This is a genomic window from Bacillus sp. UNC322MFChir4.1 (genome assembly GCF_000746135.1).
Taxonomy (GTDB): Bacteria; Bacillota; Bacilli; order Bacillales; family Bacillaceae_G; genus Bacillus_A.
The window spans coordinates 173,015-230,685 of the sequence record NZ_JQKQ01000010.1; the positions used below are offsets into that span (position 1 = coordinate 173,015).

Annotated in this window: 57 protein-coding genes and 3 pseudogenes (2 of these 60 running past the window's edge); 10 read left to right on the forward strand and 50 right to left on the reverse strand. The window is 35.3% G+C overall.

Features of this window, described 5'->3' with window-relative positions:
• The 3 genes from BR72_RS03900 to BR72_RS03905 form a co-directional block, all read right to left on the reverse strand.
• Positions 1–155: the start of a serine/threonine protein kinase gene (locus tag BR72_RS03900; RefSeq protein ID WP_035430304.1), read on the reverse strand. The gene continues 664 nt to the left of window position 1, outside the view; the window shows 155 of its 819 coding nt (coding positions 1–155); it begins with the start codon at positions 153–155; its stop codon lies off the left edge, out of view.
• Positions 155–346 carry a hypothetical protein gene (locus tag BR72_RS25255; RefSeq protein WP_081904775.1) on the reverse strand — a complete coding sequence of 64 codons (192 nt, stop codon included), beginning with the start codon at positions 344–346 and terminating at the stop codon, positions 155–157. The genes BR72_RS03900 and BR72_RS25255 overlap by 1 nt, the downstream gene beginning before the upstream one ends.
• Before the next feature lie 109 nt (positions 347–455).
• Positions 456–641 (reverse strand): YozD family protein, encoded by a 186-nt coding sequence (locus tag BR72_RS03905; RefSeq protein WP_035430307.1) that lies wholly within the window; start codon positions 639–641, stop codon positions 456–458.
• 152 nt (positions 642–793) lie between these two features.
• Here BR72_RS03905 and BR72_RS25260 point away from each other — a divergent pair, with 152 nt between their 5' ends.
• Positions 794–949: a DUF3930 family protein gene (locus BR72_RS25260; RefSeq protein ID WP_081904776.1), complete on the forward strand. Its 156-nt coding sequence runs from the start codon at positions 794–796 to the stop codon at positions 947–949.
• A gap of 1 nt (position 950) precedes the next feature.
• Here BR72_RS25260 and BR72_RS03910 read toward each other — a convergent pair whose 3' ends face one another.
• From BR72_RS03910 to yjcZ, 12 genes are all read right to left on the reverse strand, one after another.
• Positions 951–1,613, reverse strand: coding sequence for a hypothetical protein (locus BR72_RS03910; RefSeq protein WP_035430310.1), 663 nt, complete (start codon positions 1,611–1,613; stop codon positions 951–953).
• Between the two features lie 196 nt (positions 1,614–1,809).
• Positions 1,810–2,025: a YozE family protein gene (locus tag BR72_RS03915; protein ID WP_035430313.1), complete on the reverse strand. Its 216-nt coding sequence runs from the start codon at positions 2,023–2,025 to the stop codon at positions 1,810–1,812.
• A gap of 75 nt (positions 2,026–2,100) precedes the next feature.
• Positions 2,101–2,373, reverse strand: coding sequence for a YokU family protein (locus BR72_RS03920; RefSeq protein WP_035430316.1), 273 nt, complete (start codon positions 2,371–2,373; stop codon positions 2,101–2,103).
• Complete coding sequence (ablA, locus tag BR72_RS03925) at positions 2,370–3,788, reverse strand: lysine 2,3-aminomutase (protein WP_035430319.1); 1,419 nt, start codon at positions 3,786–3,788, stop codon at positions 2,370–2,372. Before ablA ends, BR72_RS03920 begins: the two co-directional genes overlap by 4 nt.
• Before the next feature lie 245 nt (positions 3,789–4,033).
• On the reverse strand, positions 4,034–5,413 hold the full coding sequence (locus BR72_RS03930) for a sigma-54 interaction domain-containing protein (protein WP_035430320.1): 1,380 nt from the start codon (positions 5,411–5,413) through the stop codon (positions 4,034–4,036).
• 143 nt (positions 5,414–5,556) lie between these two features.
• Entirely contained in the window at positions 5,557–6,405 is an 849-nt protein-coding gene (ablB, locus tag BR72_RS03935) for a putative beta-lysine N-acetyltransferase (protein WP_035430321.1), read from the reverse strand.
• Positions 6,402–7,670, reverse strand: a complete 1,269-nt coding sequence (locus BR72_RS03940) for a peptidase (RefSeq protein WP_035430322.1) — start codon at positions 7,668–7,670, stop codon at positions 6,402–6,404. Before BR72_RS03940 ends, ablB begins: the two co-directional genes overlap by 4 nt.
• Before the next feature lie 15 nt (positions 7,671–7,685).
• Positions 7,686–8,348 (reverse strand): CoA transferase subunit B, encoded by a 663-nt coding sequence (locus BR72_RS03945; protein ID WP_035430324.1) that lies wholly within the window; start codon positions 8,346–8,348, stop codon positions 7,686–7,688.
• Positions 8,333–9,031 carry a CoA transferase subunit A gene (locus BR72_RS03950; protein ID WP_035430326.1) on the reverse strand — a complete coding sequence of 233 codons (699 nt, stop codon included), beginning with the start codon at positions 9,029–9,031 and terminating at the stop codon, positions 8,333–8,335. Before BR72_RS03950 ends, BR72_RS03945 begins: the two co-directional genes overlap by 16 nt.
• Positions 9,028–10,338 carry an aspartate aminotransferase family protein gene (locus tag BR72_RS03955; protein WP_035430328.1) on the reverse strand — a complete coding sequence of 437 codons (1,311 nt, stop codon included), beginning with the start codon at positions 10,336–10,338 and terminating at the stop codon, positions 9,028–9,030. Before BR72_RS03955 ends, BR72_RS03950 begins: the two co-directional genes overlap by 4 nt.
• A gap of 423 nt (positions 10,339–10,761) precedes the next feature.
• Positions 10,762–12,234: an NAD(P)/FAD-dependent oxidoreductase gene (locus BR72_RS03960; protein WP_035430330.1), complete on the reverse strand. Its 1,473-nt coding sequence runs from the start codon at positions 12,232–12,234 to the stop codon at positions 10,762–10,764.
• Between the two features lie 367 nt (positions 12,235–12,601).
• On the reverse strand, positions 12,602–12,745 hold the full coding sequence (gene yjcZ, locus BR72_RS03965) for a sporulation protein YjcZ (RefSeq protein WP_035430331.1): 144 nt from the start codon (positions 12,743–12,745) through the stop codon (positions 12,602–12,604).
• Between the two features lie 203 nt (positions 12,746–12,948).
• On the opposite strand from yjcZ, the gene BR72_RS03970 reads away from it, so the two are divergent.
• A complete protein-coding gene (locus tag BR72_RS03970) occupies positions 12,949–13,713 on the forward strand; it encodes a DUF4397 domain-containing protein (protein ID WP_035430333.1) in 765 nt (254 codons plus the stop codon).
• Between the two features lie 97 nt (positions 13,714–13,810).
• Complete coding sequence (locus tag BR72_RS03975) at positions 13,811–15,043, forward strand: aminopeptidase (RefSeq protein WP_035430336.1); 1,233 nt, start codon at positions 13,811–13,813, stop codon at positions 15,041–15,043.
• A 253-nt stretch (positions 15,044–15,296) separates the two neighbouring features.
• Here BR72_RS03975 and BR72_RS03980 read toward each other — a convergent pair whose 3' ends face one another.
• Positions 15,297–16,433, reverse strand: coding sequence for a BA2291 family sporulation histidine kinase (locus BR72_RS03980; RefSeq protein ID WP_081904777.1), 1,137 nt, complete (start codon positions 16,431–16,433; stop codon positions 15,297–15,299).
• A 181-nt stretch (positions 16,434–16,614) separates the two neighbouring features.
• On the opposite strand from BR72_RS03980, the gene BR72_RS03985 reads away from it, so the two are divergent.
• Complete coding sequence (locus BR72_RS03985; protein WP_035430341.1) at positions 16,615–17,007, forward strand: YueI family protein; 393 nt, start codon at positions 16,615–16,617, stop codon at positions 17,005–17,007.
• Positions 17,008–17,231: 224 nt separating this feature from the next.
• Here BR72_RS03985 and BR72_RS03990 read toward each other — a convergent pair whose 3' ends face one another.
• On the reverse strand, positions 17,232–18,590 hold the full coding sequence (locus BR72_RS03990; RefSeq protein ID WP_231559665.1) for a hemolysin family protein: 1,359 nt from the start codon (positions 18,588–18,590) through the stop codon (positions 17,232–17,234).
• Positions 18,591–19,149: 559 nt separating this feature from the next.
• Between BR72_RS03990 and BR72_RS03995 the strand changes: the two genes are divergently transcribed.
• Positions 19,150–19,641, forward strand: coding sequence for a chromosome segregation protein (locus BR72_RS03995; RefSeq protein ID WP_035430344.1), 492 nt, complete (start codon positions 19,150–19,152; stop codon positions 19,639–19,641).
• Between the two features lie 46 nt (positions 19,642–19,687).
• Here BR72_RS03995 and hcp read toward each other — a convergent pair whose 3' ends face one another.
• The 5 genes from hcp to BR72_RS04020 all read right to left on the reverse strand — a co-directional run bounded on the left by hcp (position 19,688) and on the right by BR72_RS04020 (position 26,157).
• The gene (gene hcp, locus BR72_RS04000) at positions 19,688–20,974 is read right to left on the reverse strand and encodes a hydroxylamine reductase (RefSeq protein ID WP_035430346.1); all 1,287 of its coding nucleotides are present in this window, start codon (positions 20,972–20,974) and stop codon (positions 19,688–19,690) included.
• A gap of 106 nt (positions 20,975–21,080) precedes the next feature.
• Positions 21,081–21,677 (reverse strand): hypothetical protein, encoded by a 597-nt coding sequence (locus tag BR72_RS04005; protein WP_035430348.1) that lies wholly within the window; start codon positions 21,675–21,677, stop codon positions 21,081–21,083.
• Positions 21,678–21,909: 232 nt separating this feature from the next.
• Positions 21,910–23,760: a hypothetical protein gene (locus BR72_RS04010; protein ID WP_035430350.1), complete on the reverse strand. Its 1,851-nt coding sequence runs from the start codon at positions 23,758–23,760 to the stop codon at positions 21,910–21,912.
• Entirely contained in the window at positions 23,750–25,564 is a 1,815-nt protein-coding gene (locus tag BR72_RS04015) for a hypothetical protein (protein WP_035430352.1), read from the reverse strand. Before BR72_RS04015 ends, BR72_RS04010 begins: the two co-directional genes overlap by 11 nt.
• Before the next feature lie 332 nt (positions 25,565–25,896).
• Complete coding sequence (locus BR72_RS04020; protein WP_035430359.1) at positions 25,897–26,157, reverse strand: hypothetical protein; 261 nt, start codon at positions 26,155–26,157, stop codon at positions 25,897–25,899.
• 340 nt (positions 26,158–26,497) lie between these two features.
• Between BR72_RS04020 and BR72_RS26225 the strand changes: the two genes are divergently transcribed.
• Positions 26,498–26,671, forward strand: coding sequence for a hypothetical protein (locus tag BR72_RS26225; protein ID WP_156107894.1), 174 nt, complete (start codon positions 26,498–26,500; stop codon positions 26,669–26,671).
• A gap of 254 nt (positions 26,672–26,925) precedes the next feature.
• The gene (locus tag BR72_RS04025) at positions 26,926–27,333 is read left to right on the forward strand and encodes a nitrous oxide-stimulated promoter family protein (protein ID WP_156107895.1); all 408 of its coding nucleotides are present in this window, start codon (positions 26,926–26,928) and stop codon (positions 27,331–27,333) included.
• A gap of 499 nt (positions 27,334–27,832) precedes the next feature.
• Here the strand turns inward: BR72_RS04025 and arcD are convergent, their stop codons facing one another.
• From arcD to BR72_RS04065, 8 genes are all read right to left on the reverse strand, one after another.
• Positions 27,833–29,260 (reverse strand): arginine-ornithine antiporter, encoded by a 1,428-nt coding sequence (gene arcD / locus BR72_RS04030; RefSeq protein ID WP_035430361.1) that lies wholly within the window; start codon positions 29,258–29,260, stop codon positions 27,833–27,835.
• Positions 29,261–29,495: 235 nt separating this feature from the next.
• Positions 29,496–31,007 (reverse strand): ABC transporter permease/substrate-binding protein, encoded by a 1,512-nt coding sequence (locus BR72_RS04035; protein ID WP_035430362.1) that lies wholly within the window; start codon positions 31,005–31,007, stop codon positions 29,496–29,498.
• Positions 31,008–31,010: 3 nt separating this feature from the next.
• The gene (locus BR72_RS04040; RefSeq protein ID WP_035430363.1) at positions 31,011–31,964 is read right to left on the reverse strand and encodes an ABC transporter ATP-binding protein; all 954 of its coding nucleotides are present in this window, start codon (positions 31,962–31,964) and stop codon (positions 31,011–31,013) included.
• 101 nt (positions 31,965–32,065) lie between these two features.
• The gene (locus BR72_RS04045) at positions 32,066–32,620 is read right to left on the reverse strand and encodes a YdcF family protein (RefSeq protein ID WP_035430364.1); all 555 of its coding nucleotides are present in this window, start codon (positions 32,618–32,620) and stop codon (positions 32,066–32,068) included.
• A gap of 286 nt (positions 32,621–32,906) precedes the next feature.
• Entirely contained in the window at positions 32,907–34,136 is a 1,230-nt protein-coding gene (locus tag BR72_RS04050) for an MFS transporter (RefSeq protein ID WP_035430365.1), read from the reverse strand.
• Position 34,137: 1 nt separating this feature from the next.
• Complete coding sequence (locus BR72_RS04055) at positions 34,138–34,674, reverse strand: NADPH-dependent FMN reductase (RefSeq protein WP_035430366.1); 537 nt, start codon at positions 34,672–34,674, stop codon at positions 34,138–34,140.
• 155 nt (positions 34,675–34,829) lie between these two features.
• Positions 34,830–35,465 carry a response regulator gene (locus BR72_RS04060; protein WP_035430368.1) on the reverse strand — a complete coding sequence of 212 codons (636 nt, stop codon included), beginning with the start codon at positions 35,463–35,465 and terminating at the stop codon, positions 34,830–34,832.
• Between the two features lie 14 nt (positions 35,466–35,479).
• Positions 35,480–36,598 (reverse strand): GAF domain-containing sensor histidine kinase, encoded by a 1,119-nt coding sequence (locus BR72_RS04065; protein WP_035430430.1) that lies wholly within the window; start codon positions 36,596–36,598, stop codon positions 35,480–35,482.
• Positions 36,599–36,793: 195 nt separating this feature from the next.
• Between BR72_RS04065 and BR72_RS04070 the strand changes: the two genes are divergently transcribed.
• Positions 36,794–37,384 (forward strand): class I SAM-dependent methyltransferase, encoded by a 591-nt coding sequence (locus tag BR72_RS04070; RefSeq protein WP_035430369.1) that lies wholly within the window; start codon positions 36,794–36,796, stop codon positions 37,382–37,384.
• A 42-nt stretch (positions 37,385–37,426) separates the two neighbouring features.
• On the opposite strand, the pseudogene BR72_RS25265 reads toward BR72_RS04070, so the two are convergent.
• Positions 37,427–37,573 (reverse strand): annotated as a pseudogene (locus BR72_RS25265) (isochorismatase family protein); the annotation flags it as partial.
• Positions 37,574–38,078: 505 nt separating this feature from the next.
• Between BR72_RS25265 and BR72_RS04075 the strand changes: the two are divergent.
• A complete protein-coding gene (locus tag BR72_RS04075; RefSeq protein ID WP_051957211.1) occupies positions 38,079–38,465 on the forward strand; it encodes a sunset domain-containing protein in 387 nt (128 codons plus the stop codon).
• Positions 38,466–38,518: 53 nt separating this feature from the next.
• Here BR72_RS04075 and BR72_RS04080 read toward each other — a convergent pair whose 3' ends face one another.
• The 12 genes and pseudogenes from BR72_RS04080 to asnB form a co-directional block, all read right to left on the reverse strand.
• On the reverse strand, positions 38,519–40,348 hold the full coding sequence (locus BR72_RS04080) for a DUF2357 domain-containing protein (protein ID WP_035430370.1): 1,830 nt from the start codon (positions 40,346–40,348) through the stop codon (positions 38,519–38,521).
• The gene (locus BR72_RS04085) at positions 40,332–42,284 is read right to left on the reverse strand and encodes an McrB family protein (RefSeq protein ID WP_035430371.1); all 1,953 of its coding nucleotides are present in this window, start codon (positions 42,282–42,284) and stop codon (positions 40,332–40,334) included. Before BR72_RS04085 ends, BR72_RS04080 begins: the two co-directional genes overlap by 17 nt.
• Position 42,285: 1 nt before the next feature.
• Entirely contained in the window at positions 42,286–43,482 is a 1,197-nt protein-coding gene (locus BR72_RS04090; protein WP_035430373.1) for a hypothetical protein, read from the reverse strand.
• 214 nt (positions 43,483–43,696) lie between these two features.
• The gene (locus BR72_RS04095) at positions 43,697–44,239 is read right to left on the reverse strand and encodes a cysteine hydrolase family protein (protein ID WP_035430378.1); all 543 of its coding nucleotides are present in this window, start codon (positions 44,237–44,239) and stop codon (positions 43,697–43,699) included.
• A 154-nt stretch (positions 44,240–44,393) separates the two neighbouring features.
• Positions 44,394–44,489 (reverse strand): annotated as a pseudogene (locus BR72_RS25270) (isochorismatase); the annotation flags it as partial.
• Between the two features lie 131 nt (positions 44,490–44,620).
• Positions 44,621–45,109 (reverse strand): hypothetical protein, encoded by a 489-nt coding sequence (locus BR72_RS04100; protein ID WP_035430380.1) that lies wholly within the window; start codon positions 45,107–45,109, stop codon positions 44,621–44,623.
• A gap of 283 nt (positions 45,110–45,392) precedes the next feature.
• The gene (locus BR72_RS04105; protein ID WP_035430382.1) at positions 45,393–46,040 is read right to left on the reverse strand and encodes a nitroreductase family protein; all 648 of its coding nucleotides are present in this window, start codon (positions 46,038–46,040) and stop codon (positions 45,393–45,395) included.
• 88 nt (positions 46,041–46,128) lie between these two features.
• Positions 46,129–47,022 (reverse strand): D-amino-acid transaminase, encoded by an 894-nt coding sequence (gene dat / locus BR72_RS04110; RefSeq protein WP_035430384.1) that lies wholly within the window; start codon positions 47,020–47,022, stop codon positions 46,129–46,131.
• A 660-nt stretch (positions 47,023–47,682) separates the two neighbouring features.
• Positions 47,683–48,012, reverse strand: a complete 330-nt coding sequence (locus tag BR72_RS04115) for a hypothetical protein (RefSeq protein ID WP_035430434.1) — start codon at positions 48,010–48,012, stop codon at positions 47,683–47,685.
• Between the two features lie 107 nt (positions 48,013–48,119).
• Complete coding sequence (locus BR72_RS04120; RefSeq protein WP_081904780.1) at positions 48,120–48,671, reverse strand: GNAT family N-acetyltransferase; 552 nt, start codon at positions 48,669–48,671, stop codon at positions 48,120–48,122.
• Between the two features lie 16 nt (positions 48,672–48,687).
• A complete protein-coding gene (locus BR72_RS04125; RefSeq protein ID WP_035430386.1) occupies positions 48,688–49,047 on the reverse strand; it encodes a GNAT family N-acetyltransferase in 360 nt (119 codons plus the stop codon).
• Positions 49,048–49,137: 90 nt separating this feature from the next.
• Entirely contained in the window at positions 49,138–51,039 is a 1,902-nt protein-coding gene (asnB, locus tag BR72_RS04130) for an asparagine synthase (glutamine-hydrolyzing) (RefSeq protein WP_035430387.1), read from the reverse strand.
• A gap of 392 nt (positions 51,040–51,431) precedes the next feature.
• On the opposite strand from asnB, the gene BR72_RS04135 reads away from it, so the two are divergent.
• Positions 51,432–51,890, forward strand: a complete 459-nt coding sequence (locus BR72_RS04135) for an Hsp20/alpha crystallin family protein (RefSeq protein ID WP_035430388.1) — start codon at positions 51,432–51,434, stop codon at positions 51,888–51,890.
• A 447-nt stretch (positions 51,891–52,337) separates the two neighbouring features.
• On the opposite strand, the gene BR72_RS04140 is transcribed toward BR72_RS04135, so the two are convergent.
• The 7 genes and pseudogenes from BR72_RS04140 to BR72_RS04170 all read right to left on the reverse strand — a co-directional run.
• A complete protein-coding gene (locus BR72_RS04140; protein WP_035430389.1) occupies positions 52,338–53,183 on the reverse strand; it encodes a DUF2785 domain-containing protein in 846 nt (281 codons plus the stop codon).
• Positions 53,180–53,938, reverse strand: a complete 759-nt coding sequence (locus tag BR72_RS04145) for an alpha/beta fold hydrolase (protein ID WP_035430390.1) — start codon at positions 53,936–53,938, stop codon at positions 53,180–53,182. The genes BR72_RS04140 and BR72_RS04145 overlap by 4 nt, the downstream gene beginning before the upstream one ends.
• Before the next feature lie 480 nt (positions 53,939–54,418).
• A pseudogene (locus BR72_RS27430) lies at positions 54,419–54,565 on the reverse strand (helix-turn-helix domain-containing protein); the annotation flags it as partial.
• Between the two features lie 280 nt (positions 54,566–54,845).
• The gene (locus tag BR72_RS04155) at positions 54,846–55,433 is read right to left on the reverse strand and encodes an SCO family protein (protein ID WP_035430394.1); all 588 of its coding nucleotides are present in this window, start codon (positions 55,431–55,433) and stop codon (positions 54,846–54,848) included.
• A 127-nt stretch (positions 55,434–55,560) separates the two neighbouring features.
• Positions 55,561–56,019, reverse strand: a complete 459-nt coding sequence (locus tag BR72_RS04160) for a helix-turn-helix transcriptional regulator (RefSeq protein ID WP_035430395.1) — start codon at positions 56,017–56,019, stop codon at positions 55,561–55,563.
• Between the two features lie 577 nt (positions 56,020–56,596).
• Positions 56,597–57,439, reverse strand: coding sequence for a DegV family protein (locus tag BR72_RS04165; RefSeq protein WP_035430396.1), 843 nt, complete (start codon positions 57,437–57,439; stop codon positions 56,597–56,599).
• Positions 57,440–57,592: 153 nt separating this feature from the next.
• Positions 57,593–57,671: the 3' portion of a DUF2535 family protein gene (locus BR72_RS04170; RefSeq protein ID WP_035430397.1), read on the reverse strand. It continues 173 nt past the right edge of the window; only the last 79 of its 252 coding nucleotides appear in the window; its start codon lies off the right edge, out of view — the gene reads right to left on this strand; the stop codon is at positions 57,593–57,595.

Below are 57,671 nucleotides of genomic sequence, written 5' to 3' on the forward strand. Positions count from 1 at the left end.
AAAACTCTTTTCTCACCGGACAATAGATCCGAAACAAGATACGTAAAACCATAACTTCCCATACCGAGAATTTGATGAATTTGATATCGCTGTGCAACGACAGTATTGATAGATAACGGTCGATCAATCCACGCCAATATTTTTTGAAAATTCATCAGCTACTAGAGAAAAAGCTGTGACTTTTATGTTTTCTTTTATAATGATGATGTCCATACCCATGGGATGGATGATGCTTATGATAATCACTGCTAGAATACGAACGATGTCGATGTCGATAATCACTACTGGAGTAAGAGCGGTGCTTATGTTTATTCCCAAGCAAAGAATCAATAATTTTTTTGAACATCTCTTCACCTCTTCAAAAAATTTTCACTTTTATTATACCAAATACAACACGAGATAGTGATATTAGTTTTTATTTATACGGTGCAAAAAACGACGAGTCTATCCCGTCGTTACTTTCCTTCATCATCTTCGTCAAATACCTCATCAATCATACATTTTTCTAACAAATAATCAAATGCAATATCTGCAAGATCTTCAATTTCTTCGTGCTTTGGTACATAGCCTCTTACAATTAATTGCTCATAAAAAAATTCCGCAATTTCTTCCGTATCAATCACGACTTCTATTTCCTTCATGAGCATCACCCCTTTAATTCTGTTTTATGAAGAAAAATAGAAATTATGTATAACAATAGAAAACATTTTTCTTTTTTTGCTAGATAAATAGGTTATATAAAAAAAGTTTTTGCATAGGATGTAGTACAAGCTATATAAAGGAGGAAAACACAATGAAATATAAACAAGAAATCATACATACAGAAGACGGTTTCGTACATGAAGATGTGTGGGTGGACAAGCTCGTTTCTATATTTATTATCTTTTTAACAATTATAGGCATACCATATACAACTTATATTTTCTTTCAGTTCCTTTTCTCTTTTTAAGTTATTTTTTCTCGGATAATTTGATTAAATAATTACGTACAACATCCATCACAATTTTATATTCTTCATCTTGAAATGTTTCATACAATGTTCTGTAATCATTAAAAATATCTAGTAAACCATCAATAATCTCTTTTCGATTCGTTTTTATACTTACTTTTTTCGAATTATTAATAGACTTTAATTTTCCTAGATCTAGCTTATTCATACCTGCCTTATCTTGTTTCATTTTCTTTAAAATTACATTTGCTGTTTGTGCATTCACAATAAGGGTCAAATCGGATTCATCCGCTTCGAGCCATTCCCCATCTGTAATACGAGATAATTCATAAATTGTATCTTCCCAAGCATCATTTTTATAACGCCATACTTCCGTCCGGTAACCAACAACACGAAACACATCTTTTTCATAGCCTGTTACTTGAACGAGATCACCAAAAGTAAATTTATAACGAAGTTCAATCCACTCTAATTCGCCATCCTTCATTTCTTGGTCCGTCACAAGCTGCAGTGTATGTTCTACATAAAATCCATCGTGATTGTTTACTTCATATACATGAACGCCATCGAGCATTTTAATGTTCGTGATTTTACCAACTGTACCATATAACGTAATCACGACTATATCTCCTATATTGTATTTGGGCTGTTTTTTTCTCGTCATGTTTCTCTCTCCTTTTGTAGTCGTGATTTTAAGTATGTGACGATAACAGTATATGCGCCCCACTCCGAAAACGCTTATAACATGAGGTTGTATAATTGAATATTTTTCATAAAAAATACACTCCACTATCGGAGTGTACTTAATACAAATTGAAAAATGATTCGTAGTAAAACAATCTACAAATAGTCGTTTCACTCTACCGCTCTTGCATATATAATTCCCAGGCACGATCAAAAATGCTCATGCTTTCTAATGAACCACTTAACTCTAGGTATGAACTAATTTCATCATAATCCTCAGATTGCTTTGGAAAACTATGATCTTCATACATTGTTTCTGCCAAGTCGGATAGTTCATCTTTCAATAAGGAAGCACGGTGCTTCATCATATAATGATAAAATGACTTTTTCAACAATATTCCCTACCTTTCTAACTTGGCTACATTATACAAGGCAAACAAGAAAAAAACCAGCATAAAAAATGCCGGTTAAAAATCAAAATAATTTCGCTTTAATAAACGTGGACGCTCCATAAGCTCTGTAAATTTGATTTGTTTTGGCAAATCTTTCGTATAAATCAAAAAGAGTTGATCTTCAATTTCTTTCACAATCGTATCTGACTGATAATGCATTCCGCAATTTGAACATGCGATACAAGGTGTTTCTTCAATTGTAACTGTTTGTGTTCCATCTGGTAATTCCCAGTATACGGTGTTTACGCTTTCAATTGCTTCTTCACCTCCACACCACATACATCTCATACTGCATCTCCTTCAGTTTTTGTATCCTCATCTACTTTTGCCATTTGCGCTTTAAATTTTTTATCTTTCAATTGATCACGCTTTTCACGTTTATCTTTTAATGAAGCATGTGTATTATTTGTTTCATAATCTTTACGGCGATTCATACGCTGCAAGCCTTCAGGTACAAGATTAAATTTCTTATCACTCATTAGCGCTGCTATACCAACATCAGAGCGCTTTTCTTCGTAAGTAGGATAAATTTCTTTGAAATATCCTTCTGCTCTGCCTGCTACATAATTTTCTGGCTCTGGATACGTTGTAATAACACCTTCAAAGTTACGAAGAACAACTTTATCAGCACTTTGTGAAATAATGTAGTTTGGCTGAACGGCAATTTTACCACCGCCGCCCGGTGCATCTACAACAAATGTTGGTACCGCATAACCAGATGTATGTCCGCGTAATCCTTCAATAATTTCAAGACCTTTTGATACCGGCGCACGGAAATGACCAATTCCTTCTGATAAGTCACATTGATAAATATAGTAAGGACGTACGCGAATTTTTACTAAATCGTGCATCAGTTTTTTCATAATTGGTACGCTATCATTAATTCCTGCTAAAATAACAGCTTGGTTTCCAAGTGGTACACCAGCATTTGCCAGCATTTCACAAGCAAGTTTAGATTCTTCTGTAATTTCAATAGACGTATTAAAATGTGTATTTAACCAAACTGGATGATATTTCTTAATGATATTGCAAAGATTTTCCGTAATACGCTGCGGAAACACAACGGGAGCCCTTGTTCCAATACGGATAATTTCCACATGCGGAATTGCACGTAAGTTCTTTAAAATATACTCTAAAATGTTATCGTTAATAAGAAGTCCGTCACCGCCAGAGATTAATACGTCACGAACTTGCGGTGTTTCACGAATATAAGCAATCGCTTCGTCTAATTGTTTCTTTGGTACACCCATCCCAATTTGTCCACTAAAACGACGACGTGTACAATAGCGACAATACATCGAACATTGATTTGTAACTAGGAAAAGAACACGGTCTGGATAACGATGAGTTAATCCTGGAACTGGTGAATCTTCATCTTCATGAAGCGGGTCTTCTAAATCATACTTCGTTTTATATAATTCCTCTGTAATCGGAACAGATTGCATACGAATTGGACAACGTGGATCATCTGGATTCATAAGGGATGCATAGTATGGTGTAATGTTTAATGGGATTGTTTTTGTTGAAATTTTAACACCTTCTTCTTCTTCCGGTGTTAAATTAATAACTTTCTTTAAATCATCTAATGTTTTAATTGTATTTGTTAACTGCCAAATCCAATCATTCCATTGTTCCTCTGTAACATCTTTCCATAATTCAATATCTTTCCAATGACGTTGTGGTTTATATACGTCTTGTAACATTGCCATTCCCCCTTTTTAAACGCTCACTACTTATTAAAGCAATAATCATGCCAACTTTATCGGTTACATCTAGATTTTGATTCGCTTTTACTAGTACAACCTTAACTATTACAAGCTTTCTTACTATAAAAATATCGTTTTATACGAAAACAAAAAATAAATACCCCTTAAAAGAAACAGAATTTTCTTTACTTTTATATATGTAAGCACTCATTTATTGGTGCAAATGCACAAAAAGCTGCCAATTATTCGGCATATTTCGCATATTTATTTAATTTATACTGCAACGTTTGTCTTGGAATGCCTAACAACTTTGCAGCCTGTAAAACGTTTCCTTTCGATTCTAACATTGCTTGTTCAATCAAGTCTTTTTCCGTTTGATGAAGTGCCTCTCGAAGTGGTAATATCGACTTTTTCGGCAGATGCGGTGTTTGTCGAAACGAACGTGGTAAACAAGATAATGTTAGCATTTTCCCTTCTGCTACAATGACCGCATGTTCAATCATATGCTTTAATTCACGTACATTACCTGGCCAATTGTATTGAAGTAAGTGCTGCTTTGCATCTTCATCTATTCCAACTACATTCTTTTTATATTCCTTATTATAAGCTTTCAAAAAGTGCGGAGCTAACAATAAAATATCTTCCTTTCGCTCACGAAGCGGCGGAATAAATAAGGAAAACACATTTAACCGATAATACAAATCTGTACGAATTTTATTTTCACGAAGACACTCATCTGGAGGTTGATTCATCGCTGTAATTACACGCACATCAACTTTTCTTGTTTTATTATCACCGATGCGGCGAATAACACCATCTTCTAGTACACGAAGCATTTTTGCTTGTAAATCTAACGGCATCGAATTCAGTTCATCTAAAAATAAGGTACCACCGTCCGCAAGTTCAAATAAGCCGGCGCGCTCTATGGCACCTGTATAGCTTCCTTTTGTCGTTCCAAACAGTAAGCTTTCAAGTAATGATTCTGGCAAAGCAGCACAGTTTTGAGCAATAAACGCGTTATTTCTTCGTTTCGATGCTTCGTGTATCGCTTGTACAAATAACTCTTTTCCCGTCCCTGTTTCACCGTAAATCAGCACGTTTGCATTTGTAGTTGCAACCTTTTGCGCCAATTGTTTCGCCTGTGAAAAGCGCTTATCATTCGTTATAATCGTATCGAATGCTACATGCCTGTATGGTGCTTTTTTCGGTGATGACCGTTTCATTTTCGACTGCAGGTCAGCAATTTTTTCCGTTAACTTTTGAATCGTAGAATAATCTTTTGCAATTTCAACAGCGCCTGCTATGCGTCCTTCTATAAAAATAGGAAGCGTTGTATTCACCGTGTATACATCTTCTCCCCTTTGATTTTGATATCGTTGCACTTGGTGTAGGATTGGCTTTTTCATTTGCAATACCTTTAACAGTGTACTCGTTTCTGGCGTTAACGAGGGAAATGCTTCTAATAAATATTTACCAAGTACATCTTCTACATTCGATCCATCATGTTTTGCTGCCACAGTGTTATAAAAAATCGTAACCCCATTTTCATCTACTGCATGAATAGCTTCATCAATGCTACTTAAAATCGCTTCAATCACTTCTTGTGTTGAAATCGCCAGCAACGTACTTCCCTCCTTTGCTCAAAAATCAGCAATTATGGTGCCAAATTTTGAGCATCAATCACTAAAATGAAACTCCCATCAGCGAAGATATTTTCTTCTACGCTTATGGAAGTTAAGTAAGTTGATTCTTTATGAACTGTTATCTACGAAATACGAGATAAATCCTTTACCCAAACGTTCATATCCTCTAACTTATCGAAAATATAACAGTTATTCGCAAGTCGGCCTGTATACGTATATCCAAGCTGATAAAATGCTGCGTTCATACCAAATGAAAGTGCCCGCGCGATTGTATACGAACAAAAAATACCTCTCTCTTGCAGTTCCTCTTCTAACTTCATCAGTAAACTTTTCATAAAACCGTGTTTTCGATACTCTGGTAATGTTGCACAATTTGTTAATTCTGCATTTCCTTCTTTTACGTTTATTTCTGCTGAAGCGGTGCTTATAATCTTTCCATCCGTTTCATACACGTAATAAATTGTATCTTCCTTCATCGTTTTCACAATATAATCGACTTCATTTAAAGGTGTTGGATAAATCTCAAATACTTTTCCAAATACATCCGCAAGCTGCTGTGCATCTTCTTCTGTCGCTTTTCGTAATATAAACTGTACTTGTATTTCTTTTTCTATTACTTTCTTAGCAATTACACCACTTAAAATTTCATCTTCCTTCACCCACTGCACGCTATTACGGCGCTCATCATCCCGATACTTTACCATAAAATATGCATCATGCCCCTGGAAGTATTGAGGAATATTTGCTTCTAGCGCAAAGCCAAGAGAGAGCCACTCAGAAATGTGCTCTCCCTTTCCTTTAATAATTAATTTCGTGAAAGAATGAGAGTTTGCGAGTTCTTCAACTCTATGCATTACTTTTTCAACATTTCCCTTATAATGGTCAACTCGAATACGTTTATTAAAATAATCTAACGTGCCTTCTAAAGTATAGTACTTCGTCTGTTCTACAAATTCTTCGTAATATTTCATTGGTCCACCTCGCACCAATCCAGCAGTGTACATGCAATAATCTTTGCCGCTGCAATCATTTTATCAATTTCAATATATTCATTTGGATAATGTGCGACTTTCGTTTCCCCTGGACCAAATACGATCGTTGGAATATTTGCGATTTGTGTAAATAACCCTCCATCTGTTCCCCAAGGTGATGCCTCAACAATTGGCTCTGTGCCTTCAATATGTAAAAAATTATCTTTTAGTGTCGTGATAAGCGGATGGTTTTCTTCCAATTCCCCCGGAACCCATCGTGCGCCAAACCATTCTACCTCTACTGGATGTTCTGTAAACCATGAATCTACCTGATTTAACTGTCCTACCCAATTTTCAAATTCTATTTTTGCATCTTCCATACTTTCATTTGGCGCTACGCCGTATCTGCCTTCTAAAGTAAGAAAATCAGGTACAGAACTTGGCCAACTGCCACCTTCAATTTTCCCAATATTAATCGGGATTGGAATCGGAATTCCTTTATATAAAGGATCCGTAATCCGCTCATTTCGTTTTTCTTCTAGCTTCCTCATATGCTCAACAACAAGCATACTTTTCTCAATAGCACTTACACCTTCATAACGTGTCCCACCATGCGCAGCTTTCCCCTTTACGAATAAACGAAACCACATTGAACCTTGTTGTTTCGAGAAAAATTTCATATTCGTTGGTTCTGGAATAATTACGCCATCTGCCTCGTAACCTCGTAAAAGTGTCGCAAGCGTACCTGCGCCGCCGCTCTCTTCTTCTATTACACTTTGAAAATATACATCTCCCTTTAGAAAAATGCCTGTTGCTACAATGGCTTCTATCGCCAGCATGAGCGATACATTACCACCTTTCATATCAGTAGTGCCGCGACCGTATATACGATTCCCAATTTTTTCTCCTGCATACGGATGATGCTCCCACTGCTTCAAATCTCCTTCAGGCACCACATCAATATGACCATTTAAAATCATCGACTTTCCGCCGCCGCGACCCTTTAATGTTGCTACAATATTAGGACTATCATTAAAACTTGTACGCGGTGAAACAAAATACGGATGATCTTTCATTTTCGTAAACGACGGCTCCCAAATATCCAAATCTAAACCAAGCTCACGCAGCTTTTCAATTACTACTGCCTGCGCACCGCTTTCATCTCCGCTCGTGCTTTTTTCTTGAATTAAACGTTTTAATAATTTCACACTCATATTTTCATGACTTTCAATATATTCACACACTTGTTTTTTATATTGCTCCAATTGTTACCTCCCCTTTCAGTCAATCACTAGTAAAGATGGACTTACATGAAAAGCAGCTTCTGTACATTTTTTAATATCTTCTACTGTGTACGGACTCATTAATTCTTGCAATACTAATCCTTTCGGTGTTACTTCCATTACAGCCATATCTGTAATAATGACGTCTACACATCGTTTTGACGTAAGCGGAAGTGTACATTCTGAAACAATTTTGGATTTTCCGTATTTATCGACATGACTCATTACAACGACAACACGTTTTGCCTTTTGTGCTAAATCCATGGCACCACCTATTCCTGGTACACGCTTTCCAGGTACAATCCAATTTGCTAAGTCACCTTTTTCACTTACTTGTAGTGACCCTAGAATGGTAACATCAAGTAATCCTTTTCGAATCATTCCAAATGCTGTGCTGCTATCAAAATAACTAGCTCCGGCAATAATTGATGTTGGCAAGCCAGCCGCATTACATAAATTTTCATCCTCTTCGCCTTTTACCGGTGTTGGCCCCATACCTACAATGCCATTTTCCGCATGAAACATAACATGCATATCATCTGGCAAATGATTCGGAATAAGAGATGGGATGCCGATTCCTAAATTCACAATCATCCCGTTTTGAATTTCCTTTGCCGCACGTTTTGCAATTTTGTTGCGAACATCTACTCCCATGCCCATTTCCAGTTCACTCCTTCCGATGGAACGATATAATCAACAAATACACCAGGCGTGATAATTTCTTCTGGATCGAGTTCTCCAAGTGGAACAATTTCTTCAGCCTCGACGATCGTAATATCACCGGCCATCGCGACATGTGGATTCATATTGCGCGCGCTTTTATCAAACACTAGGTTTCCAAACGGGTCTGCTTGTTTCGCAAACACGATAGATACTTCTGCAGTTAGGGCCGTTTCAATCAAATATGTCTTCCCATTTATTTCAACCGTTCGTTTTCCTTCTTCTACAATTGTATCCATCCCAACATCAACAAGAACACCACCTAGTCCTACTCCTCCAGCTCGAATTCGTTCTGCTAATGTGCCTTGAGGAGAGAATTCAATTTGTAATCTCCCTTCATTTAACTGCCGTCCTGCATTTGGATTTGAACCGATATGTGATGTAATTAACGATTTTACACGCTCATTTGTTACAAGACGGCCAATGCCTACATCAGGAAAACCTGTATCATTTCCAATTAAATGTAAATCACGAATTCCTTTATCTAAGATTGCTTGAATTAAAGAGGGAGGAGAACCAATCCCTCCAAATCCTCCAAACATAAGCGTCATCTCATCATGAAAATATGGCATAACATCTTGTATTGTTTTTATCTTTCCAAATGTATTTGTAATAGTTGTCATACGATACTATGCCCTCCTTTTTGCGTCATTTCTTCTACGCTTTTCGCAAAAATATGAAGTAGTTCATCAAGCTCTGCATATGTAGTCGTAAGCGGCGGTGCAACTAATAATGCACTATCTTCCTTACCCGCTTGTCCCGATACAGCTTGGTATAAAAGAAGACCGTTTTTCGCCGCAACAGAAATAAGTTCAGACGCCTTTGTAAACGGTTGCAATTCTACCCCGATTAACAATCCTTTCCCGCGTACATCAGCAATGATTGTCGATTGTTGCTGCACCTTTTGCAAACCTGCCATTAAATATTTCCCTTTTTCAGCAGTTTCTTCTGGTAAACGGTGCTTCTCTGTATATTCAATTACCGCTAAAGCTGTCGCCGCAGATAGTGGATTTGCACTCAATGTATGTCCGCTCATCACAGAACGAGACCCTCGTAAAATCGGTTCCATCACACGATCACTTACCATCGTGGCAGCAATTGGCGCATAACCAGCTGCTAATCCTTTTCCGAGCGTCATAATATCCGGCTGGACATCCCAATGCTCCATCGCAAACCATGCTCCTGTGCGGCCTAGTCCTGTCATAACTTCATCAGCAATAAATAAAATATCATAATGCTCACAAATCTCTTTAATCACCTTATAATAATCTTTCGGTGGTACTACAGCTCCCCCAGCTGCACCAATAATTGGCTCCGCAATAAACGCTGCAATATGCTCTGCGCCAATACGTTCAATGGATCGCTCTAACTCTGTCGCACACGAAAGTTGACATGTTGGGTACACCTTTTGTACAGGGCAACGGAAACAATACGGTGCTGGTAATGTCGGGTAATCTTCCAAAATGGAAACAAAACGTTGTCTACGCAATGGATGCCCAGACAATGATAATGCTCCCATCGTAATTCCGTGATAACTCATCCAGCGTGACAAAATTTTATTCTTTCCTTGAATACCGCGCTCTTGAAAATGTTGAATCGCAATCTTCATAGCCGTTTCATTTGCTTCTGTACCGCTATTCACGAAAAAGCTCCAATTTAAATCGCCCATATTTAAATCGCTTAGCTTCTTCGCTAGCTTCTCTGCTGGCTCACTCGTAAACTGTGAACGATATACAAAAGCAATTTCTTCTGCTTGCTGTTTAATAACCTCTGCAATCTCTGTTACACCATGACCAATGCTTGCTGTAATCGCTCCTGACGAACCATCAAAATATTTATTTCCATTTTGATCATATAAATAAACACCTTTCCCGTGTGAAATCATCGGATACGGTTGACCAACAAGTGGCTTAATTAAGTAATCACGCATGACGTTCCCCCCGTTTCTTCAACTCATATATAAATATGTAGAAAATCAATTCTTCTTTCATAAAAAAAAGAACTCTCTGCTTAAGCAGTGAATCTATTAAAAAGCCAATATTATAGAATATAAAAATAAATGCATAAAAATAAAATAGAAAGAAATTTCAGAAATAAAAACCTATAAATCAACAACGTTTTCTCTACATCCCTCCCTATCCAAACGAAAACATCAATTAAAAACCACGTACTCCTCTCTTCTAAACTATCATTTTAAGCGAAAACATGTTGCTAATATGTAAACTTCGACAACCCTCTAGTAAATTTCCTTCTTACTTCTTCATTTTATTCCATATACTTTCAAACAAATTTAGACAAAATTTTCACAAAAAGAACCTCGTCCTATGATAAGACGAGGTTCTCCTACTGTATATTATCCCACTACAACTTCTTCTCTTTTTTCTGTCTTGCTAGTTAAATATTCTACGATATTACGAGCAATATGAACACCACATGCACTTGCTTGTGCTAATCCCCGTGTTACGCCAGCACCGTCTCCGCCTAAGTATAAACCGGAAATTTCTGATTCAAAGTGTTTATTAAGTTTTGGTCTTGCAGAGTAGAATTTCGCTTCTACACCGTAAAATAATGTATGTTCAGAGGCAATGCCTGGTGTGACATGGTTTAATGCCTCAGTCATTTCAATTAAGCTCTTCATTGTATTGTATGGCAATACAAGACCTAAGTCTCCTGGTACCGCTTCTTTTAATGTTGGCTCAAGAAACCCTTCTTGAATACGCTTCGGTGTAGAACGGCGACCTTTTAAGATATCTCCATATTTTTGTATCGTAACCCCGCCCATTGAAATGCGATTTGCTAAGCGTGAAACTTCATGTGCATATTCGTTCGGCTGATCGAATGGCTCAGAAAATTGATGTGATACTAAGAGCGCAAAGTTCGTATTATCACTACCTAGCGCAGAATCTTTGTACGCGTGACCATTCGCTGTCATAATACCAGAATGATTTTCAACAACGACGTGACCAGATGGATTACTACAGAATGTGCGTACTCGCGTTCCTACAGATGTGTTGAATACGAATTTTCCTTCATAGAGATGCCTATTTATTTCTTCCATCACAATATTTGAAGTTTCAACGCGAACACCGATGTCTACTTGGTTCGTGTTCATTTTTAAACGGCGTTTTTTCATAATTTTAGTAAGCCAAGCAGATCCATCACGACCTGGTACAATGACTACTTTTTTTGCAGATAATATTGTTCCATCTTTTAAAACAATTCCACGAACGGTATGTTCATTCTCTGCCTTTTCAGTTACGATATCGTCCACTTCCACTTTAAATTTCATGTCAATTTTCTCTTTTAAATATTCGAAAATGCTTTTTAAAATTTCTAAGTTTTGTTCTGTACCTAAGTGACGAACTTGCGCACGTAATAGTTTTAACCCCGCTGCATAAGCACGTTTTTCAATATCACGAACTTCATCCGTTAATGGATCTGTAATTGAAGTAGTTGCGCCGTGTGCTAAGTTAATTTCATCTACATATTTGATTAAGTCCATTACTGTCGATGGCGATAAATAATCTGTCATCCAACCACCGAATTCACTTGTAATGTTAAATTTCCCATCTGAATATGCTCCTGCCCCGCCGAATCCATTTGTGATAGAGCATGCTGGTAAACATCCTGCATACTCTTTCTTTCCAACAGCAGGCGGACATTTCGTTATTTTCTTTTGAAGAATCGGACAATTACGTCGATATATATCATGTCCTTTATCGATTAATAGCACCTTTGCATCTGGCATTTTACCAGTTGTTTCATAGCAAGTAAAAATCCCCGCAGGACCTGCACCTACAACAATTACATCATAGTTCGTATTCATATATTCATTCCCCCATTGCATTCCTAAGAAAACCCTTACTAAAGGTATCATGTCCCATTTGGAAAGTCAACAGATTTAACGAACGATTATTAATAAAAATGTTTAAATGTTCGTGAAAAATCACGTTTTTTTATGCAAACAAATAAAAATAGCATCCAAAACAAGAAAGAACCGATTAATCATTTCTGCATCACTGGAGAGTAAGACCCCCACCTCACATTTAAAAGAGGCAATAAAGCTAGGTGGAGGATAACTGCCTGTATAAACCCAATTGGGCAAACTTTTCATCAGTGAGGCGAAAAGACTCCCACTGATGGAAGTTTCACTTTATTTTTAATCGGTTCACCATGACGCTCTTTCTGCATAATTAGAAACGTACGCAAGTAGCTCCAATTATAATTAATAAAATAAACAACACGACCACGATTGCAAAGCCAAAACCACAGCCTCCAGCACCACCGCAGCCATAACCACTGCCATAGCCTGGATATCCTCCACCATAGCCCCACATAATTTTTCACTCCTTACATCCATTTAAAATAGTTTACATTTACAAAATATGTAGGACAAACATTATTTTGTATGTGTGTTTGCCTAGAAATTAAAAAAATCTCCAGTTCAGATAGAGATTTCATCCACTTAAGGCTTTTTTTGCATATCTTCTCCTTGTACATGCATATAGTTGTAATAATGAGAAAAGAGGGAGGCATATCAATGAATTCATTTGAAGGAGAAAAATACGCGCAGCAAGCTTCGATGTATGAGCAACTTGCTCGTTATTACAAATATACAAATCCCCAAAAATATATGGAAGTATACTTAAGACACTATGAGGTGATGAAACAATTCGTACAAGCTTATGAGAAGAATCGTGTATCACTACCATTTTCAAGTGAGCAATCATTACCCTCTTACGTTCGAATCCTACACGCTTCTCCTGATTTATCTGCTATTGATATTGTCATGAATGGACAAAAAGTAGTAAAAAACATTTCATTTAAGCAATATAGTCCATATCTTTCACTTATCCAAGGACAATACCGCGTTGATATCGTACCTACTGGCAAAGAAACCCCCATCTTTTCAACGCTCGCTCCTGTAATGGGAAATCATGCATATACTTTTGCGGCAGCTGGAAATTCCGATAAACTGCAACTTCTACATTTAACTGATAATACACCTCTTCCATATGGACAAGCCAAAATACGATTCGTTCATTTATCTCCTGATGCACCTCAAGTAGATGTGGCTTTAAAAGATGGGGAAAGCCTGTTTGAAAAGGTTATATTTAAACAAGCAACAGATTATTTACAAGTGAGCCCTGGAGTCGCAGATATTGAAATAAGTGCTGCAGGAACAAAAAACGTTATTTTAACAATACCTGAGGTGAAAATTGAGGCAAATAAAATTTATACGATTGTTACACTTGGTTATGTAAATAAATCCCCAAAACTGGAGAGTTTATTTTTGACAAATTAGTTTTCCATAAACATGCGACTAACAAAAAAACAGAATAGAAAAAATATTGAATTTTATTTATAATTGTAAATAAATATATATTTCCAGGAGGTTGAACATGACTCATTTTGAAGAAAATTTAAAAAAGTACGCGCAATTAGTTATACAAATTGGGATTAATATTCAAGAAGGACAAACTCTCGTTATCCATGCCCCTATTACATCTTCACGCTTAGTTCGTGAACTATCAAAGCAAGCCTATAAATCTGGAGCAAAAAATGTCCATGTCGAATACTCGGATGAAGATTTAACGTTAATTAAATACTTACATTCACCACTAGAAGGTTTGAAGGAATTCCCTCACTGGAAAGCAAAAGGACTTGTTGAATTAGCGAAAAACAACGCTGCCTTTTTGTATGTTGATGCATCTAACCCTACTCTTCTTCAAGATATTGATGCAGAACGACTTGCAATTGCGATGAAAACAAGTGCAGCTGGTATGAAGGAACTGACCGAATACCGAGTTAATAGTCAATGTAGTTGGTCTATTATCTCTTTTCCAACCACCGAATGGGCGTCGCAAATCTTTCCTGAACTTAGTGCTGAAGAAGGTGTCAATAAATTATGGGAGCTTATCTTTACAACTACAAGAGTAACTGATGATAATCCAATACAGGCATGGCAAAATCATATTCAATTATTAAATAGTAAAGCACATCATTTAAATGAGAAAAAGTATAAAAAGCTGCACTATAAATCTGATAAAACTGATTTAACGATAGAACTTCCGGATACTCACAAATGGTTAAGTGCACAATTTCAAAATAAAATACATACTCCGTTTATACCGAACATGCCTACAGAAGAAGTATTTACTGTCCCATTAAAAACTGGTGTAAACGGTGTAGTAGGAAGTACAAAGCCCTTAAATTATGGCGGTACATTAATCAATAATTTTTCTCTTACTTTCCGTGAAGGAAAAGTTGTTGATTTTTCAGCCGAAACTGGTTATGAAACTTTGAAAAAATTATTAGAAACAGATGAAGGCGCCTTGCACTTAGGAGAAGTTGCGCTCGTTCCGTACGATTCACCTATCTCTAATACAAACGTTATCTTTTTCAACACATTGTTTGATGAAAATGCATCCTGTCATCTTGCATTAGGCAGTGCACTCCCTATGTGTATCAAAGACGGTATTCATATGAGTAAAGAAGATCTGCAAAACAATGGATTAAACGATAGTATTACACATGTTGATTTTATGGTTGGATCTGCCAACCTCGATATTGATGGTGAAACATTAGATGGAAAATTTGAGCCTATCTTTAGAAATGGTAATTGGGCATTTTAATTTTTTGTTTCAAAACATAAAAATATATCAACTTTTCTTTCAACAAAAACACACCGTTCAAAATGAGAACGGTGTGTTTTTAAATGTACAATGTACCACACTTTAGTACCTATTAAAAAATATATAAATCCATTTTAATTTTTCGACATACAAATTGCTGCCATGCACAGCCAAATGCTCTGCGCCTCTTAAAAAAGACCGTTATATGTGGTCTATAATCGATACGTTTATAGACTGACCGCTCGCTCTGCCGTTATATTGCTTTTTCAAACGAAATATGAAATTCTGTCCACTCTTTTGTTGACTTACACGTAATGTACCCTTTATGTTTCTCCACAATTTGTTTACAAACAAATAAACCAATTCCAGTTCCTAACTTCTTTGTAGTTACAAATGGTTCAAATATTGTTTCTATATTTTCTATTGGAATCATCGGTCCGTTGTTTTTAATAAAAATATGTATTAATTCTTCATCTTCACAAATTTCAATAACAATTCTCTTGCTTTCATCTATTCCTTCAAGAGCGTCAATAGAGTTCATTAAAATATTTAAAAACACTTGTCTAACTTCGCTTCGATACCCTGTAAATGGTATTGGATACGGCAAATTTTTCTCAATAGAAACATTTGCATTCACTAAACTCGGATATAAGAAATGAATAATATCATGAAATAAGTCATTCAGCCAAAATCTTTCTGCTTCATTCCATATTTCTTTTTTTGATACAAGTAAAAATTGAGAAATTCTAAAATTTAATTGATCAAGCTCATGTGAAATTATATCTAAATACGGAAGATTCGGTTGATCTGATTTTAACAATTTTACAAATCCCATAATAGATGTTAATGGATTACGAAATTCATGAACGAAACTCGCTGACATTTGCCCTAATATTGTCAATCTCTCTTTATGTGTTTCATTAATAAATTTTTGCTTTTCTTCCAAATTTTTCGAAATAATCTCCGAATATTTCAGAACTGTATAATAAATTAAACGATCAAAACAAATATGTATCTTACCCATGATTGGTTTCAATTCACGAGCGTTCACATCCAATTCACACATCGCTTCAAATAATTCATTCCGCCCTACATTTGCATTATAGACAAAATCGCCAATATTTGCGTCTGCCTTCGCACGTTCAATGGCAATTTTCTCACATAATGGTCTAATAAGCTCAATATCTTTCTCACTCATAATAAGCTCAATCATTAATGATAATATTTCTTCTCCGTTCTCAACGATTTCTTGTTTAAAAGGATCATTTTCTGAAATAATAATTTTGTTTTTCCATTTCTCTACGAATTGCTGATTATTCATTTTTAAGTACGTACAAAACATTTTACTAATATCCTCGATCGGAAAAACCCCCATTCCCTCCATCTCCATACGAAAAATACCCTATATATATATTTTGAATATTAACACAAAAAACATTTTTCGTTAAGACACTATTGTCACATTTTGTTATTTCATGTTGATAAAATTTTTCAATATAGTATGTGAAATTATTTTTTTTGCATCCTTTTCATTTTTTTCATACAATATAAACAGGAAAGGTGTGAAAAAAATGATAAATAAAAATGTGGAAGACTATCTTCAAGAAGGCATTCACGGCCAAAAACAAAACAAACCTGAAGAGCGTAACATGTTTTTAAGCACATTGCGTGAACGTGTAGAAATAGCATTAACGATCGGACAAGTGATGCAAAAAAGCGTATATCCAGAGATTAAAGATCGTATTAGTTCTTCTAAAGGATTAACATTGTATGTGAACGGTAACATCGCTTATCCACATTTATCTAAATACATTACATTAGCAAATGAAAAACAAGTGCCTTTTACAATTGTACAAAATAAAGATGCAAATACACCAATTGGACTTGTTCTCGCACATAATACAGCAATTGAAAAAGAACAGATTTATGTAGAAGATGAAATATACAAGCAAGAAATGAACTGACAAAATACGCCCGGCCTCTAAACGGGCGTATTTTGTACGATAAAGTGAAACTTCCGTCAGTGGGGGTTTTCTTCATCCCCCACTGACGGTTAGTTGAACCAATCGGGCTTTTACGGGCAGTTATCCCCCACCTATCTTCTTTGCTTCTCTCTGAATCTTGAGGTGGGGGTCTTACTGCCCACGAATAGCGGGATAAATAAAAAACCTCACCTTAAAGGTAAAGGTTATGAACTGACTTGTTCTTGAAATGAAACGGGCTGTTCTACTACCTCTGCAGACTGAACTGTAAGTTGCTTTGTCACTTCAATTTGTTTAATGTAATATCCATCTAATTCAACAATACGAAACTTATAATTTTCAATATCGATACTATCACCTTGTTCAATTTCAAGATGTTCTGTTAAAATCCAGCCTCCAATTGTATCAACATCTTCATCGTCGATCGCAAGTCCTAACAATACATTCACTTCACTAACAAGTACCTTTCCTTCTAAAATTAATCTTGTTTCGCTAATGCGCTGAATTTCTGGCTTTTCATCTGTATCAAATTCATCCTGTATGTCGCCAACAATTTCTTCTAATATATCTTCAACTGTTACAATTCCCGATGTCCCGCCGTACTCATCCACTAAAATTGCCATATGCGTGCGTTCCCGTTGCATTTTCACAAATAAATCATGAATAGCGATGGATTCAATAATTTGAATAATTGGACGAGCATACTGCGCAACAGTTTCTTTATTATTTGTGCCATTATGTTTCACAAAATCTTTGAAAATATCTTTAAAGTTTACAAAGCCAATAACATGATCTTTGTCACCGTCAATGACAGGATATCTCGTATATTTCTCATTTGACATCATTTTCATTGCTTCCATAACAGATTGCTCTTTCTCTAAAATGACCATTTCTGTTCGTGGAACCATTATTTCTTTCGCTATTCGATCGTCAAATTCAAAAATTTTATTCACATATTTATATTCTGATTGATTAATTTCACCATTTTTATAACTTTCTGATACAAGCATACGTAACTCTTCTTCTGAATGTGCTGCTTCATGCTTTTGCATTGGCATTATACCAAACATTCTTGTAACTATACGCGCTGAACCATTCAATGTCCAAATAAAAGGATACGCAAGTCGATAGAAGAAGATAAGCGGTCTTGCAACTGATAAGCTAATTCCTTCTGCCTTCTGAATCGCCAATGTTTTCGGAGCTAGTTCGCCTACAACAACATGAAGAAAGGTAATGAACATAAAAGCTAGAAAAACAGATAATATAGATGTCGCCGAGGGAGGCACTTCCAATTTTGTAAAAATCGGTTCCAGCATACGTTTCACTGTCGGTTCTCCTAGCCAACCAAGGCCGAGTGCTGTCACTGTAATCCCTAACTGACATGCTGATAAATACTCGTCTAAGTTTGTAATGACTGTTTTCGCTGCAATTGCACGTTTATTTCCTTCTCCAATTAAATAATCGATACGTGAGCTCCTAACCTTGACAATTGCAAATTCAGCTGCAACAAAGAAAGCAGTTAAGGCAATTAAAACAATCACCATACTTATACTAAATATGTCCAAATACGTTTCCTTACTCACTTTGTAAGTAAGGAAGCCACCTCCTAATTGTTTTATTCTAAAGAAAAGACTACTCTAACAATCTTACAAGTTTCTACACTAGTAATTCCCTTTTATACATTATATGCATACATGATAAAGATATTTACGTTTATGATAACGAAACTTATACTCTCCGTCAAATAAGAGAAACAACTGAAATTATATACATACAAATTAAAAAATCGACATAAAAAAAACACTCTTTCTTTCCGGGATGGCGAGAGCAGCTTGTCAGGCATAGAAGCGGCCAGGTTCTTATTCTATGCCTGGTAAGGTTTAAAACAAAAAAAAGCAAGTAGCGGTCATATTGTATTTTGCATAGAAGTGACTTATATGTCGAAAAATCAAACTAGATATATATAGACATTTTTTTCATTTTCGAGATGTTTCTATCCTAAAAAAATTTATTTTTGTCAAAAAGCACTTTCTTTGCCGATTCCTCGCTTCTTTTGTCAGCTATGCAGGGAACAAACAAGTTATCACGAAACCTTCTAATTAATGAAATATAGGAGGGGTTATTGTGGAGTATAAAACGCCGATGATTGCCAAAACGTTAGGGATTAGTCCAAAAGCTGTTATCCGCCTTGCACAGCAAATGGGATTAGAGTTAAAAAAGAATAAATTTGGCCACTATGTTTTTTTCGAAAAAGATTTACAACAAATGCTTGATTTCCAGCGATCTGCACCAAGTCAAAATCATGAACCATCTTCCTATCATGCTGCTGAAGCAGCACCGTCAAATGAAATGGAACAGTTTATAAAAGAATTAAAACATCTATCCTTACGATTAGATCGGCTAGAAGAAAAATTACACAATAAAGCAGATGATGTCGTAAGTTATCAGTTGTTACAACACCGAAATGAAATGGAAGAAATGTATGCAAAAATTAACCAATTAGAAGCAGCACTTAAACAAAAAGAATCTATCTATATTACACAGGAAGTCGCAGCGTCAAAACAAGAAGAAAAACCAAAACGTCGGAAAATGCTTTTAAGTATTTTTGGATTTTAATACACGTAATGAAAAAGGTGACGTTCATTGAACATCACCTTTTTCATTATGATAACATCACTTTCATATCTTCTTCTGCCGTTGTAATGAGTTTTAAACGAAATGCGTCCTGTAACACTTGTAGTACACTTGGTGATATAAACTCCGGTGCTTTCGGGCCGATACGAATATCTTGAATACCAAGGCTAAATAATCCGAGTAAAATGGCTACAGCCTTTTGCTCAAACCAAGATAATACAATGCTAACTGGCAATTCATTCACTTCACATTGAAATGCTTCTGCTAAAGCGGCTGCAATTTTTACTGTTGAAATCGAATTATTACATTGTCCGAGATCAATATAACGCGGTATATTTGTTCCTGGTACAACACCATAATCTACGTCATTAAAGCGGAATTTCCCGCAAGATGTCGTTAAAATAACTGTTTCTGCTGGTAAGGATGTTGCTAATTCCCGGTAATATTCTCCGCCTTTGCCAGGTGCATCACAGCCAGCAATGACGAAGAAACGTTGAATTTTACCAGCTTTCACCGCATCAATTATTTCTGGTGCAAGGGATAATACAGTTTCATGGTGAAATCCCGTTGTTAACTGTTCTTCTGACTCCATTTGGACATCTGGAAGCTCCAACGCCGTTTCAATAAGCGATGTAAAATCATTATTTTCAATCCTACGTACTCCTTCTAATCCTGCAACATCATAGGAAAAGAAACGGTTTGCATATGTTCCTTTAATTGGCATGACACAATTTGTCGTTGCTAATATAGCTCCTGAAAATTTTTCAAATAAACGACGCTGATCATACCAAGCCTTTCCGATATTCCCCTTTAAATGCGTATATTTTTTCAACTGCGGATAGCCATGTGCTGGCAGCATTTCAGAATGTGTATAAATATTGATACCTGTTCCTTCTGTTTGCTTTAATAACTCTTCTAACGCGAACAAATTATGTCCTGTAACAACAATCGCTTTTCCATAGGCGCGATTTTGTGTAATTTGTACTGGTTCTGGCACTCCGAAATGATCAATATGTGCCTTATCAAGTAATTCCATCACATGAATTGCAGCTTTCCCAACTTTCATTGCCATATCTAAATGTTCTTGTTCATTAAAGTTTGAATTTGTTAACGTCATATATAATGCTTCATTTACTACTGCATCTACAAATGGGTCTGTGTACCCAAGCTGCGCTGCGTGGGTACGATATGCAGCAATTCCTTTTAATGCAAAGACGATAATATCTTGTAAACTTGCAATGGTTTCATCTTTTCCACAAACTCCGATAATTTTACATCCTCCGGTAGACGTTTGTTCACATTGATGACAAAACATCATTCCCATCCCCTCTCTAGCAATCTTTATAGTGTAAGCGTAATACAAATCACTATCGAAAGATGTGATGAGAATCACATGGAATGATGCAATTATGTGACAATAATTACCTTGTTAACATAATTTTTTTACTGTTTTCTTTAATTAGTGCTTGTGCATGTTCATTTCCTTGAATCACGTCACGAAATTCTTTCAAGGAGTACATATGTGTTAATCCTTTCAAAACATGAATACAAACTGGTACACCTTGTATCTCATCATTAACAGGAAATGCATCATCAATTGGTTCTATTGGAAACCCTAATGAACGTAAGTACATATACATACGCTTTGTTACAACCGCAATATACCACTCTGCTTTAACTTCTAATGCATGTATAAATAAAATCGTCGCAAGTTGTTTAAATTGCCCACGACCGCGAGATGTTTTTGCAATACTTAACTTTCCAACTTCGTACAAGTTTTTTAACCCTTTTATATATTCATTTTCAGAAAACGGATAAAAAAACTCGGAATTCGATTGTTCAGGTGTTGTATAATTTATGCATTCAATGGTTCCGATATAATGATTGTCCTCTATCAATAAAAATCTTGAAGGTGTTAAATTTCGTTCTACAAACATTAAGTTTCGTTCTTCACAAAAATCTCCCCATAATTGTTCGAACCAAAAATGTTCTTCCTTTGTTTGAACACGTTGGAACATACTTCCCCGCCTTTCCCATCGCCATTTACTTTTGTTAGCGCTTTCACAATCTATCATATAAAAAGGTAACTTGCTATGCAAGAAAAAATATTTTTCATTTAAAAATAATGGTTCCTAAATTATTTTTAAATTTATACAAAAATCCCCTGAAAAACATGTTACATCTTGAGAAGGCCCTACACATCTCAAATTTCAAAAGAAAAACTGACCAATCAGGGGATAAAGTGTAACATTATTCCCTTATCCCCGCCAGCCATCTCTGAAAAATGTTCACTAATTCTTTCTTCCCCGCTAGCCTCTCTTCTCCTTTTTTTGTTTTATACGGATACAATTGTAAAAATACACCGCAACCTGCTTCAATTTTTTTGGCATGCAAATGACTGCCTGGATATACACATATAACTTCATAAATTGCACGGCGGTGAAATAATCGTTTTCCATCCTGCTCTTCTACGTATTTAATTGACCAATATTTGTACATCTGCTCGGTTGCTTTCGTATTTCCAACTGGCTGAAAAATGTTATACATCGGACTATATTTTACTTCAATAATAATTGATGATTGATATTCATAAGCAGTTTCCCCTCGCTTATAACAATCGATACGAATATCCGGTTTTTTTGTATCTTCTCCATTATAAAAATGGCTCTGTTTACTAAGTGCAATAAGTGGATGGGTTTCAATTAAATCATTGAATGCCACATGCAGCTGCAACTCTTCGTTTTCTAACACGATTATTGTACCATCTTGTAAACCGTCTAAATAGAAATACGATTGAATTTGTTCTGCAATTGACGGAACATCGTTAAAGCCAATCTCCTGTAAAATTGCCACAACAGTAAAATATGCATAGTACTCATAAATTAAAAATGTCGGCTTATAAACAAATAAAAATGATGGTTCTATTTCATTGTGCTGCGGTAAAAATTCAAGCTGACGTAATAACTGATGATAAACAGGGGGGAGTGTATGTGTTGTAAGCGTAGCTTCTTCCCGAACACCTCTCCAAAATGGTGTGTATAAAAGATGTGAAAAATACGTAAGTATACTTTGCAAAATGGAATATAGCACTTTATATTCTTGAATTTTCATCGCAATTTTGCGCAAATCAGTGTCTTTTAACAAATGAATATTACTATATTTTTGTTTGTCTCGCTCAGTTACAGAGCCATTTCGCTCAATCATTTGCATAATGGTATGCACTGCTTTTTTCTCTTCTCTTCGCGTTTGCTGTGCCCTCTCTAATTTCTGAATCGTTTCACGTAAAAACAAATCAATTTCTAATAGCTTATTATAAAACAACTTCGTTTTATATTTTACATAGCCATTTTCATTACAGTGCTTTTGCTCTGTAAATCGGCGATTAAATCTTTTTGCATACGGCTTTTTCTCATGTGAAATGATGCTCTTTCTTGTGGGCTTTCTCTCTTTTATTTCCCATATATATTCTTGTTCAAAAAATTTCTTATGCTGCACTTCATAATATAACTGCTTTACTTTTTTCATTTTTTGCGGCAACACACGTAGCATACGCATATATGAATAATCTTCAATCTCTGCAAACGTAACAAATGTCTTTTTATAATATCCCCGATCTAAAATGACTCCACCTAGTATAGACTTTACATATTGCTGAATTAACTCTAGTTGATCGTCAAAAAAATTTTTCGGAACGATTTGAAATGCTCCGTAAAACAGCTCTTCTCCAATCTGCACTTCAAAGTGATATATACCGCAGCGCCATGGATATGTATAATCCGTTTTTCCGTGCTCATACAGTAAAACGGTACGCTGTTTTTCATGCAGTTCATATTTCCATTCCATATGGTGCTTTTGGCCTTCATATACTTTATTCCAAATAAACGTAACTTTAATAGGATATTGTGATTGTATATGTAACCGAAGCGGTTTTAATTCTTGTACTTTGTACACACATGAAGAAATTGTAACTGGTGAAACACAAAGTTTATTTAAAACAATATGTTCCCCCTTCTCTCCTGCTCCTACTATCACTTTCAATACGAAAGGAAGCCTCTCCCCTGTCTCTATAATCTCTGTCTCATACGGACTTTCATTTAACATATCCGTACAGCTCCAACTCTCGCTGTTTTTGTTTCATATACAGCAGTGAGTGTTCAAAGGTTGAAACACGATTTGCAAGTGATGACTGTAATAATTGTACAAGAGACATCTCTTTTTTCCCCTCTTCACGAAGCAATGCCCCTATTGTCGCTTCTGTGCCACGTAACTTCGTTAAAATACGTTGTTTTATTTGTAAATCAAATGCTTCTTCACGACTTATTAACAAAGATTCTCCTTCATCATACGGAATATTTTGTAAATAAGATGCAATTGCCGATGCAACGCGAAAAGAAATTCCTTTTGAAGCATCGTGAAGAAATAACAGTTGATGCACTTTATCTAATAACTCCAACTCTTCATCTGTAAACACGTCAAGCATTACCTTGTGGTGAACCCAATTCATTCGAAATTCTAATGCTGAAACAGATAATGCACACGGAATATTTATCATCTTTCTCTCCACTATACTCATCTCACAAAATGGGATTTTTTGAAGGAATACGACATTTACACGGTCTAATAAACGGTCAGATAGCTCCTTTGTTGTTTCATCAAAATTAACTGTACCAATAAATATGACATTATCACCAATTTCTATTTGCGGTGGTACATCCTGTTCTTTTTCATTACTAGCTGCATATAAAGTTAAAATACGATTTTTCCGATTTAGCTGCAAGAGTGATAGAAAAGGAGTAAACCAATGTTCAATATATGACAAGTTCATTTCATCAAATACAATCATATATAATTGATTTGGATTTTTAGCGGCATCTAACAGTGTTCGAACAAGTTTAGTTTCACTTTCCATATACGTTCCATTTGAATGAAGATAACCTAATACGTCATGCGGTTCTTGATACGATGGTGACACAGGAATCCAAATGAAATCTTTCCCAAACGTTAATCCGAGCGCTTCTGCATAGGCTTGCACAAACTGTGATTTTCCGATTCCAGGCATACCACCTACTATTGTTAATAAATTTGTCTTTACACAAATATGAAAATTGTAAATATCGATTTCATCAATATATAATTCTTTTTCTGTGATAATTTTCTTTACGTATTGTATAAAAGAATACTCACGTTCATTCCATTCATTTCTCTTTTCTTGTTTACGTGTATCGCTGATTTCAATTTGTTTTCCATTCTCTTTTATTTGTTTTTCTAATTGTTCATATACTTCTGCTCGAACAAAAAACAAACTATTCTCTACATTCATATCGACATACTGCATCCAATCATCCATATCGAGGTAACGAACATCACGCCTCAGTTCTCGATATGTAATGGTACTAATAGAAGGTTTTAAAGATACATTTCCATATATCCGCCCTTCATGCCATAGCAACTCTGGCGTACCAAAATCATGCGGGAATTTGGGCACTAGAAATGAAACATATCCTTTCCCAAGTTTTCTTTCAAATACTTCTCTCGCTTTTGGGACTGATAGTTTAGGAGAAGGAATCATTTTATAGGAGCTTGCAATTTCTCTTTCTTCAGCAGCTATTAATTCTGCATATAAAATGTTCTCCATATAAGAAAGTTGGAATAGCAACAATTGTTTTTCTCGTCTTCCTTCTTTTATACTGGCAAAGAATTTTTCATTTTGTTTACTTTTATATAAACCCTCAAATATATGTGAATCTTCTCCAAAAGCCGCTTCAATTATGTTTGGGATTGGCGAAAGACAAACGACAAAAAATGACCCTTTCTTCTTCTTTTTCTCTTCTACAAATTTCCCAATAAAACGCATATGCTGTAATCTCTTTACAAAGCTTGGGTGAAGAGCTTTCTCAAGTTTCATCTCGCTCACCTTCTTTTTTCAATGCTTTTATCCCGTTAGTCGCGGGCAGTAATGCTCCCACCTCACATTCTGGACGAGCCACTTCCACATTTCTTTGTTGTCCAGCTCTAGCGGCTTAGAATCTCCGGTCATTTCGCCCCCTCGGACGAGGCAAAAAGCACCACTCTGCCTTATGCGTGGGCGTCCTGCGATTCTGAGCAAGCTGCTTCCGCTTTTCTTAAGAAGTTAGGTAGGAGATAAACTACCCGTAACCCCCCACTGATTAAAGTTTCACTTTATCATTGTATGAATAATAAGAGCAAACTAGAAATAAAAAAAACTGACACTAATTGTCAGTTCAAATGTAAGCCTTCTTTTTCTTGTGAAATTGCATTGTGAGCAATCTTCATTTTCGCTAAAACATAACGTAATGTATCTTCTGCATTCATATCTTCATGTACATGCATATTGGCTAAAACTTCTACAGAACAAGCTAAATTTTCTACCGCTCCGCGCAGTTCGGGATGTCGATTAAAGAACGCTTCTTGCACTAATAATTTCTGAATATCTTTAGCTAACTCTACAATCCGCATCAATTTTTCCTTTTCTTCCATAACAATCCCCTCCTACACATTATTAAAACTATATATTCTGTTTATCCTTAAAAATTCCTGCCAATTTTTAAAATTAACACGTAAGAAACCTTATTCACCCACTAAAAAGGCGTTAGCCTTAAGATGGGAATCAATGATCCAATTTTTTTATTATAAAGATGGAAATTTTTAAGTGTTGTTTGCTCAAAAATCTTACTTGTCTCCTACGAAACCATAATTTCATAAGTACTATAAAAGTTATAGCTTATAAAATAAATCAAATAGATTATTTGTACAAACACTTTTCCTTATTTGTCATTTTATATACTATAACTTTATAAAGAAGAAGAGTTATATATATATGTGTAATTCTGCGAGTAATGGATGTTGTCCTTTATCTCAATTTGTTGTTGATAGTATATGTGGCATTTTTGATACAGATCTTATAATAAATGTTTTTAGTGATTCTACTGGATTTCAATTAGCGACGATTACGATAACAATTCATACAACATCATTGGTTCAGTTGTTTTAGTTATTCATGAAAAGAATGAAATTTTTTTTGAAAACAAACAATATATAAGATAAAAAAACCTGATTTCTAAAATATCTTAGCGTATAATATCCGCGTTTTATCGTTAAGACCCTATGCCCATCAACTTAAGATTTTAAAATTCCCCAAAACAAAAATTTTGTGCATTATGCTCGTTTTTATTGTTGGTTATGATTGGTAGGGCCATTCTCCATTAATAATTCGTAGGAAAGAGATAAATATTAGAAAAATTGTCAATGAAAATTCATGTAAACCCTCTAAAAAAATCTTACAATCAAAGCAGAGAGACTTTGGAACGGGAGGCACTAGCCATGAATCGAATTGAACGTGAAGAGAAAACAATTAGCATTATGATTGATATGTATTGTAAAAACGAACATGAACAAGATACTATATGTGAAGAATGTCAGAAGTTAAAAGAGTATGCTTATTTTCGTTTATCAAAATGTCCATTTCAAGAGAAGAAGCCAGCATGTCAAAATTGTAAAATTCATTGTTATAAACCAGATATGAAAAATTTCGTTAAGGATGTTATGAAGAAGAGCGGACCGAAAATGATTTTAAAACATCCATATTTCGCGGTCATGCATGTTGTTGACACAATGAAGAAGGCTCCTGACTTACCGAAAAGAAAAAAGAGCTAAAAAATCAATTTTATTATTTCTTTAGGTCTATTTGTCGTTTACATATAACAAGGATTTAACAAAATGAGCCAAAAACGGCCGTTTAAGGAACTTTATTGAGTTTTAACGAAACTAACAGAAAGATGGTCAAAAACCAGTTCCGAAACTCATTACCAAAAAAAATCCCGTAACAAGCATTAAATATCGTTTAACCGATGATCAAACGCAAACACGTCTGAAAAACCAAGCGATACGCGAAAAGAAGAAAGGCATTATCATGAAGGATAAAAGTAAACGTTTAATGGGCATGCGTTAAGACCCCTTATTGAAAAAATTAATAATTTTAAATGACTGTATTGCTAAGACATCCTTTTTAAGGATATTTTACCCCCATCCAAACCAGGACGGGGGTATGTGTGTTGGAAGTATTAAACTTAAACAACTTGTTGTAATCTTAACACTTCCTTTTTACGGGTGGTGACAGCTTTGCTGGCCCTACCCTTTTTGTATATTGATATTTTTACATTCCAATCTTGCCAGCAACGAGCATATAAATAGAAACTACTGCTGCAAGTAAAATGATTATCATCACATACCGTTCAGCGCGAGTAAAACAGCGATTTCCTTGTTCTTTTCTTGCAGCAACATATACGATAAGTCCGATGCCATATACTAAAGAAACAAGTAATAAATTTTTTAATCCTGCTGCATATACAAGCCAAATCCCATATAAAGATGCCATAGAAGCAAGTATCCCATCTTTCCATCTGTTTCCTTCATATGCTTTTGTAATCACTAATTTCAACTGATATAGTGCTGAAAATACATATGGGAGTAAGATTGATGTTGATGCAATAAAATACATGATCTGATATGTGGATGCTGAAAATAACACAATAATAAATAATGTTTGGGCAACACAGTTTGAAATCCATAATGCCATATGCGGTGTATCTTTTTTGCTTGTTTTCGTAAATACCTTCGGAAATACGCCGTCTTTTCCAGCAACGTGAGAAATTTCCGAAACAAGTAAAAACCAACCAATTAATGTACCAATAAGCGAAGCAATTAATCCTAAGTTAATCACATATGCTCCCCATGAACCAACGACATGTTCTAATACATGTCCCATTGATGGTGTTTCAAGTGCCGCTAATTCCTCTCGTGACATTACCCCTAGTGATAAAACAGAAATTAAAATATAAATGCTCATTACTAGCAGTAAACCGAATACAGTTGCTTTTCCGACATCACGGCTATGTTTTGCTCGTCCTGATAAAACGACGGCTCCTTCTACCCCAATAAATACCCAAAGCGTAACGAGCATCGTGTTCTTCACTTGTCCAAATACAGAAGATAATGAGACCGTACCTTTCCCCCAAAAATCATGCGTAAATGTATCCCAGCGAAATGCAATAACCATAATCACAATAAATAATACAATTGGGACAAGCTTACCAATTGTCGCAATAAAATTCATAATCGAAGCTTCACGAATTCCAACTAATATAAGAAAATGAAGTGTCCACAATAAAAGTGATGCACCGACAATAGATGGAACATTATTACCACCTTTAAAAATCGGGAAAAAATATGCTAATGAGTTAAATAGCATCATAATTGTTGCAACGTTGCCTAATATTCCAGCAATCCAATATCCCCATGCACTGTTAAATCCAATATATTCCCCAAATCCAGCGCGTGCGTAGCTATAAATACCACCCTCAAGTTCAGGCTTTCGATATGCCAACGATTGATATACGAGAGTAAGCGGAATCATTCCTAGTCCTGTAATACACCAACCAATTAAGGTAGCACCGCTGTTTGCTCCTGCTGCTAAATCGTGCGGTAAACTAAATACACCGCCTCCAACCATTGTTCCTACTACAAGTGCGATTAATGGAAAAAATCCTAATTTCTTTTCTATTGGTATCACCCCATCTGTAATTTCTTGTTGTGCTCATTCCGTTCTATCAGGCATCCATAATATGAGTTATTTATATAAAATACGTACCTCGAAAATAACGAACTGTTTCACTTTATATTCTTTCAGAAAAACATTACTTATTCTAAAAGAAAACGAGCAAAAATGGAATACTTTTTCGAAAAAAAGTATAAGTATGCATAAAAAAGGTCGTTTATTTTTATATAAACGACCTTTTTTTTGCATTTGTAAATTAATTCTATTTTAATAATCCTTCTTTTCGTAAAAAATCTTTTGCTACATTCTCCGCTGCTTTCCCTTTTACGTTCACTTCATAATTCATTTTACGCATTTCTTCATCAGTAATTTTCCCTGCAAGTTTATTTAATGATTTTTCAATTTCCGGATATTTCTTTAACGTTTCTTCACGCAATAATGGCGCTCCTTGATATGGCGGAAACAGCCCTTTATCATCTTCTAGTACTTGCATACCGTATTGCTGTAATTCACTGTCTGTTGAATAGGCATCAATGAGATTCACATCGCCAGATTGAATAGCACTATACCGCAGCTTTGGTTCCATTGTTTTTAAATTAGGAAACTGTATATTATAAAGTGTTTGTATTCCTTTATATCCATCTTCACGATCTGCAAATTCAAGCGTAAATCCAGCTTTCATATGAGAAGAAACATTTTTCAAGTCAGAAATTGTCTTAATGTTATACTGCGTCGCTATTTGTTTTGGGACTGCTAACGCGTACGTGTTATTATATTGCATTGGCTTTAATAGCCTCATATTAAATTTCTTCTCCATCCCATTTCGTGCCTGCTCATATACTTCTTGACGATCTTTATTTTTTGGTTCTTCTTTTACGAACGTTGATAAAGCCGTTCCTGAAAACTCTGGATAAATATCGATTTCTTTAGATTTTAATGCCTCAAATACAAATGATGTTTTTCCAAACCCAGGTTTTACTTCTACATTTAAATCCGTATCTTGTTCGATTAATTGTTTATACATCTGAATTAAAATTTCCGGTTCTGAACCAAGTTTACCAGCGATTATAATGTCTTTCTTTTGTGTACTCCAAAGAAATGGTGTGATGATGATTCCAACTACAACGGCAATTGTAACAATTATTCGTTTTGGTGAACGTCTTACATGCAAGATCATGCGCAGCACACCATCAAAAAATAATGCTAATAATGCAGCCGGAATAGCACCTAATAAAATTAGAGCATGGTCATTCCGATCAATTCCAAGTAGAATAAGCTTCCCTAACCCTCCTGCTCCAATTAAAGCAGCTAATGTCGCTGTACCAACAATTAGTACCATTGCGGTCCGAATCCCTGCCATAATAATAGGCCAAGCAAGTGGTATTTCTATCTTCCATAACCGTCTCCAACCGTTCATTCCCATTGCTTCTGCTGCCTCAATAAGCGATGGATCTAGTTCACGAATCCCTGTGTATGTATTTCTTAAAATAGGAAGCAGTGCATAAATCACAAGGGCAATTATAGCTGGGAATTTCCCGATACCAACTAATGGAATTAACAATCCAAGAAGGGCCAAAGAAGGAATCGTTTGCATCACAGCAGAAGTACCAATTACCCATTCAGCAATACGCTCTTTTCTAGTTAACAAAATTCCAAGTGGAACTGCAATAAGAATTGCAAAAAATAAGGAAATCAACGAAATTTGCAAATGTTCTAAAAGGGCACTTAACAATTCTTGTTTACGCTCTTGCATCGTTTGTAAAATGGTTGTCACTTTCTATGCCCTCACTTTCATTTGCTCTACTATGTACTGAACGATATGCTGACTTGTTAAAGTACCAATATATGTACCATTTTCTTCGACGGGTATTTCTTTTTCGTGTTCTAAACGAAGTAAAGCATCATGTAGGGAAACTTTAGTCGAAAGTGGATAACCATCACCTTGTTTCCCTTCTTGTGCTAATATTGATACTATATCTTCTACTTTTTTATGATCATACCAGGATAATCGTGGTCTCCCAATAAATTCTTCTACAAATTTATTTGCGGGATTTTGTATAATTGCTTCCGGCGTATCAAGTTGGACAACTTTCCCATCTTTCATTATACAAATACGATCACCAAGCGCTAACGCTTCTTGCATATCATGAGTTACGAAAACAATTGTTTTTTGAATCTTTTTTTGCAAGTCTACCAAATCACGCTGCAGCTGCTCACGGCTTAAAGGATCTAGCGCACTAAACGGTTCATCCATTAAAACTATTTTCGGATTAGCAGCAAGTGCTCGCACAACGCCGACACGCTGCTTTTGACCGCCAGATAATTCATCTGGCATACGATCCCTATATATATGAGGATCTAACCCTACCATTTCTAATAACTCATCAACACGCTCTTGAATTTTCGCTTTACTCCATTTGCGCATTTCTGGAACAACCGCAATGTTTTCTGCAATTGTCATATGCGGAAATAGCGCAATTTGTTGTAATACATATCCAATATCCCATCGTAATTCATGAATGTTATAATCCCGAATATTTTTCCCATCAATAAAAATTGAACCTTCTGTTGTTTCAATCAATCGATTGATCATTTTCATTGTCGTAGTTTTTCCACATCCACTCGGGCCGATTAAAACAAAAAATTCTCCTTTACGGATCTCTAGCTGCAACGAATCTACAGCCTTCGTTTTATCATCAAACGTTTTTGAAACGCGTTCAAATCGAATCACAAATACAACTCCTTTTTCATTCTTTCCTCTATTCTTACGGAATTTTGAGCTATTTTCAAATGATTTGCCTTCTCAAAATAAAAAGAGCTCTATTTTGAGCTCTAATAATCGTTTAAAATTGTCTTTATGATTGCCGCATATTCACGTATATATGCCTTTTTTCTCGAACGCTTTGGCGTCGGTGCAGCAAGTGCTTCCATCTTCATACCTAAGCGGTCTGCAATAATTTTTGCTCGGTATAAATGGTAGGTGTTACTGACTACAACCGCATGCTTTATCTCATATAAATCCTTAGAAAACTTTATATTTTCATATGTACTCGTAGAACGATCTTCAAGTAAAATTCTTTCTTTTCCAATACCGTTTTCCATTAAATAGCGGCTCATACTAAGCGCCTCTGAAATATCTTCATCGTCTCCTTGTCCACCAGATACAACTACCTTTACTTTTGGATGCGAATGTAAATAGCCTAGCGCTACATCTAATCGATTTTGTAGTGATAACGATGGTTTATCACCAAATAGTTTCGCACCTAAAATTAAAACATACGGTGCTGTATGACTTACTTTCTCATTAGCAATTCTCTTCATGCGATATGTGATATACACAACGTATACTGGCGGCATTAACAACAGTAATAATAACCATTTATTCATATAGCAGTTCTCTCCCTTTTTTATATTATATAAAAGAAAAAGATGCTACAGAAGTATTTTACCTACATTTATTAAATTTCAAAAAAATAGCGAGGAGTCAATCCTCGCCACCTTCCCTACCCTTGACGCTGTCCTGCATTTTGAGCATTGCGTGCTTTCTTTGAAGACGTATGATCTTGCGTTTGATTACCTTTATGCTTCGCTGAACCTAATGCTTTTGTTTTTCCCATATCAATTCACACCTTTTTTAAATATTACATCTATAGGATGTGTTTTAGATTCGTTACTATACAACCGTTTTTTTGGTAATATGAATTCGTTCTTGCCGCTGCATTTTCACATATGAAAACGCAATACATGTTGCGCTAATTAATAATAGGCTCAGTGCATAAAACGGCACCATGACACCGATTTGAGACACAAACGTTGTAAAGGCAATAAGAAGAATAACTCGTACACCTGTACCAACAAATCGAAATAGACTATCAACACGCCCAACTATTTCATTTGGAACCTCTTCCATCATAAGCACACTTCGCGCAACACGTGTTCCTGCATTTCCCATCGCCTTAAAAATAGCAAGGCCGTATAATAAGTAAACGGATGGTTGTATAATCATTACGGTAATTGAAATTGTATATATGAGCATCGTGAATACAATAGATACTTCTGTTTTTACATATTTCATAAGAATTGGAATGCCAATTCCCGCAAGCATCGCACCAATACCGTACATCATTCCTTCTGTACCATATACCGATCCATTTGCCTTTAGTACGTCTGAAATATATACAGGCATTAAATAATTTGTCATCATCACACCGATAAACGGCATATATGTCGCAAATAAAAACCAAAATAATCGCTTTCTTTGCTTCATAAAATGAACACCTTCAAAAATTTGTTTTACGAATGGTTGTTTTCCCACTTTTGTTCTCTGTTTTGTATACGGAATAAACGATAATAAAATAAATGCTCCTACATAAGATATCATATTGATCAATAAAATCCATTTCACATCGACAATTGCAATCATAAGACTTGCAACAGCACCTGCGATGACTTGTGTTAACTGTCCCTGTATTTCCATCGTTCCACTTAATGATTTATAATGCTCCGGTGCAAACACTTCTTGGTTAAATGCGAAAATGTTCGGATAAAACACTAAGTAATAAAATGAACCTGTTATATACAGCACAATGTAATGGATTGTTTCATAGGAGTGACCTGTAAATCCCCAACATACCATAGCTAAGGCAGCGATTGCTCCAATGGCTTCATTCACTAAGAGCAACGTTTTACGAGAAAAACGATCAATACAATGTCCGATAAACGGTGTACACAAAAACATAAAAAGTGTAGACATAATTGAAATATAACCGAACGTTGTATTTCCACCTGGCGACGATACAAGCAGCCACGAAATCGTAATCATTGTAATCCCAGAGCCAATCGCTGATAGGCTATTGGCTCCAAGAATATAGTACAACCGAGAATCACGGTAAAGAGATGACATATTAATCAGCTCCTAACTGTTTTTTCAGTTCTGGAAAAATGCTCATGTATCCTTTCAGTTCTTTTAACAAATCCGCAATTAGCGGTTTCGCATCTTCTCCTAATTCTCCGTTTTGCACATGAAGACTATCAATAACAACTTGTTTCGGAATCACATTTGCATATACTCCTCTTGCCACGATGCGCATACTATTTAATGCATTTATACCGCCTTTACCGCCGCCTGCAACTGCAAGAAGACCAACCGGCTTATGCATAAACTCACTGCTTCCAAGAAAATCAAATGCATTTTTTAGTGCACCGCTCATCGCATTATGATATTCCGGCGTGCATAGTACAACACCATCTGCCTCTTTTACAAGTTTCTTTAATTTTGCTACTGCCTGTAATTCATATTGAGAATTTTCTCCGTTATATAATGGAAGTGCCTCAACAGCTAAATCATATAATTCTCCGTTAAAAGTCTGTGCAATATGCTTTGCAATGACGCGAGTTTTACCGGATTTACGTGGTGTACCATTAATAACAACTAGTTTCATACTTATTTCTCTCCCTTGTTTGAATTTGTATATTTATCTTATCAGAAAATTCCCTCTTATAAACCGTAAGAAAGATGGAAACCATTTGAGAAAATAGTATGAATAAGCAAAAACAGAAACTCATACTTTCGTATGAGTTTCTGTCATTACGCTTCCTATACAACACCATGTTTCACCGCATACAAGGCTGCTTGCGTTCGATCATCTACATGTAATTTAGCTAGGACATTGGAAACATGTGTTTTCACAGTTTGTTCTGTAATATGTAACTCTACTGCAATTTCTTTATTACTTCTTCCTTTGGCGATTTCACGCAACACTTCTTTTTCTCGCTTCGTTAACATAGATAAATGATCTTGCTTGATCTCCATTGCCGCAGGACGACCTAATAAGGCAGGTGTTACTTTTGGATGAAAATTCGCATTCCCTTGATAAACCGCAATAATAGAAGCTACAAGTTGATCCGGTTGCACTTCTTTTAATTGATATCCATCTGCACCTGCTTCTATTGCTGGAAGAACATAATCTTGTTCTGAAAAACTGCTTAACATTAGTATTTTAATAGATGAGTCATATTGTTTTATACGCTTCGTTGCTTCAATTCCGTCCACTTTCGGCATCGACACATCCATTAATACAACATCAGGTCGTTCTGTTTGAATAAATTGTAATGCCTCTTCTCCATCTCCCACTTCACCAATAATGTCAAATTCTTCTTTTGTCTTTAAAAAGAAAACAAGTCCCCTTCGGACAATATGATGATCTTCTACAAGCAGTAATTTAATTTTCAATATTTGTCTCCCCTTTATACCGGTAACTGAATCTCAATCTTCGTTCCTTCACCTAGTTTCGTTTGAATATGAAACTTTCCTTTCAACAACTCAATGCGTTCCTTCATATTTTTTAAACCAAGCGCAGAATCTCTTACTTTTTCTTTCATAAACCCTATTCCGTTATCCTCAATTTGAAACTTCAACATATTATTTTCTATTTTTAAATGTACAAATACGTTTTCGCAAGAAGCATGTTTTTTACAATTATGAAGCGCTTCTTGACTAACACGCCATAACATTTCTTCTATTTCATCGTCTATCGAAATAACTCCATCAATTCGCATAATTACATGAATACCAAGGAGCTTTCCATAATTTCGAATTGCTTCAGCAAGACCTTTTTCTAAACCCTCAGGCCGTAACTGCCAAATTAATAATGTCATCTCTTGCAGTGCCTCTTGTGATAACTCTCCTATATACGTTAACATCTCCTTTAATTCTGTATTCTTCGTCATATCCATTGTTCCTCGAGCTGTTAACATAATTGAAAAAAGAAGCTGTTTAACAGAATCATGTAAATCACGTGCTAGGCGATTTCTTTCGGCAACGACTACATATTTCCGTTCCTTCTCAACTAGCCTAATCCGTTGAATCGTTGTCCCAATTTGAAAAGCAATCGCTTCTAATAAAGCTAATTCTTCTTCTGCAAAGTGCGTTTTATGAGGAGAAGCAACATTTAATAATCCAAACCTCTCCCCTCCTGCCTGAAGTGGAATCGTCGCATGATGCGTAATACTCTCTGTTTCTCCCCATTCATATTCAATCGCATCTTCTATACGCTTACATTCAATAATATTTGTTGCTTTTTGCAAACGCCCCGCAACAAATCGATCAATACACCAACAATCACCTTCGCACATTGGTTTCTTTTCTTCCCATGTAAGTGCTGGTGGTAAATTTGTATCAACGAGCATTCGATGTGTTCCTTTTTCATCAATAAAAAAAATCCACCCTGTTTGTAAATTCATGACTTGCAAGAGCGTATGCAATACTTTTTCTAACATTTTCTGCAAATCAGTCGCTTCATTTAATAACTCCGCAATTTCTTTTAACGCTTGCAATCGATGCATTTGTTTTTCATTTTCATTCATGTTCATCACCATTTCCTATTATAACATTAAGAAATTTCTAAATACTATAAATGAAACAAAACTCCTATATCCTTTTCTTTTGGATAGTATTCTTTAAGAAAGGAATTTGAAAATGGTGTAAAGAAGATATACAGTGAGAAGTTCTATAAGAAAAAATTTTTTTACATAAAAATAAAAAAGAAAGGTGATAAAAAATTGAGTGTTTTGAATAAATTAATTAAACAAGCTAAAAATCCACAAGGTTTTGTCGGCTCATCTATGTTATGCATCATGAATGTCGCTCATACTAGTATGACAAAATGGGCTTTAAGTAAGGTGAAAATTAGTGAGCGTGCAATCATGCTTGATATAGGGTGCGGCGGTGGAAAAACAATACATACTCTCTCTAAAATGAATCCGGATGGAAAAATATATGGTATAGATTATTCCAAACAAGCCGTAGAAAACTCTATCAAAATGAATAAAAAAGATGTGGATTCAGGAAAAGTGCTTATAAAACAAGCAAGCGTATCGGCTATACCTTTTTTAAATGACTTTTTTGATATGATTACTGCTTTTCAAACCCATTATTTTTGGCCCAATTTAGAGAATGATGTAAAAGAAGTATTTCGAGTATTAAAACCAAATGGTTATTTTCTCATTGTCGCTGAGCACTATAAAATAAAGTATCATATGACAAAATTCAAAACGGAAACAGATATAGAAAAATTGCTAAAAGAAACGGGATATAACAATGTGATATTCCATGAATATAGGGGATCGATTTGTATCGTTGCAAGAAAATAACAAAACCGCCAAAATTTCTATTTTTCTGGCGGTTTTTTCTTCTTACTCTACTTTAGCTTGTAGACAAGACTTTACATGCTGCAGGGCAAACTTATGCCCTTGTTCATTTAATGATGCAAATGCTTTTTCATACACGACAATACGGAATCCTTTATTATAGGCATCAATTGCTGTATGTAACACACAAATGTATGAATACATGGTATATCTTAAAAACGCCTTCGAGCTTGTCGGAACAAGATTTTTTACAACTTATAATGCAAATTTATTTCAAAAGGACAAAATGGTATATAAATTTGCTTAGCATATGTTTTCGTTAATATGTTGATGGGACTTCTTAAAGGCTGGATTAATATAATTTTTACAAACAAAAATGGACCTTTAAAAGAGGTCCTTTATTTCTTACAAAAAATTAACACTATTATTTAACATAGCCTAATCAAAAGAAAAACCAAAGACCACTGTATTTTCAGTCTTTAGTTTTTCTCATGTAATTAAAGCATCTGCGACAAAAACAAAATATTATGGTTTAATGATAACTTTCCCACCTACTCTTGTCATTGCTATTGCTTCAGTCACTTTGATGCCGTTAGTTGATGTATCTCTATAAAAGGCATCCAACGCTTCAACCGACCACTCTGCGTCTTTTAATTTACTAGCTTATGTGTATGTAGATGGTCAGATGATAAATAAGATGTTACTAGAAAAGGGATTAGCAAGGGTTGCCTATGTATATGCACCAAACACAACTCACATCGATGAGTTTAATGCAATTCAAAAAGAAGCTCAGAAAAAAGAAATTGGGATATGGAGCATTGAAAATTATGCTGCTAATGATTTCAACACAAGTTCTTCAACAAGTTCTAATCATCCTAAAACAAATTCTATCCCTTCTCCAAACAATTCAAACGATAATAAAGAAAGCAACGTAGATTGTAAGGGGAAAATCAAAGGTAATGCAAACAGTAAGATTTATCATATTCCTGGCGGGGATTTTTATGATAAAACAACAAATCACATTGTCTGGTTTTGCACAGAAAAAGAAGCGCAAGAAAATGGATATGTAAAATCAAAACGTTAAAAAAAGCACTTAAAAAAGTGCTTTTTTCATTAACTATATTATGCATCTTGATATTACACCCGTTGGTGAAACAGCTTATGATAAGCATCTACTACCTTTTGAATCGCATCTGCAATACCAAGATAAAATTCGTCTTTATTTTCTAACGGCGTTAATTCCATCAAACGAACCTGGTAATTCTCCATAGGATTTTTAGGTTGTGTACTAACCTTATGCTTTGGATAAACTGCCCAAACTTCACGTATCGGTCTAAATATATGCCATTGGTCCGGAGACGCGTTCTTATATAGGAAAGAAGAATTCATATTGGCTCGATAAGAAATTAATTGTCGCATAACTTCTGTTTGTTTTCTCGCTGACAATGAATTACTATCCCATATAAAATACAAAGGTCTGTATTTGAAATCGACCATAATTGTTCCAATATATTCATCAAGTTCATATATATCCATTCGAACATCTGGACGAGTATGTGGTCCATCTGCATAAATCGGTTTATCCAGAACTGTCATTTCCTTATCGAATGGTAAGATTTCATCATAAACCAAACGCAATCGAATATTTTCTTTCTTAAACTCAATTGTAGTTCCTGGTTCTAAAAAAGGAACCGTAATTGCTTTAGAATTAAGATTTGTATCGAAAATCCAACCTTTTACTACTTCAAAACCAACATTTTCGTTTTGTAACCCATTTACCAATTGTAAAAATCCCCAAATTTCATACAATAAATCTGTTCGTTTCCAATAGTAATCATAATTGGTATCCAGTGTAATGGACAATTCTTCATTTTTTAATAAACGATACAGTTGATATAATTGTCGATATCTCAGGTCTAAATGAAGCGCATGAGGAATGCTCAACATTTGTGCTTCTTCTACTTCTTCCAGCCAATCTTCTTTTAATACAATCAAGCATTCACTTCTCACTTGTCGAACGAATCGTTCATATTCTAACAATTCATCTAATACTTTAGATTTCAAACGAATTTGGACGCTCTCATCGTGACGAAAGCGCTGAAAACGCTGTTCTTTTTTAATTTCTTGTTGTACTTTTTCTTTATGGTCATGGAGATATACCAATAAATCGTTCATTTCTCGTGAGATAAAACGCATAATTTTTTTAATCCATTGATTTTCTAATAAGTTATGATTTCTAGTATGTTTAGGTGTATAAACATAATCTCGACTTTCCGGATGTCTAGAACGATAACGAATACTAGTAGCATCAACAATTCCAGCTTTTCCTTCTGGAACCAAATCATATTCTTTACGAATCCGCATACGGGGTTCGGATTGAATAGATTTTAAAGAGTTAATCCATTTCAAGTAATTCTTTTTAACAATATATAATTTCCGAAGAATATGAATGGGAATTGGAAGTGAACTATTAATTCCAAGACTCGCATTTTTTCGTATCAAATCCTGCGCTAATCCATTCAACGTTTCTTCAACGTCTTCACGCATCGAAACCCATTGTTCTTCTGTAATTTGTTTTGGTTGTACCTTGAGCCAAGAATAGTACGCTACATCTTGCACAACTACCTTAATTCGATAATATCCAGGGATGAGCGGATAATACTCATTAGATTTTTTCGGGTCGTTTGAATACTTGAATAAATATATAGGACTTATTTCAGGAGATACATAGGCAACATCGTCATCCCCAATTAATAATTTCCAAGAAGGGAGGGTATCCAACCCATCCATATAAAGCCGGGCTGTTTCATCCTCACAAATAAAATCTAACGATAAATTTTTGTTCTCCACAACTTCTGGTACCTGTTCATTTTCGATTCTATACAAAAGCTTTTCATCCATCACAAAGCTAGTAATAGGTACCTCTTTTTCATTTTGTCGAAAAACAACTTTAAACGGTATGACCATATAAACGTAACTCCTTCGCTTTTTCCGCTATCAATTTTCGTGTTTGTTTAAATTCATAGGAAGTTGGCATAGTAAATAATAATTCTAACAATTTACTGTTCTCTACTTTTCTTGTGTCTGAATTATACTGACCAAGTAATTCAGTAAATTGTTCATCCGACCCGCGAATTTTTGTTAAAACACGTTGTACTAACTGGATATCAAAAGCTTCTTCCCTACTAAGAGGAGCGTTTAACGGAATGTTATTTAGGAAATTGCTGATTTGACGAATAATACGCCATCCGATTCCTAAGTTTCGACTGCAATTTTGTAATTCAATGTGCAAATCCCAGAGGAACTTAGATTCATTTTCATGTAATGAAATTTCACGTTCTTTTCTTTTGAATGTTTCGTATTCATCAAATGTAAATGGCTCTGAATTCGGTATAAATGATTCTTGTTTACGTTGTTCTTCCATTTGTAGCACATTGGAATATGGCTGCATGTTTAAAGTAATTACATTTGCTCGGTCTAATACCTTATCAGAGAATTGGAATGTAGATTCATCAAGATTTACAGTTCCAACAAAAATCACGTTACTTCCTATACGTAAAGTAGGAGGAAATACATTTTGGTTGTAGATTCTTGCACTAAACTCTTCATTATACAAACGCAAGATTCGTTTATTTTCTTCCAGCTCAAGTACCGATAAGAATTGTGAGAAATAATGTTCAACGCGCGCAAGATTCATTTCGTCAAAGCAAACGATATGCAAGTCTTCACTATAATCTTTAGCGTGAGCTAAGATATTCATCACACCGGAATCTCCTGGGCGATATACGTTATGTAATGTATCTAAATACCCAATTACATCTGCATCATCTTGCCAAAACGGACGAACCGGTACAAATAACATTTGGTCTTTGTTTAGTTTCAAAGCATTTGCATAACATTGGACAAGCTTTGATTTTCCAGTACCACTCATACCCGCTAAAATTACAAGACTTCCCGTTTTCATTGCAGTATGGAAATTATATAAATCCTTAGTATCATAGTAGAGTCCTAAACGTTTGCATTCATTTTGAAATACTTCCATAAACTCATGTTCTCTGTAACCAACATAGTGTTCTTCGGGTGTAACAGTTTCTACAGGTTCGTCATCTAATAATTGCTCTTTTGGAGCGTCTTGTGTTTCTAATCCGCCAATAGGTTCTCCATGTTCTTCAAGCAAACCTTGCAATTCATCGTATTGTTTTGAATCCATGAAAAGAATCTGGTCATGCACATAACTATTCATGACATATTCCATTTGTAAATTGATTGAATTCACTTGGTTTGATGATGTATGGAATCGAAAACCACCATGAGCGTAATCATGTTTTTCAAATGAACCGTATAGTGTATATTCTTGCTTGTCTGATTGGTTTTTCCATAAAATCATAGATGGAGTGTCATCATCATCCTTAGAAAGTTGTTTATTGTCTCCTATATATTTTTTACCCTGTAATTGTTGTTCAAATATCTCTTTTGTACGTTCAGTTGTTTCTTCTGAAAAGATTGGAATCGGGTCCAAAATTGTACCAGGACGGAAAGAATCGGACTTTTTAACAATATTTACATCCCTTGCAACATGATACTCCATTCCTCCGCTTGGTTTTTTTAAATCCACTTTAAAAAAGAGGATATAGCGATTCAAAAAATCGCGAAGCGCTTGTATTCTGTCGAATTTGCTCATAGTAATATCATCATAAAACCCGCAATTATTTAACTCATCCACATAACAACACACATCTGTTACCTGACGAGGAAAATTTTCAGGCGGTGTAGAAATGATTCGTATATAAAATTGCAAACTATCGTTTCGATTAATAATAACAGAACTTCTTCCTGTTGAAACCTCTCCGTCATTTGCTAAAATCCCTGCAAAATCAATATCCCATTTTTTTGCTCCGTACATGCTACAAAACCCTCTCTCTTATTCCGTTATTTTGCTTTAATAACTCTCTTACTTGATTGAAATTTTTACAGATCTTGATTTTAGTTTCGTCGATTTGTGAATACGAATCGTTTGTATTCAATAGAAATTGGTCTTTATTATCGAGTTCGTATAATAAAACCCAATAAGATTCACAGTCGAGTGGAAATTGATAATCATGGACAGCACCTGCCTCTACAAATTTAAATTCGATTTTTTCATTGTCAAATCGTTTTGTATATACGGGTTTTCCAATTACAAGAATTCGAGTTTTATTTGTTTGATTCAAAGTTGCTTTAATTTCAGTCGTTGTTTTGTTATCAGCACCTTCCTTTGTTAGTTCTTGTAGTTGTTTCTCATGCAATTGTTTCTCGTTCATTTGTTTTGCATGTAAATGATTTAATTCACCTTGCAAAGCTTTTATTTTTTCTTCACACTCATTTTTTTCTTTATTCCATTTTTCTTGTTCCCCCTTGTACTCGTTAGTTATTGTTTCGTTTTCTTTCAATAACTCGCTATACAATCGGGTTTTTTCATTTAGTTTTCCAGTGATTTTCTTATTGCTTTCCTTCATCTCGTCTATCTTTTTCTTATGATTTTCATCACGTTTTCCCAACTCCTTCGTCAAATTTTCTACCTTTTGTTCGAGTTGTTGTATCTTCTTTTGATCTTTTTTAGAGGTCGTCGTTTCCTCTTTTGGTTTTTCGTTAGAAATTGGTTTTTGTTTTGTCATCGGTTTTTTATCGTCCGATTTAGTGTTTTCTGATTCCAATGTAATGGATTCATTCGGAACATTTAATAATTCGCTCTGTTCGTCTTTTAAAAGTGCATACAATTGAACTGCCTTTTTTTCTTGGTCTTCAAAAAATAGTTTTGCAAATACCGTAGCAGCATTACTGTGCTCTGCAATATTTACTAGTTCGTTTACCTCTTTATCTACTACTGATAGTCCTTCTAGTAGCTTTGGCTCCACTACTTTGGACCAGGACTTCAATTTTGGATAATTCTTTGGGTCAAGCAAGTTTGAAATAAGCATACTTCTATTTGTTTTATTAATGATAGACTTAATTTTATTAGTCCGGACACCATTAAATGGAATTTCTGTAATTTTGTATATTTGAGCCAAAACTTCATTATTAAATTTAGGTAGCAACCATCGCCACACATCTTTACTAGACATACATTCCCTTCTTCCTAAGAGTGATATTGTTTTTTTGTGTCTGAATCCGTTTATATAATTATCACTTCCCTCACCTTTTAATAATAGACTGATTTATTAACCCCAGTTAGCGCATAGAGTCGATTATTCATAATTTTTCTAGGGAAGCCGATATATACGACTTTTTGGGAATTTAAGCTGAAAAATCATTAATAATTTCTACCACCTCACTTTTTTATTCAATAATTTCCGTATGAAAACAAAGCTGCATATGATTAATTATTATTTCTCCAAGATCAGTAAATGTTGCTACGCCTCGTTTGTGTATTGCCGTTTTGAAACCTTCTGCATCTGCTCCAGCTATTGTCAAAAAATCACAAATATCCGTACAAACTCCGACAGTATGAACTTTTTCAACTCCTAATTTTTTTAAAGTGGTAGCCAAATCTGTTTGAAAGAAAGCATTATAATTTGTTTTTGGGACATAAATTAAATTTTGGTTTCTACTATTTTCTTGGTACCATTCGTATAATTCGCCGTATAATTGTTGTCCTTCTGTATTCACAATATTATGTGGTGTCCATAACTTAAAGTGCGGATCATCAACTTGGTGTGCATCCATTGTAACTACAACAACATTTCCCTCCTCTAAAAATCGAGTTGCTAATTCTTTAATATACGGTACAACCTTCTGTGCTGGTTTACCCGCAGTCAAAGTACCATTATCCGCCACAAAATCATTACTCATATCCACAATTAATAAAGCTTCTTTTCCCATATCTGTTCATCTCCTATTATCAAAAAGATTTTAATTGTATTCTTTCAATACTTTCTATACGTTCAGCCACATTTACTAACTGTTTTTACAGACTACCCAAATCAATATAACTTCCAACGAGTTCAACTCCAAAATCCTGGATCGCCTCTCCAACATTTTCTATAACTTGCCCTAGTCTTCCACATGTTAAAGCTCCATCTTCCGTTACGAAATCATATGTATAATCAATATTTATAAGTGCTCGTTTCATCTTTTCTCATCCTTTCGTTTCACAGTAAACAATAGAAAACGTGTTATAACGACGCTTTATTACATGTTCGACATGTTTTGTGAAAATCCCTATAAAAACAAAAGAAACCTGCTTATAAAGCAGATTTCTTCTTACAGTGCTGGTTTATTTTCAAACTTCGCCTCGGCAAAGTTAATTACTTTTCCATTTGGATCATTATTTTCATACTGGATTACTGTTACGGTATGAATACCTGGTTGTAGTGTTTCTTTTTTTAATGCGATTGTCGTTTGGGTTAGTTCATTTGCTTGATGCGTTTCTTCAAATCGTTTATCAACGTATACAAATGTTTCTTTATCCCCTTGGAAATTTGCAAGTTCGATTTCTACTTGTTGAATAATCGTATCTTTTTTAATAAATACGACAGGTACATTCCCATTTTCTGATGTACCATCAGGTGTAATAACTTTCACTTTTCCTTCACCAACTGAAGTTACTCCTTCAGGAAATGAGTACTTGCTTTCTTGCTGCGCATTAATTGTTTGTTCTTGTTGCGTTTCTTTCTTCACATTCTTTTCCTTTGTTACTCCACAGCCCACTAACAACATAACAGATAATCCAGTGATTATGAATTTTTTCAAAATCCATTCCCCCTGTATCTTAATACCTAATTTATTTAATAAAAATATTTTATATATACACCCATTTGAATCACTTTCGTAAACATACTATCGTACCTACACAACTAACTGTACCACACTTATCAACTTATTATCATCATTATTTCTTCAAGAAATTTTTGTAAATCCTTTTCAGCATTCTTCTCAACCTATTTTCCCTGTATTTCTTTCTACACGAAAAATAATCTTAGCTCTTTCAGCTAAGATTATTTCAAACTTTCTCACTATCAATTGAAATTTCACTTTATCGGATAAACTTCGTAATTTCCGCAACCTCTTTTCGAGCTAACTTTTTCGGCTGGTCCTTTGGATGTCCTAATGCAATCACCATATTAATTTGTTTATCAGATTCAATTTCTAAGTAGTCTCTTAGCTCATCCTGCGCTAATAACACCGGTCCCGTCATTGGGCATGTACCAAGACCCCTAGCATGAGCCGCAAGCATTAAATTTTGTGAAGCTAAGCAACTACTTTTGATGCCTTCTTCTTCCCAAATAGAATTTGGAACAAACTCAATCGGATCAAAAATCTTTTCCCGGAATTTAGATTGATATGGTGTTGCTAAACAAATAATTAATACCGGTGCATCTGAAAAAGCTGTTGCGTATGGTCCAAAAGAACGAGTCAATAACTTTCCTGCTTTTTCTTCTCCTTTTTCTGTTGCCTCTTCTGCTCTTTTATGTAATGCGTTCCATGTCATTTCTTCTATGTCTTTAATTTTATCACGGTTCATAATAACGACAAATTCCCACGTTTGCGAATTTGTATCACTCGGTGCATATCTCGCACAATCAATAATTTCTTCAATATCTTCCATAGAAACATCTTGCTCTGTATATTTACGAACACTGCGACGACCGTGAATAATATCTTTAAATGCTTGATAATCCATACGATTCAAAATCCCCTTTTATAACGTTTTCAAAACCTCTACCTGACTGATTATAACATATAATAAAAAAAAGCGATTCATCCCTCACCTATCGTCCGCGGTTAAGGTGGGGGTAAGTGACATTCCCACTATACACACTCGCCTTATACGCCGCCTGCAGCATTCTTATAATTGGTTGGTCTCCCGTTTGATACCACTCTTCTCCAATTTGCTTTACTGGTACAATTTCAATGGGTGTAGCTGTAAAGAAACACTCATCCGCGCCAAATACTTCTTGAAGAGAAAATTGTCGTTCTTCAACAGGAATGTTTAACTTCTTTGCTAAGGAAATGACATGATGACGTGTAATCCCATACAAAATATATTGGTTTGCAGGGTGTGTAATCAAAGTTCCGTTTTTAACAATAAAGAAATTAGAATGACACCCTTCTGTTACAATGCCATTTCGAACTAAAATTGCTTCGTAATAACCACCTTTTGCAATTTTATTTTTAATCATAATATTAGGAAGTAAATTAAGTGATTTTATATGACAATAATGCCAACGTATATCCTCAGCAATTGTTGCCGTAATTCCGTTTTCCATCAAAGTATTTGGCCTTGGAAATGGTACGATATTTGCATAGTATGTGGGCTGAAGATCGGACTCGAACAAGTGGTTTCTAGGCTGTACACCTCTTGAAATTTGAATATATACATTTCCATCCTCTTGAAATTGATTTTTCTCAACCAATTGCTCCAACTGATAAATAAGTTCTTCTTTTGTAAAAGGCGGTTCTAATTCAATTTCTTTCATAGATTGGAAAAAACGCTCTAAATGAAGATCTAATAAATGAGGCTTCCCATCATATAAACGAAATACTTCATATACTCCATCTCCAAACTGTAATCCTCGCTCTTCTAATGAAATCATTGGTTCTTTCTCTTTCGTATTCACGATGCTTCCATTAAATAAAATCCAATCTTTATGATTATTTTTCATACCATTCCGCCTCCTCTTCATACATACTTCTATTGTACAACCTGAATTAATTAAAAATAAATAATTTTCGATCTATTTAAAAACAAAATATTCTCTCTACTTATCATTCTTAGAAACGCGATATATAAATCATTCCCATTTGAAGACATGCCGAAAGAACCTAGATTTTTCGAAAGGACTTGCTCATATTGTATATAAAAACATAAAATATTAGACTTAAACTTGTTTATTCTCATTTTTCATCTTCTGCAAAAAGGGGGTAATAACTTGGGTTTTTTGGAAGGATACAACAATTTTAGCGGAGCGTTTTCTCCTCTAATTGTACGTTCCATTCACTCTTACAGCCAAAGATGGAAACGACAATTTCACAGAAAACAACGCCACATACTACGAATGAATACAAAAAGACATCATTATCTCAAGCGTTTACCGTGATGGAGAAGTTCAAGAAAAACATCTTGCGTTCTCGATGAAATACAAAAGAACCTAGTTATTTTAACGTTTCGCGCTATTAGCAAACTTAAGGGTTCCCCTCCATATCCACAATTGTGGATATGGAGGGGTTATTCACTCTAACTACACCTCCATCACGTCCTGTGATGGAGGTTTCACTTTATCAATAGAACGAATAGACCGTGTTGATGATAGACAAAAATCATCTTATAAAAGACGGTTTCCATCATCTCGCTTCAGCCAATTTATAATCAAAATATAAGTTTGATAGTGGACATATCTCAGACAAAGTAAACAACAAAGAATTCCCATTCCGATGCAGCTATATATTAACCCTAATTTCAAAAAAATCGCAATCGTTGGTGGGAAAAGAGTGACTTTTTGCAAAATATATAGCAAAAGAAATAACATTAAAAATAAAGGGAAATACTGTAATTCATATGGTTTACGTCTCTTACTTAATATATTTCTTACTAATAATTGAAAAAGCTCTGCAAACAAAAAGCAGCCCAGAATTACAATAAGTGCTAGTGTCATCCCCATACACTTCCCACCTTATTTTATAATGTACTGATAAAGTGAAACTTTAATCAGTGGGGGTTTTCTTCATCCCCCACTGATTATTAGTTGAACCAATCGGGCTTTTACGGGCAGTTTATCTCCCGCCTAACTTCTTTGCTTCCGCTGAATTTTGAGGCGGGAGTATTACTGCCCGTTAATGCGGGATAAAACAACACATCTTGCCACTCATCAAACTTATAACCTACTTCTTGAAAACACCCTACATATGTAAATCCCATCTGTTCATGCAGCTTCACACTTATATCGTTTCCCCTTGTAATTCCAGCAATAATAGTATGATGCGCTGCCTCTTCTGCCAATTGAAGTATGTGTCCTATCAATTTCTTCGCTACACCTTTCCCGCGCGCTTGTTTATCCACATAAACTGAAATCTCTACTGTTTGCTTATATGCCTCTTTTTCACGGAATGGTGATAAAGAGCAATACCCAAGTACGATACCATCTTCTTCAGCAACGATGACTGGATACATCTCATTATGCGCATCAAACCACATATTCATCTCTGTTAATGTCTTTTCTTGCAAATCAAATGTAGCAGTTGTATGAATAATCGCATCATTATATATATGTAAAATAGATTTTACGTCTCTTTTATATGCGCTGCGAATTTCCATTTCTTCGTCTCCCCCATTACACTTTCTTTATGTAAACATGATTACTTTGTTGAAAACCAAGTTGTTCAAAAAATGATTCTATTCTTTCATTTTTATTTATAAATGTGATTTGAATCTCTTTCACATGCTCTCTTTTTACAATCTCCTCAAACGTATAATAAGCATTCGTTCCATATCCGTATCCCTCATAATCGTGATGAATAAGAAGATACGATAATATCGCTTTCTCTTGTTTCACAGTATAGTCAACAATACCTATATATGTATCATCTGCTTTTATACAATATGCTACATCTTGAACTAGTAAATCATGAGAAGAAAACATTTCTTTTACTACCAGCTTTGTTTCGTCTGTTACTTTTTCGAACGTTAACATATTTATTCCACTCCTTATTATTGTATCAAACAGGACAAGTATTTATGAAAAAAAACCTTAAGATAGCAATGCTATCTTAAGGTTTTCTCCTTAAACTAAGCTATAAGCGCGCTTTGTTTCTTCATGAAATGCATTTGTATCATATTTATGTTCAACAAAAATTTGATGCCACACCATAAATGCAAGTACTGTCCAAATTTTACGGCTATAATCACCTTTGTCTGCACAATGTGCTTCTAACAAGTCTAATACGTACTGCTTATCGATTAAATGCTCTGTTTTGCTTTCTTTAATAATATTTACAGCCCAATCATGCATTTCATCTTTTAACCAGTGACGGATTGGCACTGGGAAGCCTAACTTCTTACGATCTAATACGTGATCTGGTACAATACCACGTACTGCTTCACGTAAAATAGCTTTTGTTGTGCCGTTTGCAATCTTTAATTCTGTTGGAATTTTAGATGCCACATCAAATACTTCTTTATCTAAAAATGGTACACGAAGTTCTAATGAATGTGCCATTGTCATTTTATCAGCTTTTAATAAAATGTCGCCGCGCAGCCATGTGAACATATCAATGTATTGCATTTTGCTTACATCGTCATAATTCTTGATATCATCATACAACGGCTTCGTAATATCCATGTAATTCACACTCTCATCGTAGTGCTTCATAAGTGCTGCTTTTTCTTCTTCACGGAAGATTTTCGCATTTCCATAGTAACGCTCTTCAATCGATGTACATCCGCGCTCTAAGAAACTTTTCCCTTTAAACCCTTCTTTTAATGCACCACTTAACGCTTTTAATACGCGTTTTCCTGGGCTAGGGATGTAAGAGAACATTTTCAAAGAATTTGGCTCACGATAAATGTTATATCCGCCAAATAGCTCGTCTGAACCTTCACCAGAAAGAACAACTGTTACATGTTTACGTGCTTCTTTCGCAACGAAGTACAATGGTACAGCTGCTGGATCCGCTAATGGATCATCCATGTGCCACATGATTTTTGGAAATTCATCCATGAATTCTTGTGGTGTTACGAATACGCTATAGTTTTTTACACCTAGTTTTTCCGCTGTTTCTTTCGCTACGTCAACCTCACTAAAACCACGACGTTCAAAGCCTACAGAGAAAGTTAATAAGTTTGGATTCATTTCTTTTGCGATAGACGCGATAATCGACGAATCGATACCACCAGATAAGAATGAACCTACTGGTACATCACTGCGCATATGCATTTTCACAGAATCGTATAATACGTCACGAATTGCTTGAATATGCTCTTCTTTCGTCGCATCAGATGCATTGAAATATGGTTGCCAATAACGACGGATTTCCATTTCTTTACCAAGTTCTTTTACAAAGTAGTGACCTGGCTCAATTTTGTTAATATCTACTGTTAACGTTTCAGGCTCAGGAGCATATTGATACGTAAAGTAGTGTTGCAAGGAAGTTGGATTTACTCCTTTATCTTCCATCACATGTAATATACTTTTCTTTTCAGATGCAAAGAATGTTGTATCCTCGTGCTGCGCAACATAAAGTGGCTTAATACCGAAATGATCACGTGCACCGAATAGTTTTTTCTCTTCGCGATCCCAAATCATAAATGCAAACATACCACGAAGGTAATCTACACATTTTTCTTTCATATGAGCATATAATGCAATGATTACTTCTGTATCAGATTGTGTAGCGAATGTTGCACCTTTTTCAAGAAGCATTTCGCGAAGCTCTACATAGTTATAAATTTCACCATTAAAAATAATTACATAACGATCATTTTCATACGTTAACGGCTGATGTCCTGCCTCTAAGTCAATAATGCTTAAACGGCGGAAGCCAAATTGTACATGTTCATCACGGAAGTACCCTTCATCGTCTGGACCACGGTGAAAGATAATCGTATTCATATTTTCAAATTGATGTTTTTCTTCTGCCGAAAACCCTCTAGGGTTTTCACATAAACATCCTACAAAACCACACATACTTTCTTACCCTCTTTCGGTTTTCATTCTTTTTCTATACTACTATATCAACCCTATTTATACTAGCATAATCATAGCAATATGGCGACAAAAAGTACATAAATCCATTATGTTTTTTCAACATATTCATCACTGCTATGCAAAATAAAACATACTTTTCTCAGTTTTCCCCCTTTCCTTTAAAAAAGCTTTGACTGCCCCTAAATATATCCAGCTGCTCCCACTCACCTAAAAAAGATGTTTTCTGTTGCTTTTTCAATTTGCAATTATATAAAACGATTCTATTCTTATCCTTCATCAATTTTCAATTTTTTACTTACCTAAAAAACCACACTCACATTTAGGCTTTTTTGTCATATGATATTTCAGATTTATTTTTAGGAGGAGAAATGATGAGCGATGAAAAAAAACCTACACGTCCACAATTTCGAGGTTACTTAAAACAAATTGATGACTTTTTCGAACAAACTCCACTTCGTGATGTGATTGCAGATATGAACCACTTTTTCCAAAAAGGAAACCGTTTAGTAACATTTCCAGTTGATTTATTTGAAGTGGAAAATGACCTTGTTATAAAAGCTGAACTTCCTGGAATTCAAAAACAACAGATTCAAATTGAAATACAAGGTGAATACTTAAAAATTTCCGTAAAAGACGACGTTTTAGGCGAAGAAATGAACGAATCATATAATTATTATCGCCGCGAGTGTACAATGTCAGAAGCTTCTCGCGTTATTAAATTACCGTATCCCATTAACAAAAAACAAGCAAAAGCTTCTTACCAAAACGGCATTTTAGAAATTCGTGCACCAAAGCTTCCGCAGCAACATGATATTTTATCAATTGAATAAGAAAAGAATGCTAAGCTAATCGTATCCACTCCAAATAGAAAACAATCTCAAAATCCCCTCTAGATAAAGAAGTGCACTCCAATTGTTAGACTGTGTCTAACAATTGGGATGCACTTCTATCTTGAGGTGGGGGTCTTACTGTCCGCGAATAGCGTGATAAACAAAAAAGAGTCCATCATACCATTTTATTAAAAGTCAAGCAAATAATTAAATTTATTTGTAAGTGGAGGTTTTTATATACTGTCACACATTATATAGTGAAAAAAGAAGGATAGGAAAGCAGAAGTGGAAACTGCTATTTCTATCCTTCTTTGTACTACAAATGACTTCATTTACTACAACAACATTTTTAGACCTTATTGAACTAACGCATGCGTTAGTTCAATGAGAAAAAACTGCCTTAATTGCAGCCCTTGCCTCTCCTTTTGGGACGGCCCCTCTAATCCTTTAACTGATAGAAAACTTGTTCAATTTTGCCTCAGTACCAAGCATGACAGTGTTAAGCTCATTCCCTCGGCTATCTTGTCCCCTTCTGAAATAGAGACTGCGTAAAAAATTCTTGCTGTTCACACGAGCAATCACCTGACTGCGACTTCTCGGCAAATTGCAGCATTGCGCTAAGTCGCTAATCCAATCAGCGATTTCTAAATGTGGAAGTAACTCTTTGTCCATCATCGTATCCACGATGCTGACCAAGCGTTCATCATCCTCATCGCTAAAAATGTGTCTACCATTATGAAGCATGTTAGAAATAGCGACAAGAACCTCACGTAGCAGTGCGACGCTGCTCTCCTCGCACTGCACCAGCTCGACAAAAACATCCGCACCGTGAGACGCGCTATGAGCCCAGCCTCCTACTGAAAGGTAACCTCGCAGATCCTTCTCCTCTTTATAATAACGGAGCATTGCATGCATTAATTGCTCAATTTCCGCTTGATTGAAAAATGGATTCTGTCTGTGGTGTTGCACAATCAAAGCGATAGTCAAGGCAGAGAACGTCCTTGTAAAAACTGACTGATCATCCTCGCTGCCAATATTATAGAACAAATGGTTCTCATCAGTCAGAACAGTTAAGAGGCTACGCAACTCCTCTCCACTGAATCTATTTTCTTCCTTAATCCACATATAAAACATTGGATAAATCAGGTTATCCCGTAATTCTGGCTGAGGATCGCCAATATATTGAAGTAACAAAGGTAAGAAATCTTGATGCCGCTCACCTTCGCGTAACTGATACTTATCCTTCTCAATTCTTCGCAAATCCATCATCAATTTAGTCCTTGTATCGCTCATTTTCCTATCTCCTTCAACATTAACATAATCTCCTCTATAACAATTTCTGGCTCATCATGTTGAATATAATGTCCACTTCGACTAGCAATCCGGTACTTGCTTGACGTTGACAGCCATTGGAATTCTGCTTGGAGTCTTTGCTCAATTTCCAATATTTCTTGAGATGGCCATCCCTCTTCACCATTGTCAGGTAAACCTCTTGTAATAATTGCGAGAGGGAGGTTACTTTGCTTTGAATGATCAACGACTTGCTTATAGCTTTGTATTTTATCAATCTTCTCACTATTCAACATAGGATTCTCGTAATATTCCCTATTTCCTGCAAGCAGATTTTCAGGTAGAACCTTTTCATAGGCAAGTTCTTTATATTCCGGTGCAGCGTCAACCAAAACCATACCACAGATGTTCAGTGGATAAAGGCTGGCATATAATCTAGCGACCAAACCACCAAAAGAATGTCCCACCAATATATAGGGCTTCTCCACTTCAAGCGCTAGCAACAATTCGTTGAGCTCCTCGACTAGATCATAGCAAGTCGTCGGGACGGATGCGACTTGACTCCTGCCAATACCCGACCTGTTATAGGAAAAGGTTGATGTTTTTTGCGATATTCGGTCTTGGACTTTTTTCCATGTCTCATAGCTATCGCCTAACCCTGCTATGAAGATTACGCTTGGAATACTGTTACGTGAATATTTATTTAATAGTCTGCGGTTATCACAGATATCAATTATCTTTTTATTTTGTATAGTCACTTTTAATCACCCAGTTCAATTATAAGCTTCACACTATCAATATTTCCATAATAATTTGATTATTATATATTTTGCGAACCTTACCGTTTTTTATTTTGTAACTTCAGCTGAAACCACTCCAAAAGAAATCTGTAGAATACCAATTGATAATTTGCTTACTTCCAAGTTTTTTGTCGTTTTAAACATTTCACACTGAATCGCCGAAATCTACTTGATGTTCTGTACATAAAAATAAACCATCGAAATGATGCTCTTGTTTAATTAAGCACCCTTTTAGGCAATTTTTCGCAATCTTGTTGTGGGCCAGGAAGAAATGCTAAAGGACATATTCGACAGAGTTAATCAATAATCCTTGTTCAACTATACTGCCATTTAGTTGAATAAGGAGTAGGGAGGCTACTACTTAAACATTTCAAAATAATTTGCCACCCATTTTGAATTATTTTCTGCAATATATTGTTCTGCCAAAATCAATCGCTGTACAAGGTCATTTTCAGGAATTCTCCATCCTTCTTTATCACTATTGCGAAATGCGTTTGGGAACTTTCCAGACCGTAGCCATCGTTTAATTGTTTCTTCATGCTTCTGTAAAGCTAACGCCAATTCTTTTACTGTATACATGTTCATGTAAGCACCTCAAAAATAAACGGTTATTTAAAATAGAAACATACATTCCTGTTTAGTGTAACCACACTAATGTTGTTGTATATGAGGTCGTAAAGAGATCTGTATAATAAAAAAAGTACATCACTCTTATTGAGCAATGTACCAATACATATATAATGTGCAACATTATATCCATCCTCTTATCCTTACAAGGAACGATAGATATTGTCACTTATTTATTTTACAGAGTAATTGGACTCTTTTTTACTGTTTATTCAAAAGGAATAAACAAATAGTATTATTATCGTGTTAAACGCTTAATATCACGCAATATATCATCATATGGTGTATTCTTAATACCGCTGTATTCTTTCATCACTTTTCCGTTTTGATCCACTAAGTAAAATTGTGTTCCATGCATGACTTGATCTGAATTATCAGGTTTATCAGCTAACGTTTTAAAATTTTTTTCCGCAAATTTTTTAATGTCATTTTGCGAATAACCCGTTAATAAGTTCCAATTCTTCGTATCATCAGTAAATTTTTGTACAAATGCTTTTAACTTTTCAGGCGTATCTACCTCTGGATCAACACTAAATGATACAAATTGAACATCTAACTTTTCTTCTTTTGCCATTTTTTGTAATTTCGCCAAATTTGCTGTCATCGGCGGACATACTGTTTGACAATTTGTAAATACGAGATCCGCTACCCATACTTTTCCTTTTAAATCTTTTGTACCAAATTTTTCACCATTTTGATTTATGTATTGAAAACTTTCAACATCCCAATTTAGCGGTTTTCGAAGTTTCGATCCTGAACTGCATCCAGCTAAAAGCAGTATGCAAAAAACAGTAAGAAGTCCAACCCACTTTTGATATCGCTTCATTATTAAAACACCTTTCTCTCCTTTAAAAATTACATTTCTTCTATCCTATACTAACGAGCAGTATAACGCTCCTGCTAACCGTAGTTTCACTTTATTGTAACAAAGGTAAACACCATGAGAAAACCGTTTACTTCACTTGTTCACTAAATCGTACTAATTTTCCAATTGCTTCTTCTTTATGTAATGTGCTAAACCACCTATAATTTTCACCGTCTAAAATCCGATAATGTTGACTAACAATATTTTGTTGTAAACGGAACTCTCCTTTTTTCTCAATTTCTTTCCACCATATATGTCCGCCCATCGTTTTTTCTTTTTTATATTCCATTTGATGACGAGCAATTGTTTGGACAACTTCAAGAACAGCTCCCCCAAATGCAGACTGCAATACTTCGCTGTTTTGAAACAGCGCACATACCGCAATAACGGTCGTCCACGAAGGTAAGATGCGCTCTTTTTCAATTTGAACAAGTGTCTTTTTAGAAAGCCCTAAAATTTCTGCCATTTCTTCTTGTGTATAATTATATTCAGTTCTAATTAACTTCATTTTTTTCGCAATTATTAATACCACTTCGTCTTTATTCATTTGAGCACCCTTTCTTACTATTCAAATCGTATCCTATTGAATTTTTACACTTTTTTAATACTTAGTCAATTTTACTTACTTCTTTCTTGGTTTTCAATAAATTTCCGAATGCTTCCATAGGCATGATTGCATGTTTTATTTCTTTGGTAAACATATATTACACCTTCCCCCTCCTGTCCAAAAAAAGAAGTAGAGAGAGAAATACTCATTTATAGCATACAAAATCTATTTATCCCGCTATTCGTGGACAGTAATACTCCCACCTCAAAATTCAGCAAAAGCATTGTCCAGTTCCACATTTCTTTGTTGTCAAGCTCTAACGGCTAGAATCTCCGGCCGTTTCGCCCCCTCGGACGAGGCAAAAAGCGCCTCTCCGCCTTGGGCGTGGGCGTCCTGCGATTCTGAACGAGCCGCTTCCGCTTTTCTTAAGAAGTTAAGTGGGAGATAAACTGCCCATCAAAGCCCAATTGGTGAGGGCTAATAATTAGTGAGGGATGAAAAAACCCTCCCACTGATTAAAGTTTCACTTTATTCAGTACGAAAAAAAGCTACTTGAATATCATCAAGTAGCTCTTTTCTATTCTGCAAAATAAGAGAATCCAATCGCCCCAACACCTGTATGTGTACTAATAACCGGTGTCGTATAGAAAATTTCTGATTGTGTGAATCCACTAATCTTTTCAACTGCCTCTTTCATCTTCTGTGCTAACGGTAATGCTTTTGCGTGTGGAATCGCGACTGCTTTCACTGTTTTTCCAGCTATATCTTCTTCAAATATTTTCGCTAATGTTTTTACAATTTGCCCTTGACTACGTACCTTAGTAATCGGGTTGTAGACTCCGTCTTCAATACTAGCAATTGGCTTAATATTTAACAAAGATCCAAGCATTGCTTTTCCTTTACCAATACGGCCACCTTTTACAAGGTTATCTAACGTATCAACGACAACAAATAGGCGTGTATTTTTTCTAACTTCTTCAATACGTTTTAAAATATCTTCTAAAGAACGTCCTGCTTGCGCCATTTTCGCTGCCTCAATCACTTGATATCCTAAAGCATGAGTAGTGAATAAAGAATCTACTACAGTTACTTTTGTATTTGTCATTGTTGCTGCAGTACCTGCTGTTGCAACTGAACCACTTAGTCCATTTGTTAAATGAATCGAAAGAACTTGGCTACCGTCCTCTCCTAAACGATCATACAATTCTACAAATGAACCAACTGCTGGTTGAGATGTTTTTGGTAGCTCTTCTGCCTTTTCCATTTCTTCAATAAACTTATCTGGTTGTAAGTCTATACGATCTAAATAAGTTTGTCCGTTCACAGAAATTGATAATGGGATAACATGAATATCGTATTTCTCAATCACATCTTGTGAAAAATCCGCCGTTGAATCTGTGACAATTTTAATTTTTTGCATGTTTGATTTCTTCCCTTTCCACTACGCTCTCCCTGTTATTATACTAGTATTCCCACTGCTTTCAACAGTTTAAGGTAATTTTCCCATGAAATTCTTATTTTTTATATCTAAAAAGAAAGCAGCAGAGCACCTTTGCTCTGCCGCGATTTTTTCCTATGCATTTTTTTCTAACGTATTTATTTCATATACATTTGAATAATCATTCCATTGCAAGCAACCTTGCAAATATTCT

What these genes read in the sequence shown, in the direction of transcription:
- BR72_RS25255 (WP_081904775.1), bottom strand. Translation starts at nt 346, where the DNA reads ATGTTCAAAAAAATTATTGATTCTTTGCTTGGGAATAAACATAAGCAC.
- BR72_RS03905 (WP_035430307.1), bottom strand. Translation starts at nt 641, where the DNA reads ATGAAGGAAATAGAAGTCGTGATTGATACGGAAGAAATTGCGGAATTT.
- BR72_RS25260 (WP_081904776.1), top strand. Translation starts at nt 794, where the DNA reads ATGAAATATAAACAAGAAATCATACATACAGAAGACGGTTTCGTACAT.
- BR72_RS03910 (WP_035430310.1), bottom strand. Translation starts at nt 1,613, where the DNA reads ATGACGAGAAAAAAACAGCCCAAATACAATATAGGAGATATAGTCGTG.
- BR72_RS03920 (WP_035430316.1), bottom strand. Translation starts at nt 2,373, where the DNA reads ATGAGATGTATGTGGTGTGGAGGTGAAGAAGCAATTGAAAGCGTAAAC.
- ablA (WP_035430319.1), bottom strand. Translation starts at nt 3,788, where the DNA reads ATGTTACAAGACGTATATAAACCACAACGTCATTGGAAAGATATTGAA.
- ablB (WP_035430321.1), bottom strand. Translation starts at nt 6,405, where the DNA reads ATGAAATATTACGAAGAATTTGTAGAACAGACGAAGTACTATACTTTA.
- BR72_RS03945 (WP_035430324.1), bottom strand. Translation starts at nt 8,348, where the DNA reads ATGGGCATGGGAGTAGATGTTCGCAACAAAATTGCAAAACGTGCGGCA.
- BR72_RS03950 (WP_035430326.1), bottom strand. Translation starts at nt 9,031, where the DNA reads ATGACAACTATTACAAATACATTTGGAAAGATAAAAACAATACAAGAT.
- BR72_RS03955 (WP_035430328.1), bottom strand. Translation starts at nt 10,338, where the DNA reads ATGCGTGATTACTTAATTAAGCCACTTGTTGGTCAACCGTATCCGATG.
- BR72_RS03960 (WP_035430330.1), bottom strand. Translation starts at nt 12,234, where the DNA reads ATGAATACGAACTATGATGTAATTGTTGTAGGTGCAGGTCCTGCGGGG.
- yjcZ (WP_035430331.1), bottom strand. Translation starts at nt 12,745, where the DNA reads ATGTGGGGCTATGGTGGAGGATATCCAGGCTATGGCAGTGGTTATGGC.
- BR72_RS03970 (WP_035430333.1), top strand. Translation starts at nt 12,949, where the DNA reads ATGAATTCATTTGAAGGAGAAAAATACGCGCAGCAAGCTTCGATGTAT.
- BR72_RS03975 (WP_035430336.1), top strand. Translation starts at nt 13,811, where the DNA reads ATGACTCATTTTGAAGAAAATTTAAAAAAGTACGCGCAATTAGTTATA.
- BR72_RS03980 (WP_081904777.1), bottom strand. Translation starts at nt 16,433, where the DNA reads ATGGAGATGGAGGGAATGGGGGTTTTTCCGATCGAGGATATTAGTAAA.
- BR72_RS03985 (WP_035430341.1), top strand. Translation starts at nt 16,615, where the DNA reads ATGATAAATAAAAATGTGGAAGACTATCTTCAAGAAGGCATTCACGGC.
- hcp (WP_035430346.1), bottom strand. Translation starts at nt 20,974, where the DNA reads ATGTTTTGTCATCAATGTGAACAAACGTCTACCGGAGGATGTAAAATT.
- BR72_RS04005 (WP_035430348.1), bottom strand. Translation starts at nt 21,677, where the DNA reads ATGTTCCAACGTGTTCAAACAAAGGAAGAACATTTTTGGTTCGAACAA.
- BR72_RS04010 (WP_035430350.1), bottom strand. Translation starts at nt 23,760, where the DNA reads ATGTTAAATGAAAGTCCGTATGAGACAGAGATTATAGAGACAGGGGAG.
- BR72_RS04015 (WP_035430352.1), bottom strand. Translation starts at nt 25,564, where the DNA reads ATGAAACTTGAGAAAGCTCTTCACCCAAGCTTTGTAAAGAGATTACAG.
- BR72_RS04020 (WP_035430359.1), bottom strand. Translation starts at nt 26,157, where the DNA reads ATGGAAGAAAAGGAAAAATTGATGCGGATTGTAGAGTTAGCTAAAGAT.
- BR72_RS26225 (WP_156107894.1), top strand. Translation starts at nt 26,498, where the DNA reads ATGTGTAATTCTGCGAGTAATGGATGTTGTCCTTTATCTCAATTTGTT.
- BR72_RS04025 (WP_156107895.1), top strand. Translation starts at nt 26,926, where the DNA reads ATGAAAATTCATGTAAACCCTCTAAAAAAATCTTACAATCAAAGCAGA.
- BR72_RS04045 (WP_035430364.1), bottom strand. Translation starts at nt 32,620, where the DNA reads ATGAATAAATGGTTATTATTACTGTTGTTAATGCCGCCAGTATACGTT.
- BR72_RS04050 (WP_035430365.1), bottom strand. Translation starts at nt 34,136, where the DNA reads ATGTCATCTCTTTACCGTGATTCTCGGTTGTACTATATTCTTGGAGCC.
- BR72_RS04055 (WP_035430366.1), bottom strand. Translation starts at nt 34,674, where the DNA reads ATGAAACTAGTTGTTATTAATGGTACACCACGTAAATCCGGTAAAACT.
- BR72_RS04065 (WP_035430430.1), bottom strand. Translation starts at nt 36,598, where the DNA reads ATGAATGAAAATGAAAAACAAATGCATCGATTGCAAGCGTTAAAAGAA.
- BR72_RS04075 (WP_051957211.1), top strand. Translation starts at nt 38,079, where the DNA reads ATGTTACTAGAAAAGGGATTAGCAAGGGTTGCCTATGTATATGCACCA.
- BR72_RS04080 (WP_035430370.1), bottom strand. Translation starts at nt 40,348, where the DNA reads ATGGTCATACCGTTTAAAGTTGTTTTTCGACAAAATGAAAAAGAGGTA.
- BR72_RS04085 (WP_035430371.1), bottom strand. Translation starts at nt 42,284, where the DNA reads ATGTACGGAGCAAAAAAATGGGATATTGATTTTGCAGGGATTTTAGCA.
- BR72_RS04090 (WP_035430373.1), bottom strand. Translation starts at nt 43,482, where the DNA reads ATGTCTAGTAAAGATGTGTGGCGATGGTTGCTACCTAAATTTAATAAT.
- BR72_RS04095 (WP_035430378.1), bottom strand. Translation starts at nt 44,239, where the DNA reads ATGGGAAAAGAAGCTTTATTAATTGTGGATATGAGTAATGATTTTGTG.
- BR72_RS04105 (WP_035430382.1), bottom strand. Translation starts at nt 46,040, where the DNA reads ATGGATTATCAAGCATTTAAAGATATTATTCACGGTCGTCGCAGTGTT.
- dat (WP_035430384.1), bottom strand. Translation starts at nt 47,022, where the DNA reads ATGAAAAATAATCATAAAGATTGGATTTTATTTAATGGAAGCATCGTG.
- BR72_RS04115 (WP_035430434.1), bottom strand. Translation starts at nt 48,012, where the DNA reads ATGACACTAGCACTTATTGTAATTCTGGGCTGCTTTTTGTTTGCAGAG.
- BR72_RS04120 (WP_081904780.1), bottom strand. Translation starts at nt 48,671, where the DNA reads ATGGAAATTCGCAGCGCATATAAAAGAGACGTAAAATCTATTTTACAT.
- BR72_RS04125 (WP_035430386.1), bottom strand. Translation starts at nt 49,047, where the DNA reads ATGTTAACGTTCGAAAAAGTAACAGACGAAACAAAGCTGGTAGTAAAA.
- asnB (WP_035430387.1), bottom strand. Translation starts at nt 51,039, where the DNA reads ATGTGTGGTTTTGTAGGATGTTTATGTGAAAACCCTAGAGGGTTTTCG.
- BR72_RS04135 (WP_035430388.1), top strand. Translation starts at nt 51,432, where the DNA reads ATGAGCGATGAAAAAAAACCTACACGTCCACAATTTCGAGGTTACTTA.
- BR72_RS04140 (WP_035430389.1), bottom strand. Translation starts at nt 53,183, where the DNA reads ATGAGCGATACAAGGACTAAATTGATGATGGATTTGCGAAGAATTGAG.
- BR72_RS04155 (WP_035430394.1), bottom strand. Translation starts at nt 55,433, where the DNA reads ATGAAGCGATATCAAAAGTGGGTTGGACTTCTTACTGTTTTTTGCATA.
- BR72_RS04160 (WP_035430395.1), bottom strand. Translation starts at nt 56,019, where the DNA reads ATGAATAAAGACGAAGTGGTATTAATAATTGCGAAAAAAATGAAGTTA.
- BR72_RS04165 (WP_035430396.1), bottom strand. Translation starts at nt 57,439, where the DNA reads ATGCAAAAAATTAAAATTGTCACAGATTCAACGGCGGATTTTTCACAA.